Origin of the sequence: Nocardia sp. NPDC057353, assembly GCF_042667085.1 — a bacterium.
In the GTDB taxonomy this organism is placed as follows: Bacteria; Actinomycetota; Actinomycetes; order Mycobacteriales; family Mycobacteriaceae; genus Nocardia.
The window spans coordinates 1-54,588 of sequence record NZ_JBHVAK010000016.1 but is presented as its reverse complement, the minus strand read 5'-3'; the positions used below and the strand labels follow the sequence as shown (position 1 = coordinate 54,588).

The window sequence follows — 54,588 nt, the reverse complement described above, 5'->3', positions numbered from 1 at the left end:
CGAAGACGGCGGCCAGCCCCTGCCCGCCGCCGATGCACATGGTCTCCAGCCCGTACCGCAGGTCGCGGCGGTGCAGTTCGCGGGCCAGGGTGGCCAGCATCCTGGTGCCAGTGGCGCCGACCGGGTGGCCGAGCGAGATGCCGGAGCCGTGCACATTGAGCCGGTCCAGGTCGTCCGCACCGAACTTCCACTCGCGCAGCACCGCGAGCGCCTGGGCGGCGAAGGCCTCGTTCAGCTCGATCAGGTCGATGTCGGCCAGGGTGAGCCCGAGCTGCCGCAGGGCGGCGTCGGTCGCGGGCACCGGCCCGATGCCCATCACGTTCGGCTGCACCCCGGCGACCGCCCAGGCGGCGAGCCGGACCAGCGGGGTGAGCCCGAGCCGGTCGGCGGTGGCGCGGGTGGTGACCAGGCAGACCGCGGCGGCGTCGTTCTGGCCGCTCGAGTTGCCCGCCGTCACCGTGGAATCCGGGTCGATCCGCAGCCGGACCGGCTTCAGCCTGGCCAGCGCCTCCAGGGTGGTGTCGGCGCGGGGATGTTCGTCGGTGTCGACCGTGCCGACCGGGATGATCTGCTCGGCGGCGGCGCCGGATTCGATGGCGGCCACCGCATTGCGGTGTGAGCGCAGCGCGAGTTCGTCCTGCTCCGCGCGCGGGATGGCGTACTCGCGGCGCAGGTTCTCGGCGGTCTCCAGCATGCCGCCCGGTACCGGGTAGTCCTTGCCGCCCGCGGTCTCCCGCGCCCGGACCAGGCCGTCGTGCATGGTGACGCCGGTGCGCGCGGCGCCCCAGCGGATGTCGGTGGAGTAGAACGGGACATTGCTCATGCTCTCCGCGCCGCCGGCCACCACGACCTCGTTGGCGCCGCTGCCCACCTGCAGCACCGCCTGGATCACCGACTGCAGCCCGGAGCCGCAGCGCCGGTCCAGCTGCATGCCGCCCACCGTGACCGGGAGCCCGGCGTCCAGCGCCACCACCCGGCCGAGCGCCGGTGCCTCGCTGTTCGGGTTGCAGTTGCCGAGGATCACGTCCTCGATCAGCTCGGGGGCGATGCCGGTGCGCTCGAGCAGGCCGCGCAGCGCGACCACGCCGAGCTCGGCGGCGGTGTGCGCGGCGAGCGCGCCGCCGTAGCGGCCGACGGGGGTGCGGACGGGTTCGCAGATGACGACTTCACGCATGGGGGTCGGGCTCCGGGGGTGCGAAGGCGGCGGTGAGCACCGCGTGGATGGTGGAATCGGCGCCGATGGCAGTTCTTTCGGCTTCCGGTGTTGCCGGGGCGCCGAGGCGGACCGGGGCATCGGATGCGCCGTCCTCCCCGGCGAGCGGGACGCTGCGGGGACCGAGCCCGATGGTGCTGCCGCAGAAGATCGGGGCGAGATTGCGGTGCCGCAGCAGGACCGGCGGGCGGGGGGCGTCGACGCGCAGCGTCTCGGCCAGCGCCAGGGTGGTGAGCGGGCCGTGCACGACCAGCCCGGGGTACCCCTCGACGCCGGTGGCGTACGGCCAGTCGTAGTGGATGCGGTGCGCGTTCGCGGTGGCGGCGCTGAACCGCATGAGCACGACCGGATCGGTGCGCAGCTCCCAGGCCCCGGCACCGAGCCGGGCCAGCGCCGCTCCGACCGGCTCGAAGGTGGGCGGCGGGGGAGCGGTACCAGGGATGGCCGCCTCCCGGTAGAGGAGATCCTGTCGCTCCACAACCGTGCCGTCCGCGCCGCTCAGCGTGATCTCCACGACCACCGCGACGAGCCGCCCGCTGCGCCCCTGCTTCGGCGTCACCGAGAGCACCCGCGCCTCGCGGCGAACAGTCTCACCGACCGTGAGCACCCCGCTGAACCGCACCTCACCACCGGCGAACATCCGCCGCGGCAACTCCACCGGCGGCAGGAAGCTCCCGCGCCGCGGATGCCCGTCCGACCCGGTCTCGGCGGCCGCAGGCCACCTCGGCAGCGCCACCCAGTGCCACAGCGGCGGCAGCGGATCGCCGACGCCCACCGGCGGCGCCCCGGAGCCGAGCAGCGCGGTGAGCGCCCCCACCGGCCCCGGGTCCAGATATTCCTCGCTGACGACGGTGTGCGGCTCCCAGCTCACATGAACCGCCCGCCGGTCACTTCCAGCGCGGTCCCGGTCATGTACGAGGACAGATCCGAGGCCAGGAACAGCGCCACCCCGGCCACCTCGGCGGGCTCACCGGCCCGGCCGAGCGGGATCTCCGCCATCTTCTGATCCCAGACCTTCTCCGGCATGGCGGTCGTCATCGGAGTGCGGATGAGCCCCGGCTGGATGGCATTGACCCGGACGTTGAACCGGGCCACCTCCTTGGCAGCTGCCTTGGTCAACCCGACGATCCCTGCCTTGGCGGCGGAGTAGTTGGTCTGCCCCGCCAGCCCGACCTTGCCCGAGAGCGACGAGAGATTCACGATGCTCCCCCTGCCCTGCTCGCGCATGATCGCCGCGGCCAGCCGGGTGCCGTGCCAGGTCCCCTTGAGGTGCACGGCGATGACCTGGTCGAACTGCTCCTCGGTCATGGTGCGCATGGTGGCGTCGCGGGTTATGCCGGCGTTGTTGACCATGACGTCGAGCGCGCCGAACTCGGTGACCGCGACGTCCAGCAGCGCTGCCACGTCGTCGGCGGAGGTGACATCGCACCGCACCGCCCGGGCGGCATCGGCGCCGAGCCGCTCGGCGGCGTCCCCCGGCTCCAGATCGCCGATGACGACCGCGGCACCGTTGCGCACGAACGTCTCGGCGATGGCGAAGCCGATGCCCTGGGCGGCGCCGGTGACGACGGCGACCCGGCCTGCGAGAAGCGACATGGAAGTCCTTTCAGTACTGGGTGACGCCCTGGTCGACGGCGACGCTCGCCGCCGTCATGGCGCGGGACCGATCCGAGGCCAGCCAGTGCACGGTCTCGGCGATGTCCTCGGGCTCGGCCACCCACAGTGGCAGGAACGGAGTGATCATGTGCGCGAGTTGCGGGTTGGTCTCGATGGCGCGGCCGAGCGAGGCGACCATGTCGCCGGTGCCCATCGGGGTGTTGACCGCGCCCGGGTGCACGCTGTTCACCCGGATCCGGTGCTTGCCGAGCTCGGCGGCGAGCGCGCGGGCCATGCCGGTCACCGCGTGCTTGCTCGCGGTGTAGTGCACCATGAACGGCTGCATCTTGAGCCCGGCGGCGGAGCTGATCAGGATGATCGAGCCGCCGCGGTCGCCCGCGATGATGTGCGGCGCCCCGGCGCGCACGGTGTTCCAGACGCCGGTGACATTGATGTCGAGCGTGTCGCGGAAGGACTCGTCGGTGATGGCGTCCCAGGTCTGCGGGATGCTGATGCCCGCGTTGGCGACGATCACATCCAGCCGGCCCAGCTCGGCGACACCGGCGCCGACCGCCTCGCGCAGCGCCGCCGCGTCGCGCACATCCACCGCCGAGGCCAGGATGCGCCGCCCGGTGGCCTCGACCAGGCGCACGGTCTCGGCCAGGTCGTCCGGGGTGGGGGAGTCGTAGGGGACGGCGGGCGGCAGCGGCCCGGCGATGTCGACCGCGATGATGTCGGCGCCGTCGCCCGCCAGCCGCACCGCGTGCGCCCTGCCCTGGCCCCTCGCCGCCCCGGTGATCAGAACGACCCTGCCCTCGAGCTCGCCCGTCATTGCACTCCTCGATCGGTCCCGCCGCGGGCAAGCCCCGTGCCGTTCTGTATATAGTAAGCACAACGGTAAATGCTCCGGAAGCACTCCGCCGAGTCTGCGGCGGTGCTACGGTCTGTCTTACCGAAGGGTTATCCGTCCGCAAGGTCGCGCGGGCGTCGCTGAAGGAGTGCGCGGATGTCGCAGATCGTCGGTTTCGTCGGGGCGGGCCGGATGGGCAGGCCCATGGTGCGCCGGTTGCTCGATGCCGGGCACCGGGTGCGCGTGTTCGCGCGCCGCGACGAGGTCCGCGAGCGGCTGCGCGGGTGGGGCGCGGAGCTCGCGGCGACGCCCGCGGAGGTCGCGGACGGCGCCGACGCGGTGATCACCTGCCTGTTCTCCGACGACCAGCTCATCGAGGTGCTCGGCGGGGCGGAGGGCGTGCTCGCCGCCGCGGGCCCCGGCGTCCCGGTGGTCTCGCACAGCACCGGCACCGTCGCGACGGTGACCGCGCTCGCCGCCGCGCATCCCGGCGCCGGCGTCCTGCTCGACGGCCCGGTCAGCGGCACCGCCGACGATATCGCCGCCGGTCGGCTGACGGTGCTGCTCGGCGGGCCGGAGGAGACAATCGCCCGCGCGCTCCCGGTCCTCACCGCCTACGCCGACCCGGTCATCACCACCGGCGCGCTCGGCACCGCGCTCAGCGTGAAGCTGGTGAACAACGCGCTCTTCGCCGCCAATGCCCAGCTCGTGGCCGCGGCGGTGGCGGTAGGCGAGCAGCTCGGCACCTCCGGCGAGCAGCTGCTGGCCGCGCTGGCCAGGTGCAGCGGCGAGAGCTACGCCGCCAAAGCGGTGCGCACGACCGGCGGGCTGCCCGCCTTCACCGCCAATGCCGCCCCGTTCCTGCGCAAGGACGTGGCCGCGTGCCTCTCGGCGGCCGGGGACCTGGGGGTCGATCTCGGCGAGCTGGCCTCCGTCATCCGCACCGGCCCGCTCGAACTCGCCTGACCGCGAAAGGCTCGACGATGAACCTCCCCCTGACCGAGCCGGCGCCGGGCCTGGCCGGACCCCGCGAGCTCCTGGAACTGCAGCGCGCGGCTTTCCTGCGCGACGGGCCGCCGCCTGCCCAGGTCCGGCGCGAGCGGATCGACCGGCTGACCGCCATGGTGCTCGACAACGCCGACGCCTATGTGGAGGCGCTGGTCGCCGATTACGGCACCCGCTCGCCTACCGGCATCCGCTTCACCGAGATCGTCGGCATGCTCTCGGTCCTCGAGCACACCCGCGCGAACGTGCGGCGCTGGATGCGCTCCCGGAACCCGAGCCCGGCCGCGCGGCTGGCGGGCATCCGCGCCGAGGTGCAGCCGACGCCGCTCGGCGTGGTCGGCATCGTCGGTCCGTGGAACTTCCCGCTCAACCTGGTCATCCTGCCCGCCGCGGCCGCCTTCGCGGCGGGCAACCGGGTGATGATCAAGATGTCCGAGGTCACCGCGCGGACCGCCGAGCTCACCGCGCGCCTGGCCGCCGAGTACTTCGACCCGGCCGAGCTGGCGGTGGTCACCGGCGGGCCCGACGTCGCCGCCGCCTTCACCGCGATGCCCTTCGACCACCTGTTCTTCACCGGCTCGCCGCGCGTCGGGCAGCTCGTGGCGCGGGCGGCGGCGGAGAACCTGGTCCCGGTCACCCTGGAATTGGGCGGCAAGAACCCGGTCGTGGTCGGCCGCGCCGCCGATATCGGCCGGGCGGCCCGGCGGATCGCGCGGGCCAGGATGGTCAACGGCGGCCAGGTCTGCGTCTGCCCCGACTACGTCTTCGTGCCGGAGGAGCACTTCGCCGCGTTCACCGGCGCGCTCCGCACCGAACTGCGCACGCTCTACCCGGCGATCCAGGACGACGCCGACTACACCGCCAGCGTCGACCGCGCCAACTACGACCGGGTGCTCGGGCTGATCGAGGATGCCCGCGCCCGCGGCGCCGAGGTCGAATCGCTGGCCCCGCCGCACGAGCCCGAGGCCGACCCGGTCACCCGCAAGATCGCGCCCACCCTGATCACCGGTGTCACCGACGACATGCGGGTGGCGCAGGAGGAGGTGTTCGGGCCGGTGCTCGCGCTGCGGCCCTACGGCGCGCTCAGCGAAGTGACGGAGTACGTCTCCGCCCGCCATTCGCCGCTGGTCGCCTACTGGTTCGGCCCGGACGACGCCGAGTTCCGCACCTTCCTCCGGCACACCCGCACGGGCGGCGTCGCGCGCAACGACTTCGCCATCCACATGTTCCCCAGCGACGCCCCCTTCGGCGGCGTCGGCCACAGCGGCATGGGCGCCTACCACGGCAAAGCCGGATTCGACACCTTCAGCCACCACCGCACCGTCGTCGGCTCCGCGCTGCCGTTCCCGGTGACCGCGCTGGCCGCGCCACCCTTCACCCCGTTCCTGCGCAACGGCGTCGGCCTGGCGCTGCGCGCCGCCGCCTTCCGCACCCGCCGCCGGCTCGGCCGATGAGCACCCCCGACCTCGAGGAGACAGCAGTGTCCCGCTCCGTGACCACCGAGTTCACCCTCGTGCACACCGCCGACGTGGTGGCCGCGCAGATCCCCGACCGCGAACTGGTGGTGCACGGCGACCGCCGCTACACCTACGCGCAGATCGCCGAGCGCTCCCGCCGGCTCGCCGCCTTCCTACACGCGCAGGGCCTCGGCTGCCACCGCGAGCGCGGCGAGCTCGCCGGGCACGAGGTCGGGCAGGACCTGGTCGGCATCTACGCCTACAACGGCCCCGAGTTCGTCGAGGGCATCGTCGGTGCCCTGCGTGCTCGGGTGGCGCCGTTCAACGTCAACTTCCGCTACGTGCGTGACGAGCTGCGGCACCTGCTCGCCGACTCCGGCGCCACCGCCCTGATCTACCACGCCGCCTTCGCGCCCCGGCTGGCCGAGGTGCTGCCCGAGCTGCCGCACCTGCGGGTGCTCGTCCAGATCGCCGACGGGTCCGGCAATGCCCTGCTCGACGGCGCGATCGACTACGAGACCGCGCTGGCCTCGGCCGACCCTGCCGCGCTCCCGGTCGAGCCGACCCCGGACGACCTCTACGTGCTCTACACCGGCGGCACCACCGGCATGCCGAAGGGCGTGCTCTGGCGCCAGCACGACCTGTTCGTCGCCGCCTGCGGCGGGCGGGACATGAACACCGGCGCGGTGGTGGAGTCCTACGAGGTCATCGCCGAGCGGGTCGCGGCGAATCCCGGGCTCAAGCTGATGATCCTGCCGCCGCTCATCCACGGTGCCGCGCAGTGGGCGGCGCTGACCGCGCTGAGCTCCGGGCAGACCGTGGTGTTCCCGCCGACCGTGGAGCGCATCGACGCCGACGAGGTGGTGCGCACCATCGAGCGCGAGCGGGTCGCGGTGGTCACCCTGGTCGGCGACGCCATGGCCCGGCCGCTGCTCGCGGCGATCGAGTCCGGCATCGCCGACGTCTCCTCGCTGGTGGCGATCGGCAATGGTGGTGCCGTGCTGAGCCCCGCGCTCAAGGAGCGGCTGCTGGCCGCCAAGCCCGGGCTGGTGATCATCGACGGCGTCGGCTCGTCCGAGGGTGGTGCGCAGATGTCCCAGGTCTCCGCCGCCGGTGCGCCGTCCACCGGGACCTTCAGCGCGGGCCCCCACACGCGGGTGGTGGCCGAGGATCTCGGCTCGGTGCTGGAACCGGGGCACGAGGGGATCGGCTGGCTGGCCCAGCGCGGCTACGCACCGCTCGGCTACAAGGGCGACGCCGACAAGACCGCCGCGACCTTCCCGGTCATCGACGGCACCCGCTTCTCGCTGCCCGGCGACCGGGCCAGGCACCTCGCCGGTGGCGGGATCGAGCTACTCGGGCGGGACTCCATGACCATCAATACCGGCGGGGAGAAGGTCTTCGCCGAGGAGGTCGAGATCGCCCTGGGCTCGCACCCCGCGGTCGCCGACGTGATCGTTGTCGGCAGGCCGAGTCAGCGCTGGGGGCAGGAAGTGGTCGCGGTCGTCGCGCTCGCCGACGGTTCCGCCGCCACCCCCGAGGAGCTGACCGCGCACGCCGGGCAGAGCCTGGCCAGGTACAAGCTGCCCAAGGCGGTGGTTTTCCGGCCCGCGCTCACCCGCAGCCCGGCCGGCAAGCCCGACTACCGCTGGGCGCGGGAGCAGGTCACCGGGTAACCGCTTCTAGGGTTGGGCCCATGGCGGGAACCAAGGGCGGCAGGCCGCGCAGCGACCGGGCACATCTGGCGATCCTGGAGGCCACGCGCGACCTGGTGGCGGAGCGGGGGTACGAGGGCGTCACCATCGAGGCCATCGCCGCCGCCGCGGGCGTGGGCAGGCAGACCGTCTACCGCTGGTGGTCGTCCAAAGCCGCCGTGGTGACCGAGGCGGTGACCACGGGTGTCCTCGCGCCCGAGGCCGCCGCGCCCGCCGACACCGGTGACGTCCTGCACGATGTGCGGACCTGGTGGTCGGAGTACCAGCAGGCCGCCCACGACCCCGAGCTGGCGGCCATGCTGCGCGGGCTCGCGGCCGCCGCTGCGGAGAGCGCCACCGATGCTGAACGGCTCTACGAGCACATCACCGGGCCGCTGGAGCGTGCACTGGTCGCGCGGTTGCACGCTGCCGTGCGCGCCGGGCAGCTCCGGCCCGATGCCGAGATCGCCGCCGCCGCCGAGGCGCTCATCGCGACGCTGCTCTACCGGCTGCTCACCACCGCCGAGCGCGAGGCCGGCGCCGGGCTGGTCGACCTGCTGCTGAGCGGAATGCTCGTCCCGCCTTCCGCCGACGCGGCCGAGCGGGTAGCGTCCAGTAACGAGACATAATGTCTCGAAACCGAGGAAGGGTGGCGTCATGGTCGACGCAGAGGCGAACCGGGTCGCGATCGTCACCGGTGGTGCTGGTGGCATGGGGGTCGCCACGGCGGCGATCCTGGGCCGGGAGCAGACGGTGGTTCTCGCTGACGTCCGGGCGGAGCGGCTCGAGTCCGCGGTCGCCGGGCTGGCGGAGCGCGGCGTCACCGCGGTGCCGGTTACCTGCGATGTCACCGATCCGGCGGCGGTCGAGCGGCTCTTCGAGACCGCGGCGGGGCTCGGGGTGCTCGAGGCTGTGGTGCACACCGCCGGGGTGAGCCCGAGCATGGGCGATGCCGCGTTCGTGCTGCGGGTCAACGCACTCGGCACGCTGCTCGTCGGCGAGACGTTCTTCCGGGTCGCGGGCGACGGGGCCGCGATCGTCAATGTGGCCTCGATGGCCGCGCACATGTTGCCCGCCGAAGCCGTTCCGTCGCAGCATTTCCCGGTGGCGCTCCGGGACAGCGTGGCTTTCCTCACCGAGCTGGAGGCGGCCTGCGGCGTCGTCCCCGAGGAGGCGCGCTCCGGCTACGCCTATGCCGTCGGCAAGAGCTTCGTGCGGTGGTACAGCGCGTCCCAGGCCGAGCAGTTCAACGGCCGTGGGCTGCGCATCGTCTCGGTGTCGCCCGGTTCGATCGATACCGAGATGGGGCGGCTCGAGGCCGAGGCGGGTGCCGGAGCGATGGTCGCGGACTTCGCGGTGCCGCGCTGGGGTAGAGCCGAGGAGATGGCGGAGCTTCTCGCCTTCTGCGTCAGTGCGAAGGCCGGTTACCTTACCGGCACCGATATCCTCTCCGACGGCGGCGTGATCGCCTCTATGCACGAACGTGCCCGGGTGGCGGCCGCGCAGTAGTCGGGTGTCACAGCGCGCTCCATCGCCACGGCTTCGGTACGTGACCGCGCAGGCAGGCGATGCGATGCCGGGCCTCGGCCGCCGCCTCCTGGTCGCGGTGGGTCAGGCCGATCGCGAAGGTGACCCAGCGCAGTTCCTGGATATCGGCGAAGATCCGGAACTCCGGCGTCGAGGTCACGTCGTAGCCGCCGTACGCGGTGACGAAAGAGCGGTAGTCGGTAGTGCTGAGGCGCGTGAAGTCGGCGTGGTCGACGGCGAGTTGCACGAGGTCCCATTCGGGTCGCCCGCGGGAGACCTTGTCGAGGTCGAGGAAGATCGGGGTGCCTTCGGCAGGCACGACGAGATTGCCCTGCCAGGCGTCGCCGTGGATGACCGTGATCCGCACCGGGGGCGGGAGTTGTTCGTACCGCTGTCGCAGTGACGTGGAGTGCCGAAGCAGCCACTCCCGGTCGTCGGCCTCGAGCGCGTCGGCTGCGGCGATCCGGTCGGTCGCTCAGCTCGAACAAGCCATTTCGATCCTACGACCGCTCCGGCGTCATCGCCGACCTCGAAGACGCCCTCGCTGCCTACTTCGGGACCCGATATGCCGTGCTCACCAGCTCCGGCACTGCCGGCCTCTACTCGATGTACGCCGCCTGCGGCCTGAGCCTCGGCGACGAAGTCATTGTTCCTGCCTACACCTTCTTCGCCACCGCCACCCCGCTCTTGCATCTCGGCGTGGTCCCGATCCTGGTCGACTGTGATCACACCGGCAACCTCGACCCGCACGAGCTTCCAGCCCGTATCACGGAAAAGACGAAGGCGATCGTCGTCACCCACATGTGGGGCATGCCCGCGCAGCTACGAAGCCTTGCTGGCCTCGCCGAGGTCTATGGGCTGCAACTCCTCGAAGACGGCTCCCACGTGCACGGCGCCACCGTCGCGGGTCGCAAGATCGGTACGTTCGGTCGTGCCGCTGCGTTCAGCATGAACGGGCCCAAGCCGCTCTCGGCGGGCGAAGGTGGGTTCGTGCTCACCGACGACGAGCACCAGCCCCGCTCACCCATCTCGACGACTACCTCATCGGTCGCTGCCGGACGGCTGCCCATAGAGCTGCCCGGCTGGCCGATCTCCGCGGCATCTCCGCGCCGCAGCCCGAAGCCGGGGTACGTCCGGCCTGGTACGGGATGGCTCTGCGATATCATCCCGACGAACTCGACGAGATTCCGGTCGAACGATTCCACCGGGCACTGCTCGCTGAAGGCTGCCACGACATCGACCGCCCCGGCTCCACCTGCCCCCTCGATCTGCTGGAACTGTTTCAGAATCCCGGGCCGCTGTTCCCCGGCTACACCACCGAATTCGCGTATAAGCCGGGTGAGTTCCCGTGCGCCGAGGACCTGCACCACCACACCCTGAAGCTCCCGGTATGGCACCGGGAGCAAGACCTGCCACTGGTCGACCGCTACCTCGACGCGATCGAGAAAGTGGTCTGCCATGTCGGCCAACTGAAAGGATGACGCTGTGTCAACTCCCATCGAGGTACTCGTTGCCGATGCTCGGCGCGACGGCGTCCAGCAGCTCGTTGTCGGCGCGGTCATTGACGACGGCGGCCGTGTCCTGCTGCTCCGCCGCCCTGGTGACGATTTCATGGGCGGCATCTGGGAACTGCCCAGCGGCAAGGTCGAGGCGGGCGAGACGCTCGAACAGGCCGTAGTCCGCGAGGTAGAGGAGGAGACCGGACTCCAGGTCACGGGAGTCGGTCGGCACATCGATAGCTTCGACTATCGATCCGGCGGTGGAAACTCAGCCGCCAGTTCAATTTCGCCGTTGCGTGTGACGCCCTCGAACCGGTCCGGCTCACCGAACACACGGCGTACTCCTGGGCCGCCCTCAGCGGCGACGCCCCCGTCACCGACGCTGTCGCACAGACTCTCGCGGCCTATCGGGCGCGCTGAGCCGCACGCACCAGACCGCCGCCGATAATGAGGCGCTGAATCTCGCTGGTCCCCTCGTAGAGCCGCAGCAGGCGGACGTCGCGGTAGATGCGCTCCACGGCGACATCGCGCATGTAGCCGGTCCCCCCGTGCACCTGAACGGCGAGATCGGCGACCTGATTAACCATTTCGGTGCAGTACAGCTTGGCAACGGAGGGCGCGATCCGGCGATCCTCCTCGCTCACCCACAACCGGGCCGCATCGCGGACGAGAGCACGCCCGGCCATCACCCCGGTCTGCATATCCGCGAGCATGGCCTGCACCAGCTGGAACTCTCCGATGGCAGTGCCGCCCTGGGTGGCGCCCGCGGCGTAGGCGACCGATTCGTCCAGGGCCCGCTGGGCGGCGCCGACGGCGAGCGCGGCGATGTGCACCCGCCCGCGCGCCAGCGAGCTCATGGCCGCCCGGTAGCCGACATCCTCGCTCCCGCCGACCAGCGCGTCCCCGCCGACACGGACGCCGGTGAACCGGACCTCGGCGGTCCACGCCCCCTCCTGGCCCATCTTGCGATCCTTGGGCCCGACCTCGACGCCCGGCGTGCGCGCGGGCACCAGGAAGACCGCGATCCGCTCCGGCGCGGTGCGGGCGAACACCACGAACAGGTCGGCGACCGGCGCGTTGGTGATGAACCGCTTCTGCCCGTCGATGACCCACTCGTCACCGTCGCGGGCGGCCGCGGTACGCAGCGCGGCGGGGTTGGAGCCCGCCCCCTCCTCGGTCAACGCGAACGAGGCGACCACCTGCCCGGATGCGATATCGGCCAGCCAGCGCTGCTTCTGCTGCTCGGTGCCGTAGCCGACGAGCACCTGCCCGGCGATGCCGTTGTTGGTGCCGAACAGTGAACGCAGGGCGAGCGTGGTGTATCCGAACTCGAGCGCGAGCTCGACGTCCTGAGCCAGGTTCAGCCCGAGCCCGCCCCACTCGGGCGGCAGCGCGTAGCCGAACAGCCCCATCGCCTTCGCCTGCTCGACGATCTCGTCGGGGACCCGGTCGTCCGCGGCGATCTCGCGCTCCCTGGGCAGCACGACCTCCCGGACGAACTTGCGCGTCTGGGCGAGGATCTCGCGGAACTCACCCTCGGTGACCGCATCGTCTCCGGTCGCACTCGTCATCGCTGCTTCCTCCTGGTTGTGTATGTGCTTACTGTAAGACTAGCGGTAAGTTGGTGACCATGACGGCGTTCGATACGGGTGTGCTGATCCTGCGGCTGTGCCTCGGGCTGACCATGGCGGCACACGGCTATGCGAAATTCTTCTCCGGCGGACGGATCGCGGGCACCGCCGCCTGGTTCGACGGTATGGGAATGCGGCCCGGCGTGCTGCACGCCCGGCTCGCGGCGGGCACCGAGGTCGGGGCCGGGCTCGCGTTGGCGGCCGGCTTCCTCACCCCGCTCGCCGCGGCCGCCTTCGTCGCGCTGATGCTGGTGGCGGGCTGGACGGTGCATCGTGCGCACGGGTTCTTCATCGTGCGCAACGGGTGGGAGTACAACCTGGTGCTCGCCGTCGCGGCGATCGCGGTCGCGACCATCGGCGCGGGCCGGATCTCGCTGGACCATCTGCTCTTCGGCTCGGACGCCGTCGCGGGTTGGACCGGGCTCGCCGTTGCCGCCGGGCTCGGGCTCGCCGCGGGCGTGGCCCAGCTCGCGGTCTTCTACCGCCCGGGCGCGGAGCCGGCGTGAGCACCGACGCGGCCGCCCGGTTCGCCGCGGAGCTGGCCGAGCGGCTCGCCGCCTACGGTCCGCGGCCGTTCGTGGAGTTCGAGCGGCGCTGGTACAGCGGCACCGAGATCACCGGCTGCGCCGAGTCGGTGAAGGCAGCGCTCGACGCCGCCGGGGTGCGCCCGGCCGACCCGATCGGGCTCGTGGTCCGGAACCGGGTGCCGCACGCGGCGGCGGTGCTCGGGTTCGTCGCGGGGCAGCGGCCGCTGGTGATGATCAACTCGTACCAGTCGGCCGCGGGCATCGCACGGGAAGCGGAGACGGCCGGAGTTGCCGCGGTCGTGGCCGCCGAGCGAGACTGGACGCCCGAACTCCAGGCGGCGTGCTCGGCCGCCGGCAGTGCTGCTGTTCTGCTACCCGCCGAGGCGGACCTCGACGGCGGTGCGCGGATACTGCTGCGTCGTGCTGCGGCAGCGCCTCCGACGGCCCAGATCGCCGGACTGCACCTGCTCACCAGCGGCACCACCGGACCGCCCAAGCGGGTGGCGCTCGGCACCGCGGCGCTAGCGCACACCGTGCTCACCATGACCGGCGGCCGCACCGCCGAGCCGGACGACCCGCCGGAGCTGGTCTGCTGGCCCTTCGGCAGCATCGGCATCTGCCAGCTGCTCGCGGCGCCGTTCCTCGGCATCCGGATGGTTCTGCTGGAGAAGTTCACCGTGCCGGAGTGGGTGCGCGCGGTCCGCGCCTACCGGGTGCGCCGGGCCGGCGTGCAACCCGCCATCCTGCGCATGTTGCTCGACGCCGACGTGCCGCCCGCCGACCTGGCCACCCTGGAGTACCTGCCCGGCGGCTCCGGGCCCCTGGAACCGGAACTGCGCGCCGAATTCGAGCAGCGCTACGGCATTCCGCTGCTGTGGGCGTACGGCGCCACCGAGTTCGCCGGCTCGGTCTGCGCCTGGACGCCCGAGCTGCACCGCCGCTACGGCGCGACGAAGCGCGGCACGGTGGGCAGGCCGCTGCCCGGGGTCCGGGTCCGGGTGGTCGACGCGGAGACCGGCGCCGAGCTCGACGCCGGCGCGACCGGGCTGCTGGAAGCGGTGGTGCCCGCGCTCGGCCCGGACTGGATCCGCACCACCGACCTGGCCTCCGTGGACGCCGACGGCTTCGTCACCATCCACGGGCGATCCGACGGCGCCATCATCCGCGGCGGTTTCAAGATCCTGCCGGAGCGGGTGCGCGCGGTCCTGCTGCGCGATCCGGGCGTGCGCGACGCCTGCGTCGTCGGCGTCCCCGACCAGCGGCTCGGCCAGGTGCCGTTCGCCGTGGTCGAGCGGCGCGCCGGGAGTCCGGCGCCGGACCCGGCGACGCTGCGCGCGCTGGTCCGCGCCCAGCTACCGAGCCACCACGTCCCGGTCGCGGTGCTGGTGGTGGACCGGCTGCCCCGCAACGCGGCCATGAAGGTCCGGGTTGACGCGGTCGCCGCGCTGTACCGCCGCGACGGCTAGATTTTGGGCAACTTAATTGTGGTCAACTGAAATGTGCACTACCTTGGGGGAGTGGATGTCCTCGCCCTCGATCAGCAGCTCTGCTTCGCGCTGTACAAGGCGTCGCGAGCGGTGACGTCGGTGTACCGGCCCGCGCTCGCCGAGCTCGGCCTCACCTATCCGCAGTACCTGGTGATGCTGGCGCTGTGGGAGCGGGACGGCCGCGAGGTGCGCGACCTCGCTCGCGAGCTGGAGCTCGACACCGGCACGCTCTCTCCGCTGCTGCGCCGCCTGGAGCGCGGGCAGCTGGTGCGCCGGGAGCGTCGGGCTGCCGACGAGCGGCGGGTCGCGGTGCACCTCACCGCGGCGGGGGCGGCGCTGCGGGAGCGCGCGATCGCGGTGCCGCACCTGCTGGCACCGCGCACCGGGCTCACGAGGGAGGAAATCACTGAGCTCCGCTCGACCCTCGACCGGCTGGCCGGCACCGTGCACCGCGCGGCGTGACACCACACTTCGACACCCATCCGACGACGGGAGAACAGATGAAAGCCCTCTACACCGCCGAGGCCATTGTGAGCGGCGACGGCCGCAATGGCGCCGGGCGCACCTCGGACGGCAACCTCGAGGTGACCCTGGCCACGCCGTCCGAGATGGGTGGTTCGGGTCAGGGGACCAACCCCGAGCAGCTGTTCGCCATCGGCTACGCGGCGTGCTACCACTCCGCGCTGCGCATGGTGGCCAAGCAGGCGGGCGCGAACGTCGAGGACTCCTCGGTCGGCGCGCAGGTCGGCATCGGGGCACTCGACGGCGGCGCCTTCGGGCTCGAGGTCACCCTGGAGGTGACGCTGCCGCATCTCGACCACGCCACGGCGCAGAGCCTGGCCGACAAGGCGCACCAGGTGTGCCCGTACTCGAACGCCACCCGGGGCAATATCGACGTCACGATCACCGTCGCCGACGACTGATCGCTTCTGCCGCGAGGTCTCCGGCATCTCGGCCGACTCCGGTCGCCGAACCGCCGGAGGCCTCGTCGCGTTCGGGACGTCCCCTGTGCTGGAGTGGCTCCGCGTGATCCGCCGATGAAGGTGCGGGTGGACGCGATCGCCATGCTGTACGGCGACCGCGCGTTCACGGCTCAGGACGGTGGCTCGCCCACCCCGGGGAACGCCACATTCGCGAAGTTCGCGGTCGCGATCACGGCGAGGGCGTCGCCGGGCACCACCCGCACCTCCACCTCCACCACGGTGGAGCGCCGCCCGCTGTGCACGATCCGGGTATAGGCCCGGGCCGCGCCCTCGGTGACGGCGCGCAGGTAGCGGATGTTCAGGTCGGAGGTGACCACGCCGGTGCCGGCCGGCCGGGTGGCCAGTGCGGCGGAGCCCGCGGCGACGTCGACCAGGGTGGCGAGCAGGCCGCCCTGGATTCCGCCGGACAGGTTGACGTTGTGCGGCGCCGCGGGGAGTTCCCAGTACTCGGTGCCGTCCTCGGTGACCCGGCGGAAGCCGATGTGGTTCATCAGGTCGCCGATCGCTTCGAGCGCTGTCATCGTGAGCTCCTCGCTGTGGTGCCCTCGGCATCGAGCAGCGCGCGCAGGGCGGGAAGGTCGACCTTGCCGGTGCCGCCGCGCGGGACGAGGTCGTCGGAGTCGAGCGGCAGCCAGATCGCCGGGATCTTGAAGGCGCTGAGCACGCCGCGGGCGGCGGCCCGCAGCTCGTCCGGGGTCGTCTGCTCCGCGCACACCACGGCGGCGGCGATGCGCGGGCCGGGCAGGTCGGTGACGTAGGCCTGGGTGATCGCGGGGAGCGAGCGCAGCGCGCGCTCCACCTCGCCGGGGTAGACGGTGGCGCCGCTGACCTTGACCATGTCGTCGGAGCGGCCGTGGTAGAAGAGGAATCCGGCGTCGTCGAGGCGGCCGAGGTCGCCGGTGCGGTAGTAGCCGTCGGGGGTGAACAGCTCCTCCCTGGTGCGTCCGCAGATGCCGCGCATGATGTGCGGGCCGCGGATCAGGATCTCCCCGATCTCCCCGGGTTTCGCGGCTTCGATGCGGATCTCGGTGCCGGCGAACGGCCGCCCGCAGCTGCCCTTGGCCTGCTCGGGCATATCGGTATCGGCGGGGTATCCGCAGTAGGGGCCGAAGGATTCGGTCATCCCGAACAGGTTCGCGCGTGCGCCGGGGGCAGCGCGCAGCTCCGGTGGCAGTAGGGCCTCGAGGCTGCCCGGGCGTAAGGCGGATAGGTCCGCGCCCGCCGCCTCGACTTCGCGGGCGAGGGCTGCGGCCTGATCCGGCCAGCCGCGGAACAGGGTGACGCGCTCGCGTTCCAGCAGGCGCAGGGTGGTCGCCGGGTGCGGGATGTCCTCGGTGACGAGGGTGGCGCCCGCCAGCAGCGCGGACAGGATGCCGCCGCCGAGGCCGCCGACCCAGAAGAACGGCATCGGCAGGTACAGGCGGGTGTCGGCGGTGATACAGCGGTCGGCGAGCCCGGCGCGCACCGCGCCGAGCGCGCTGCCGTGCGCGTGGATCACCCCCTTCGGGGTGCCGCGGCTGCCGGAGGTGAACAGGATGGTCAGCGGGTCGGCGGGGGTGACGGTCGCGGCCAGGCCCTTGGCAACGGCGGTAGCTGCGGCGTCCCCGCGCAGTGCGGCGGCCTCGGCGGTCGTCCACACCGTGCGCAAGGCCGGGACGTCGGGGTGCAGGATCGGCGCCGTGAGCGGGGAGTCCAGTGCCGCGCGCAGATCGTCGAGGTAGCGGTGGCCGCGGAACTCCTCGGCGGTGATCAGCACTTGGACCGAGGCGGTGCGCAGCTGTGCGAGCAGCTCCGGTGGGGTGAGCAGGGTGGAGAGCGGGACCAGGACCGCACCGATCCGGGTCAGGGCGAGCGCGGTGCGCACCCAGCCGGTGTTGTTCGGGGCGAGCAGCCCGACCCGGGTGCCGGTGCTGATGCCCGCCGCCACCAGTCCGGCGGCGAGTTCGGCGGTGGCGGTGTCGAGTTCGCCGTAGGTGAGGCGGCGCTCGGGGTCGATGACCGCCTCCCTGTCCGGATGGGCGGCCGCGGCGGCGGTGAGTACCGCGTCGATGGTGACCGGCGGCGCATCACCGGGCATGGTCGGCTCCGGTGGTGGCGGCCTCGGTGGCAGCCACGGCTCCGGGCACGGCGCGGAGCTCGGCGTTGCCCGCGCGGTCGGCGAAGTGCTGCCGCACCGCACCGAGGTCGGCCTTGCCGGAGGGGGTGCGCGGGATCTCCGGCACCACCGCGATCTCCGTCGGCACCTCGTACCCGGCGAGCCGGTCGTGCAGGAAGGCGGTGAGCCCCTCGGCGTCGGCGTGCGCGTCGGCGCGCAGCTCCACCATCGCCACCGGCGTCTCCCCGAGCCGCGGGTCGGGGCGGGCGACCACGGCGGCGCCGCGCACCGCGGGGTGCGACTCGAGCGCGCCGCGCACGTCGTCGGGCAGCACCTTGAAGCCGCCGCGGATGATGGCCTGGTCGGCGCGGCCGAGGATCCAGAGGAAGCCGTCGTCGTCGAGCCGGGCCAGGTCGGTGGTGCGGATCCAGCCGGCATCGGGGCCGAGCTGACCGGGGACGACCTCGAGCAGCCCCGGCTCGCCCGGCGGCAGCGTGCTGCCGTCGTCGGCGACGACCCGCAGCGCGGCGCCGCCCTGTGCCCGGCCGACGCTGCCGCGCTTGCGCTCCCAGAACTCGCGGTGGTCGGCGAGCGTCCACCCCGCCACCCCGCCGCCGAACTCGGTGGCTGCGTAGGAGGTGAGCACCGGAATGCCGAACTTCTCGTAGAAGGCGTCGGCATCCGCCGCGGCCAGGGGCGCGGTGCCCGAGGTGACGACCGCGACGCTCGCCAGATCCTCGCGGGTCAGCTCGGAGTGCAGCACCATGCGCAGCGCGGCGGGCACCAGCGACACCGCGCGCGGCCGGTGGGTGCGGACAGCGCGCGCCCAGGAATCCAGCTCGAAGCGCGGCAGCAGCACGAACGGCCGCGCTTCGGCGACGCACTGCAGCACTCGGTAGACGCCGCCGATGTGCACCAGCGGCGCGTTCACGATCGCGACGCCCGCGCGCGGTTCGACCGGGTCGGGCATGGTGCGGAAACCGGGCCCGATCACGCTGTGCGCCAGCATGTCGTAGCCCAGGTCGATGCGCTTGGGCGGGCCGGTGGTGCCGCTGGTGAGCATGCGCACCGCCACCCGGCAGGAGAGCGGGTCGACCCCGTACTCCGGGATCGGGCCGGTGAACAGCCCGGCCAGCGAGCCGGTCGGGGTGCCATCGGGCACCACCGCCGCCAGGTCGCCTGGCAGCCCGAGTACCAGCGGCAGGTCCAGCTCGATCAGGTCGGCGCGGGTGCGCTCCTCGCCGCGGGACGGATTGATCGCGACCACGGTGCCGCCCGCGCCGAGCACGCCGAGGAAGGCGGTGACGTGCGCGGGGGTGTTGCGCAGCAGGATGCCGATCGGCGCCTGCCCGTCGACGGCGTGCGCGCGGGTGAGCGCGGCGATCCGGGCGGCCGGCCCGGCGAGCTCGCCCCAGGTGTGCCAGTGGCCGTCGAACTCGATCGCGGGGGCGTCCGGGCGCAGCGCGAGCACGGCGGCGAGGCGGCGGATGAGGGGATGGACGGAGGTGCTCATCAGCGGATCCTCGGTTCGGTGGGGGCGGGTGCGCCGCGCGCGGCGAGTTCGGCGGTGCCGAGCGGGTTGCCGAGCCGGGTGTAGATCAGCCCCTGGTCGAGGGCGGCGCGGTACGGCTTGTCCAGCGATTCCCAGATCGCCTTGACGGTGCCCTGGGTGGCCGACGGCGGTTTCGCGGCGATAGTCGCGGCGATTTCGTGCGCTCGCGCCCAGAGCTCGGCCCTTGGTACGACCTCGGTCACCAGGCCGATGCGCAGTGCGGTCGCGGCGGAGACGCGTTCGTCGTTGCCGAGCAGGGCGATGCGCAGTGTCTCGCCGAGCCCGACCCGGCGCATGAGCCCGATGGGCTCCAGCGCGGAGACCAGTCCGGCCGAGACGTGCGAGTCGAAGAAGGTGGCATCTTCGGCGCAGAGTACGATGTCGGATTCGTTGACGAAGTAGAACGCGCCCGCGGTGCAGATGCCCTGCACGGCGCAGACCACCGGTTTCCACATCTTCTGCCACTTGGGGCTGAGCAGCTCGCCGGGATCCTCGTGGTGCCAGATGCTGTCCGGCTGGCCGTAGCTGGACTTGATGTCGAGACCGGCGCTGAAGGCCCGGTCGCCGGCGGCGCGCAACACCACGGCGTGCACCCGGTCGTCGGTGCGCAGCGCCTGCCAGATCCGGGCCAGCTCCTCGCACATGCGCCGGTCGAAGGCATTGAGCCGCTCCGGCCGGTTCAGGGTGATGGTGGCGACCTTCGCCGCGGTATCGATGTCGAGCAGGACGGTGTCGTACCCGGCGCCCGCCGCCTGTGTCGTCGGGGAGCCATTCGTAGCCGCGCTCATCGGGCCTGCCATTCGGGGGATCGTTTCTCCACGAACGCTTTCGGGCCTTCGAGTGCGTCCTCGGTGCGGGTGACCCGCTCGCGGAAGGATTCGGCCAGCATCTCCGCCTCGTGCAGCGGCAGGTCGAGCCCCTTCTGGATGGCGAGGCGGGTGCCGCGCACGGCGAGCGGCGCGTTCCGGTTGACCAAGGCGGCGATCTCGTGCGCGCGCTCGAGCAGCCGGTCGTGCTCGACCACCTCGCTGATCATGCCGAGCTCGTAGGCGCGGGCGGCGCTCATCCGCTCGTGCTTGCCCATGATCGCCATGCGCAGCGCCACCGAGCGGGGCAGTACCCGGGCCAGCCGCACCACCTCGCGCCCGGCCACCAGGCCGATGCTGACGTGCGGGTCGAAGAAGGTGGCCTGGTCGGAGGCGATCACGATGTCGGAGGTGGTCACCCAGTCCAGTCCGGCCCCGCAGCAGATGCCGTTCACGGCGGTGAGGATCGGCTTCGCCATGGTGCGGAACGGGGGCGTGCCCTCCTGCGGCGCCTCCCACTGCTCGTAGGTCGACAAGTACGGCCGCTCGTTGAGCACCTTGCCGTCGCCGGGGATCGCCTTGACGTCGGCGCCGGTGCAGAAGGCCCGGCCGGTGGCGGTGACGATCAACAGCCACACCCGGTCGTCGTTCTCCGCCTCGGCGTAGGCGGCGCGCAGCTCGGTGATCATGTGCGGGCTCAGCGCGTTCAGCGCCTCCGGCCGGTTCAGGGTGACGGTGGCCGTATGCCCCTCGACCTCGTACTTGATGGAGTCGTACGGCATGGGTGTCCCTTCGTCGGTGCTCATCGGCCCTCGAATTCCGGCGCGCGGCGATCGCGGAAGGCGGCGAGGCCCTCCTTGAAATCGCGGGTGCGGCAGGCGAGTTCGAGGGCGAACAGTTCATTGGTCATGGCCTGTGGCAGGGTGGCGTGCAGGTTCTGCACCAGCGCCTGCTTGGCCAGCCCGAACGCCACGGTCGGCGCGGCGGCCAGCCGGGCGAGCAGGGTTTCCGCGGCGGCGTCCGGGTCGTCAGCGGCCTCGTGAATGAGCCCCCACTCCGCGGCCGTGGCACCGTCCACCTTCTCGCCGAGCAGCAGCATGCGGCGGGCGCGGGCGAGCCCGGTGAGCCGGGGCAGCAGCCAGGTGGAGCCGGAGTCGGGGCTGAAGCCGCGGTCGAGGAACGGCTCCCAGAAGGTGGCATCGGTGGCGGCGACGGTGAAGTCGGCGGCGAGTGCCAGGTTGCAGCCCAATCCCGCGGCCCAGCCGCGCACGGTGGCGACCACCGGGAGCTGCACGGTGTGCAGCAGTTCGATCACCCGGTGCGCGGTGTGCGGGACCCGGCGCAGCACCGAGCCGGTGCGCGGTTTGGCGTCCCCGGTATTGCCGGAGACCCAGTCCACGCCCGCGCAGAAGTGCTCGCCGGCGCCGCGCAGGTGAATCGCGCGCAGGGTGTCGTCGGATGCGGCGGCGGTCAGCGCGGTGACCAGGGTCTCGACCATATCCGGGGTCAGCGAGTTGCGCCGCCCCGGCCGGTCCAGGGTCAGCCGCAGCACCGCACCGTCCCGCGCCACCGTCGTCACCGCATCGCCCACAGCCACCCTCCGATCCTTACTGAGATAGATACAGTAGACAATACCGTTGCTTGTCTGCCAAGGTGGGCGTGAGCCCGAGGAGGAACGAGGCCCGCATGGAGATCCATTTCGGCGAGCGCCCGCTGGCCCAGACCGAGGCCGCGGCGTCCGCGCTGCGCCGCCTCACGGCGCTGCTGCTCTCTCAGGAGCGGCCGCAGGCGGTGGTCGAGGAGATGCTGCCGCGCTTCGCGGAGTGGGAGCGCGCGCTCGCCGCGACCGCCCCGGCCGACGCCAGGCCGCGGGTGGGCGATGCCGAGGACGATCCGGAACGCCGGATCTACCTCGACCACGCCTTCGACATCGGCACCTACAACCCGTCCTTCCCGGAGTACGTCTTCGACGCCGTCGACCCGGCATCGGCGACCGGGCGGGTGAGCTTCCCGGTCACCTTCGAGGGCCCGCCCGGCCTGGTGCACGGCGGCTTCCTCGGCGTCTTCTTCGACTGCGTGGTCCAGCAGCACAGCTGCGCGGCCGGCGTCACCGGCAAGACCAGGTCGCTGACGATCACCTACCGCCGCCCGACCCCGCTGCTCACCGAGCTGAACTTCGCGATCGCGCGCACGGCCACCGAGGCGGGCATCGAATCGCAGGCGCTGCTGCGCCACGACGACGAGGTGCTGTGCCGCGCGACGGTCGCGACCGTCGCGGCGACGCCGGAGCGGCTCACCGGAACCAGATACGGCCGCCGCCGGCCGACGACCGAGAGGATCCCGCGATGACCAGCGCCGCTGACGGCCGCGTCCGCTACGAGGTGGACGACGACCGCCGGATCGCCACCATCACGCTCAACAACCCGGAGCGCCGCAACTCCTACGACGCCACCATGCGCGACGGGCTGGCCCGCTTCCTCGACGAGGTGGCGGCGGACGACGACATCACCGTCGTCCTGCTGCGCGGCGAGGGCGGGGTGTTCAGCACCGGCGCCGACATGAACAATGCCTACGGCTGGTACGGCGAGGGCAATGGCGCCGCGCCGAAGAAGAGCAGGCCGAGCCAGCGGCGCAGGCTCACCGTCGACCGGAAGTCGTTCGACTTCTACCACGAGTTCCTCGGCTTCCCGAAGGTCACCGTCGCCGAGGTCGGCGGCTTCGCGCTCGGCGGCGGGTTCGAGATGGCGCTGATGGCCGATATCGCCGTCGTGGGGCGGGACGCGCGGCTCGGGATGCCGGCCACCCGCTTCCTCGGCCCGGCGCTGGGCAGCCTGCACATGTTCTTCCACCGCCTCGGGCCGGTGCTGGCGCGGCGGCTGCTGCTCACCGGTGACATCGTCGAGGCGGGCACGCTCGAGCACCTGGGGGTGTTCACCGAGACCTGCGAGCCGGGGCAGGTGACGGCGCGGGCGCGGTACTGGGCGGAGAAGGCGGCGAAGATGCCCGCCGACGGCGTGGTGATCGCCAAGGAGGCGTTCCGCCTGGTCGAGCAGAGTCAGGCGTATCAGGGGGAAGAGGTGGCCAGCTACCTCTTCCACGCGTTCGGCACGAACCTGCAGTTCGCCGAGGGCGAGTTCAACTTCGTCAAGACGCGGGCGCAGCACGGGACGCGCGAGGCATTCCGGTTGCGGGACGAGCACTTCCACGTGCCCGAGCCGTGAACGCGACCGTGCCCCGGCCGAATTCGACCGGGGCACGGGAAGCTACGGATCAGGAGGCGGCGGCGGTGCGCCGGGTGCGCGCGGCGGGCGCCTTGGTCGCGGTCCGCTTCGCGGCGGCCTTCTTCGCCGGGGCCTTGGCCGGCGCCGCGGTTTCGGCCGCGGCCTTCGCGGGCGCCTTCTTTGCCGGGGCGGCGGGCGCGTCGCCCGCGATCACCCGGCTCGCGTGGTCGAGAATGCACTCCAGCCCGTACTCGAAGTTCCGATCGTCCGGCGCACCGCTGCGCCGCCCGCGCGCCATGGCCTCGGCGAGCAGCGGCGTCGTCTCCGGCTCGATGGCGATGTCCTCGTAGTACGCGGACGCCTCCGCCTCGAGTTCCTTGTTCTTGTCGTAGAGCCGCTGCAGTACGACCGAGCCGCGCACGTGCAGATTGATGGCGGAATAGAGGTCGAAGGCGTCGTCGACGGAGAATCCCGCTTTGACCAGAGTGTTGATGGCGCGCTCGATTCCCTGCGCGCCGAGGCGGGCGGCATCGCGGCTGAGCGCGGAGCGGATGAGAATCAGATCGCAGAGAATCGGATTGCCGAGAAAGGTTTCGCGCATTGTCCGCGCGTGATTGCGCAGGGTCTCGCGCCAGTCGTCGGCCTCGACGAAGGGGGCGGCGAAGGCGTACTGGCTCAGCGCCCGGTCGGTCATGGCGTTGAGCAGGTCGTCCTTCTTGCGGAAGTACCAGTAGATGCTGGTGACACCGACGTCGAGGTGTTTGCCGAGCAGTGGCATGCTCAGCCCGTCGATGGAGACCTCTTCAGCGAGTTCGAAGGCGCCCTGGATGATGTCCTCGGGATTGAGCGATCCTCGCTCGCGGCGCTGCCGCTTCACGGGCGTTGCGCGCTTCGCCATCGCCGAACTCACTTCCTCTGCGGTGCTCGGTGTTTCCGGCCTCCGGCGCCGCCGGGGAAATGCCGGAAGCGGATCATCGAAATCCGCACGGTAGATGCTACCACGGGGTTTACCGTTCGGTATTTCCGACGGTGCCGCGGCATTCCGATTTTTCGATAATGTATCTCAGGTCACATTTACGCCCGCATTTCCGTTCGCCCCCGGAAATACCGGCTCGCGTTTCTCCAGGAAGGCGGCGAACGCCTCGAGCACGTCCGGCCCGGTGAGATTGACGGCCTGGGCCCTGGTCTCGGCGTCGAGCGCCTCGTCGAGCGTCCGGTCGGCGCCCGCGGCGAGCAGCGCCTTGGTCTGGGCGAGCGCGGTGGGGGCGCCGGCCGCGAGCCGCCCGGCGAGTTCGGTGGTGAAGGCGTCGATCTCGGCTTCCGGCCGCACCCAGGTGACGAGTCCGAGCGCCAGCGCCTCCTCGGCGCCGATCGCTTCGGCGAGCAGGGTGAGCCGCTTGGCCTGCTGCAACCCGACCAGCCGGGGCAGCACCCACGACCCGCCGCAGTCGGGGGAGAGCGCACGGCGGGTGAAGATCTGGCAGAAGCGGGCGTCGGGCGCGGCGACCACGAGATCGCAGGCGAGCGCGAGGTTCCAGCCCGCGCCGTAGGCCGGGCCGCGCACCTTGGCCACCGTCGGCACCGGGAGCTCGTGCAGCCGGCGCACCACCTCGTTGATGCCGCGCATCTCCTCGGCCGGGTCCGGGAACTCCTCGACATCGACGGTGGCGGTGAGGTCGGCGCCGCCGGAGAAGGCGCCGCCGGCACCGGTGAGGACGACCGCCCGCGCCCCGCCCGCGGCGATCTCGGCAAGCTGTTCGCGCAGTGCCGCCCACAGCGCACGATCGAGGGCATTGCGCCGGTCCGGGCGGTTCAGCGTGAGGGTGCGCACGCCGCCGTGCTGCTCGGCCAGGAGTACGGTCATGGCGTTCCTTCCGGAGCGATCCCCGCCGCGCGGAGCGCTGCGATCTCGTGCGGTGTGAAACCCGCTGTGCGCAGGATGGAATCGGTGTGTTCGCCGAGCGCGGGGACGGCTTTCATCGGCGCGGTCCAGCCCTCGATCACCGGGGGCGGGAGCAGCGCGGTCACGGTTCCGCCCGGACTCTCGACCGGCCGCCACCGGTCCCGCTCCGCCAGCTGCGGGTGCGCGTTGACCTCGGCGGGGGTGTTGAACCGGGCATTGCCGATCCCGGCCGCGTCGGCCCGGCGCAGGATCTCGGCCAGCGGCAGCCCCGCGCACCACGCGGCGAGCGCGGTGTCGAGCTCGGCCCGGTGCGCCACCCGGCCGGCATTGCTCGCGAAGCGGGGGTCGGCGGCCAGCTCGGGCCGGGCGAGCAGCTCGGTCGCGAGCCGCTGCCACTCCCGGTCGTTGGTGGTGCCGAGTACCGCGGTGGCCCCGTCGGCGGTCGGGTAGGCGCCGTAGGGGGCGACCGCGGGCGAGCCCATGCCGACCGGCGGCTGCTCGGTGCCGCTGTAGCGGGCGTGCGTGAGCGGGTAGCCCATGAGCTCGGCCATGGTGTCGAACAGGCTCACCGACGCGGCCGCGCCGCCGCGGCGGTAGAGCAGCGCGAGGATGGTGATCGCGGCGTAGAGCCCGGCGGTGACGTCGGCGACCGGCGGCCCCGGCTTGGCGGGCGCGCCGGGGAAGCCGGTCACCGCGCAGGCGCCCGACTCGGCCTGGATCAGCAGGTCGTAGGCGCGCTTGTGCGACAGCGGCCCGCCGGCGCCGTAGCCGTCGATCTCCAGCGCGATCAGCTCCGGGTAGCGCCGGCGCAGGTCGGCGGGGGCCAGGCCGCGCCGGGCCAGCGCGCCCGGCGCGAGATTGGCGACGAAGACGTCCGCCGTGGCCAGCAGCCGGTGCAGCACCGCGAGGCCATCCGGCGCGGTGAAGTCGAGCGCGATGGACTCCTTGCCCCGGTTCGCCCAGACGAAGTGCGCCGCCTGCCCGTGCACCACGTCGTCGTAGTGCCTGGCGAAGTCGCCGCCGCGCGGGTTCTCCACCTTGATCACCCGCGCGCCGAGGTCAGCCAGCGTGCGGGTGCACATGGGCGCCGAGACCGCCTGCTCCAGCGCGACCACGGTGACCCCGGTCAGCGGGCCCGCCATCAGATCACCAGCCCGCCGTCGACCGGCAGCACCTGGCCGGTGACGTAGGAGGCCGCGTCCGAGGCGAGGAAGACGAAGGCGTTCGCGACCTCGGCCGGTTCGGCCCAGCGGCGCAGCGGGATTCGGGCCAGGGTCTGCTCGGCGAAGCGTTCGTCGGTGCGGATGGTCTCGGTCATCGGCGTTGCGGCGGCCGGGGCCAGCGCGTTCACCGTGATCTGCTTGCGCGCCAGCTCCTTGGCCAGCGACTTGGTGAGCCCGACGATGCCTGCCTTGGCGGCGGAGTAGTTCACCTGGCCGAGCGCGCCGGTGAGCCCGGCCGAGGAGGTGACGTTGATGATCCTGCCGGTGCCGTCCTGCGGCAGGTACTCGAGCGCGGCTTTGGCGCAGCGGAAGGCCCCGAGGACGTGGATGTCGAGCATGGCGAGCACCGATTCCTCGGTGGTCTTGGCGAACATCGCCGGTGCCGTCGCCCCGGCATTGTTGACTACGATGTGCAGGGTGCCGCCGGTCAGCGCCGCCGCGCGGGCCGCCGCGGCACTCGCCGCTGCGCCGTCGCGCACATCGAGCGCCGCCGCCTCCGCGATGCCGCCCGCGTTCGTGATGCGCTCGGCCGTCCCCGCGGCGGCGGATTCGTCGAGGTCGGTCACCAGGACCGCGGCGCCCCGGGCGGCGAGGGCGACGGCGACCGCAGCGCCGATCCCGCCCGCCGCCCCGGTCACCAGCGCCGAACGTCCGGACAGATCGAAGGGGTCGCGCTCGCTCACCCGGCCACCTCGAACGACACCGGCAGCGCGGTGGGGGAGCGGAACGGCTGGCCGAAGATGTGCGGGTCGCCGTCCGCCAGCAGGGTGATCCCGGTGAGCCGATCCAGCAGCACCTCCAGCGCCACCCTGGTCTCCATGCGGGCCAGGTGCAGCCCGAGGCAGGTGTGCGCGCCCGCCGTGAAGCTGATGTGCGGCAGCCGCTTGCGGTGGATGTCGAACTCCTCGGCGCGTTCCCAGCGGCCCTCGTCGCGGTTCGCCGAGCCGAGCGCGATATCCAGGGTCGCGCCCTTCGGGATCGCCACCCCCTCGAGCTCGGTGTCCCTGGTGACCGTGCGCTGCACCAGCGTCAGCGGGGTCTCGTAGCGCAGCCCCTCCTCGATGGCGGCGCCGAGCAGCCTGCGGTCGGCCTGCACCGCCGCGAACTGCTCGGGGTGGGCGAGCAGCAGGTAGAGCAGGTTCCCCGAGGAGCGGTAGGTGGTCTCCAGGCCGGCGGGCAGCAGCAGCCGCAGGAACGAGTAGATCGCCTCGTCGGTGAGCTGCTCGCCCTCGATCTCGGCGGCGACGAGGTCGCCGATGATGTCGTCGGTGGGCTGGGATCGGCGCTGGTCGATGTGGCCCTGGAAGTACTCCTGCAGCGCGCCCGACGCCTCGAAGGCGGCCTGGTAGTCACCGGTGTAGCTGATGATGTCGACGGCGGCCTTGCGGAAGAACGGCAGGTCCTCCTCCGGGAGTCCGAGCAGCCGGGCGATCACCCGGGTCGGGAACTCGAAGGTGAACTCGCGCACCAGGTCCGCGGTGCCGCGCTCGGCGAACTCGTCGATGAGCGCGGTGCAGATCGGGCGCACGATCTCCGGTTCCCAGGTCTGCAGCGACTGGGGCTTGAAAGCCGCCGCCACCAGGTTGCGGTGCGCCTTGTGCCTGGAGCCGCTCATGGCGAGGATGGTCGGGCCCATGAACACGCCGATGGTGCTGTCGTAGAGCTTGGAGCTGAAGGTCTCGGTGTCGCGCAGGGCGGCGTTGGCGGCGGTCCAGGAGAGCGCGGACCAGGAGTCGCGCGGCCGGAACTGCTCCGGCGTGCGGGTGTAGTCCATGACGCCGCCGTGGTAGACGCCGTGTTCGCGGCGGTGGGCGGCGAAGAAGGGATAGGGATCGCGGAGATCGATCTCCCGTACGGGGCTGTTCACAGTTCACCTTTCGAGTAGTGCGCGGCTACAGCGCGAGCGGGCCGCCGACCGACATCGGGGCGACGAAGCCGCCGTCGACGTGCAGGTCCTGGCCGTTCACCCAGCGCGCCGCCGGGGAGCCGAGAAAATCGATCACCGGGACGATGTCGGCGGCGGTGGCGTGCCTGCCGACCGTGGCCTTGACCACGTCGAGCACGTCCTTGCCCATCGAGGTCTCGAAGTCGCCGAGAATCGGGGTTTCGGTGGGGCCGGGGCTCACCGAGTTCACCCGGATGCCGTACTTCTGCCACGCCGCGAGCGCGAGGCGTTTCACGTACAGAACCGCAGCCTGCTTGGACGTGCTGTACACCGGGTAGTTCGGGTCCTGGTCCGCCTGCCACGCCCGCACCGCGGCTTCGTCGGTCGCCGCGAGCAGCCCCTCCAGCTGGGCGATCCGCTGCTGCCATCCGAGCGCGGCCACCGAGGCGACGGTCACCACCGCACCGCCGGTGCGCAGCAGCGGCAGCATGCCCTCCACGGTGCGCCGCATGCCCAGGTAGTTCACCGCAAGCACGTCGGCGACGGGCGCGGTGCCTGGCACGCCCGCGACGTGTGCGAGCAGATCCCAGCCGTCGCCGATGCCTGCCAGCAGCTCGGCGATCGAGGCGGGGTCGCGCAGGTCACAGCGGCGGTGCTCAGCGGCCGGGGTGTCGTTGTCCCTGAGGTCGACGGCGAGCACGTGCTCACCGGCCTCGTGGAAGTGCGCGGCCGTCGCGGCGCCGATGCCGGACCCCGCCCCCACCACCACGATTCTGCGCTGTGCCTGCGCCATGCGAACACCACCGTCCGGATCGTTCTGAAACACTTACGGAATGCTTGACAGTAAGCTCGACTATAAATCACGCTGACATCCGAGACAACGAGCCCCGAAGGACGGAACAGCCCAGATGAGCACGCCGATCGTCGACGAAGCCGCGAAGGTACTCGCGGAGCCAGCTGCCTACACCGACGAGCCGCGTCTGCATGCCGCGCTCTCGGAACTGCGCGCCAACACCCCGGTGTCGTACGTCGACGTCCCCGGGTACAAGCCCTTCTGGGCCATCACCAAGCACGCCGACGTACTCGCGGTGGAGCGCAACAGCAAGCTCTTCTCCAACTGGCCGCGCCCGGTGCTGATGTCGGCGGAGTCCGACGAGCAGCAGGCCGCCGTCGGCATCCGCACCCTGATCCACATGGACGACCCGCAGCACCGGGTGGTGCGCGCCATCGCCGCGGACTGGTTCGGCCCGAAGGCCATGCGCGCCATGGACCTGCGCATCACCGAACTGGCCAAGCGCTACGTCGACCGGATGCGCGATGCAGGCGGCGAGTGCGACTTCGTGCAGGAGGTGGCGGTCAACTACCCGCTGTTCGTGATCATGTCGCTGCTCGGCGTCCCGGAGTCGGACTTCCCGCGCATGCTGAAGCTGACCCAGGAGCTGCTCGGCAGCGACGACGAGGAGTACCAGCGCTCGGCGGTCTCGCAGGAGGAGAAGGTCGGCGCGCTGCTCGACATGTTCGCCTACTTCAACGAGCTCACCGCGGCCAGGCGCGCCACCCCCACCGAGGACCTGGCCTCGACCATCGCCAATGCGCGGATCGACGGCGAGCCGCTCTCCGACATCGACACGATGTCGTACTACGCGATCATCGCGACGGCGGGCCACGACACCACCAGCGGCACCATCTCCGGCGGCATGCGCGCCCTGGCGGAGAACCCGGACCAGCTGGCCCGGCTGCAGGCCGACCTGTCGCTGCTGCCGCAGGCCACCGAGGAGATGATCCGCTGGGTCACCCCGGTCAAGGCGTTCATGCGGACCGCGACCGAGGACACCACCGTCCGCGGGGTGCCGATCGCGAAGGGCGATTCGCTGCTGCTCTCCTACATCTCGGCCAACCGCGACGAGGAGGCCTTCGACGACCCCTTCCGCTTCGATGTCGGGCGCGAGCCGAACAAGCACGTCGCCTTCGGCTTCGGCATCCACTTCTGCCTGGGCGCGGCGCTGGCCCGGCTCGAGGTGAACCGCTTCTTCGCCGAGCTCATCCCGCGGCTCACCTCGGTGGAGCTGGCCGGTGAGCCGGAGCTCATCGCGACCACCTTCGTCGGCGGCCTCAAGCACCTGCCGATCCGCTATTCCCTCCGCTGAGAGAGGCCCCGATGAGCTGGAAGGAAACGCTCGAGGACCTCGACGGGCGCCGGGAGCGCTCGGCGGCCATGGGCGGTGCGGAGCGGGTCGCGAAGCATCGGGCCAAGGGCAAGCTGGACGCGCGGGCCAGGGTCGCTCACCTGCTCGACCCCGGCACGTTCCAGGAGTTCGGCGCGCTGGTCGGCGGCGAGATCGCGGCCGACGCCATCGTGACCGGGTCCGGCCTGATCAACGGCACCCCGGTGATGGTGGGGGCGGAGGATTTCACGACGGTGGCGGGCACCATCGCGCCGGGCAGCAATGCCAAGCGGTACCGCCTGGCCGAGCTGGCGGTGCGCAACAAGGTGCCGCTGGTGATGCTGCTGGAGGGGGCGGGTTTCCGCCCCACCGGCGCGCACTACGGCCGCACCCCGACCGATCTGCTCGCCCAGGCGCAGTGCTCCGGCAAGGTGCCGATGGTGACCGGTGTGCTCGGCCCGTCGGCCGGGCACGGCGCGCTCATCGCGCCGGTCTCGGATTTCGCGATCATGAGCCGCCAGGGCTCGATCTTCACCGCGGGTCCACCGGTGGTGCGGGAGTCGACCGGGGAAGTGATCAGCAAGGAGGATCTCGGCGGGCCGGATGTGGCGGTGCCGAGCGGGTTGATCCACAATCTCGCCGAGACCGACGAGGACGCGCTGGACGAGATCCGCCGCTACCTCTCGTACTTCCCGTCGAGTGCGTGGTCCTACCCGCCCGCGCTGCTCTCCGACGACTCGACGGAGCCGCGCGCGACCCCGGAGCTGCTGGAGATCATCTCCAGGGACAACCGCAGCACCTACGACATCCGCACGGTGCTCGACGTCGTGTTCGACACCCCGGACTGGTTCGAGGTGCAGCCCGGCTACGGCCCGGCCATCGTGTGCGCGCTGGCCCACCTCGGCGGGCACCCGGTCGCGGTGGTCGCCAACCAGCCCGAGATCCTGGCCGGCTCCATCGACACCGCCGCGGCCGAGAAGGCGGCGCACTTCATCGCGGTCGCGGACTCGTTCCACCTGCCGCTGGTGTTCCTCGCCGACAACCCGGGCATGCTGCCGGGCAGCGAGTCCGAGCGCGCAGGCGTGCTGCGGGCGGGGGCGAAGATGTTCGTCGCGCAGACCACGGCGAGCACCATCAAGCTGCACCTCACGCTGCGCAAGGCGTACGGGTTCGGGTCGATGGTCATGTCGCTCATCGGTTTCGACAACCAGACCGCCGCCTACGCCTACCCCGGCGCCACCATGGGCGCCATGAGCGCCGCCGCGCTCGGGATCGCCTCCGGCGCGGAGGAGGAGGTGGCCGCGCAGCTGCGCGATATGGAGTTGCTGGCGTCGTACTACTCCGCCGAGCACATGGGCTTCGACGAGATGATCCGCCCGGAGGAGACGCGCACCGCTCTGCTCACCGCGCTGCGCCGCGGCATCTTCGGCCGTCAGCAGGTGGCGGAGCCGGTGCTGCGCACGGCTATCATGCCCTGAGTCGTACGCCGCGTGGCCGGTGGCACCACCCGTGCGGGGGTGCCACCGGCCACTGCTCGTTCAGCGGTCGGCGTCGGTGTAGCGGATGATGCCGCGCAGGTCGTGCCCGCCGAGCAGCTCGGCGTAGGCGTCGTTGATCTGCTCCAGCCGGTACTCCCGGACCGGCGTCTCCGCGAGGTCGATATCCCCGAGCTTGTGCAGCGCGAGCACCTCGGGGATGTCGTGGTGCGGGTCGCCGCCGCCGTAGAGGCTGCCCTGCAGGTTCTTCTGCAGCAGCGGCACCAGCGACAGGTCGAGCTTCAGGTCGGCGGTCATCACGTCGGCGCGGGCGGTGAGCACGCAGGTGCCGGCCCGGGCGGTGATGCGGAGCCAGTCGTCCAGCTCGTGGCCGTCGTAGCGTCCGGTGGTGACGACGACCTTTTGGCACATGCGGCCCCCGGTGCGCTCGGCGATCCCCTCCGTCGCCGACCCGATATCGGGGTAGACCTCGGTGGCGCCGAACTTCACCGCCCGGTCCCGCTTCCACCGCGCCGGCTCGACGACGAAGATCTGCCGCGCCCCGGAGAGCACGGCGCCCTGCAGTGCCGAGGCCCCGACTCCGCCGAGGCCGATGATCGTCACGTCCTCGCCGGGCGCGATCCTGGCGGTGTGCACGGCCGAGCCGTAGCCGGTGGTGATCTGGCAGCCGGCCAGGCAGGCGATGTCGAAGGGAATGGACGGGTCGATCTTCACGACCGAGGCACGGTGCACGACCGCGTACGGGGCGAAGGTGCCGACCAGCGACATGGGGTGCACCGGGCGGCCGCGGGCGTGCACCCGGAAGCTCCGATCGGTGACCGAGGTGCCCGCGAGCAGCCCGGCGCCCAGGTCGCAGAGGTTGTGCACCCCCGCCTGGCAGGACGGGCAGCGCCCGCAGGACGGCAGGAACGAGGTGACGACGTGGTCACCGACGGCCAGGTCGGAGACCCCGGCCCCCACCTCGGTGACGACGCCCGCGCCCTCGTGCCCGCCGAGCACGGGGAAGGCGCTCATCGGGATCGCGCCGGTGACCAGGTTGTGGTCGGCCCGGCAGAGCCCGGCCGTCTCCATCCGCACCGCGACCTCACCGGCCCGCGGCTCCCCGATCTCGATCTCCTCCACCGACCACGACGTGTCGAGCCCCCAGAGCACAGCGCCTTTGGTTTTCATCCGAGTTACCGTCCCGAACCTTGTGTGAACCCTTACCGATAGGTATACAGTAACAGCGTCAGCCGGGATCTTCGTGGAGGAATGCAGTGACCGAATGGACCATCGGCACGGTGCTCGACGCCGTGGCGTCGGCGGTGCCGGAGCGGACGATGACGGTGTGCGGCGAGCGCCGCAGCACCTTCGCCGAATCCGCCGAGCGCACCCGCAGGCTCGCGAACTTCCTCGCCGACCGCGGGCTCGGCCTGCACACCGAGCGCGCCGACCTGGAGCGCTGGGAGTGCGGCCAGGACCGGGTCGCGCTGCTCATGCGCAACGACCTCTACCTGGACGCGATGATCGGCTGCCTCAAGGCGCGCACCGTCCCGGTCAACGTCAACCCCAGCTACACCCCGCACGAGGTCGGTGAGCTGCTCGCCTACCTGCGGCCGAGCGCGATCGTCTACCACCGGGCCTTCGGGCCGGTGCTGGCCGAGGCGGTGCCGGACCTCGCCGAGCTGCTGCTCGTCGAGGTCGAGGACGGCAGCGGCGCACCGCAGCTGCCCGGCGCCGTCGCCTTCGAGGAGGCGGTGCGCAGCGGCGACCCGGACCGGGTCATCGAGACATCCCCCGACGACGTGGCGATGTTGTGTACGGGCGGCACCACCGGCAGGCCCAAGGGTGTGCTCTGGCGGCAGGCCGACCTGTACGTCTCCTCCATGAACGGCGCCGACCACGAGTCCATCGACGTGCTCCACGGTTTCGCCCGCGCCACCGGCCAGTCCTGGTTCGCCATGTCCCCGCTCTCACACGCGGCGGGCATCTTCACCGCCTGCGCCGGGCTGCTGGCCGGCCAGACCATCGTGCTCTACGACGACCGCAACCGCTTCGACGCCGCACTCGCGCTGGAGACCGCGGAGCGGGAGCGGGCCGCGCTGCTCACCATGGTCGGCGACGCCTACGCCGCACCCCTGGTCGCCGCGCTGCGCGAGCGCTCCTACGACCTCTCCGGGCTCTTCGGCATCGGCACCGGCGGCGCCGCCACCAACCCGGTGTACAAGCGCGCGCTGCTGGAGCTGCTCCCGCACATCATGATCATGGAGGGCTACGGCTCCTCGGAGACCGGCGGCATGGGCTTCGGGCGCAGCAGCAAGGACAACCCGGTCGAGACCTTCTCGCCGATGCCGGGCGGCACCGCCATCTCCGCCGACCGCTCCCGCTTCCTGGAGCCGGGGGAGAGCGAGGTCGGCTGGGCGGTGCGGGTCGGGCGGGTGCCGCTCGGGTACTTCGACGACCCCGAGGCCACGCTGCGCACCTTCCCCGAGATCGACGGCAAGCGGATGGCGGTGCCGGGCGACCGGGTGACCGTGGACGCCGACGGCACGCTCCGGCTGCTCGGCCGGGACTCGCTGGTGATCAATACCGGCGGCGAGAAGGTCTTCGTCGAGGAGGTCGAGGAGGTGCTGCGCGCCTGCCCCGGCATCGCCGACGCGCTGGTGGTGGGCCGGCCGAGCCCGCGCTGGGGGAGCGAGGTCGTCGCGCTGGTCTGCACCGAATCCGGTGCGATCCCGGTGGCCGAGCTGCGCGCCGCGTGCCGGGAGAAGCTGGCGAACTACAAGATTCCCAAGGATTTCCTCGCCGTGCCCGCGGTGCGGCGCCTCGGCAACGGCAAACCCGACTACCGGTGGGCGGCCGAGCAGGCCCTGGTGTCCGCCGCACGAGAAATCGGAGCCTGATCCGTGACCAGAGTCATCGATGGCCTCGCCAATGTGCACTTCGGCGAGGTCGAGCAGCAGCCGGACTGGATGCTGAAGGTCCGTGACGACTACTTCAAGGGCCCGAAGTCCATGTTCGCCCAGCCGGAGCTGGACGAGCTGATCGAGGAGATGGACGAGCAGGGCGTCGAGAAGGCGATCCTCATGTACAACATGCGCAAGCCGTCGGCGACCGCGCTGAAGTTCGTGGAGGCGCGGCCCGAGCGGTTCGCGCTGGCCATCAACGGTGTCGACCTGCTGCGCCCGGTGGCCTCGCTGCGCGAGCTCACCGCGCTCACCCGCGACCTGCCGGTCGCCTACACCGCCGTCGGCGCGAGCTTCTGGGGCGAGGGCAGGTACCCGCCCAGCGACGCGGTCTACTACCCGCTCTACTACAAGTGCTCGGAGCTGGGGCTGCCGCTCTGCATGAACACCGGCATCCCGGGCCCGCCGATTCCGGGCGAGGTGCAGAACCCGATCTACCTCGACATGGTCTGCGTGCGCTTCCCCGAGCTGAAGCTGTGCATGATCCACGGCGCCGACCCGTGGTGGGACGTGGCGATCCGGCTGCTCATCAAGTACCAGAACCTGCGGCTCATGACCTCCGCGTGGTCGCCGAAGCGGCTGCCGGAGAGCCTGATCCACTTCATGCGGACCCGGGGCAAGCAGAAGGTCATGTTCGGTTCGGACTGGCCGGTGCTCCCGCTGCGCCGCGTTGTCCCGGAGGCGCTCGCGCTCGACCTGCCCGCCGACGTCCTCGACAACTACCTCTACGCCAACGCGCAGGACTTCTTCTTCGGCGAGAGCACCACCAAGGAGCACGGATGAACCGCTACGAACTGCGCAGGCAGGACTACAGCCTCTCCGAGGACCAGGCCGAACTGCAGGCCGTTTACGCCAAGTTCTTCCGCACCCGCTGCCCGATCGAGACGGTCCGCGCGGCCGAGGGCACCGGGTTCGACAAGAGCCTGTGGGAGCAGCTCTGCGGCACCGGGGCGACCCGCATGGCGCTGCCGGAGTCGGCGGGCGGCGACGGGGCGGGGCTGGTCGAGCTCACCCTGGTCGCCGAGGAGCTGGGCCGGGTGCTCGCGCCGGTGCCGTGGATCGAGCACGTCGTCGCGGCCCGGCTGCTGGCCCGGTTCGGGCAGCTGCCGGACGACACCGTGCAGGGCAGGCGGATCGTCGCGCTGAACCCGGACCCGGCCGCGCGGCCCGGCCCTCGGCTGATCCCCGCCGGGGCGGTCGCCGACGAGGTCGTCCTGCTCGACGGCGAGGACGTGGTCCGGCTGACCTTCGACAGCCCGCCCGCCCGGGTGGAGAACATCGGCAAGCTGCCGATGGCCTGGGTGGCCGCGGGCACCGCCGACTCCGCCACGGTGCTGGCGAGCGGCCCGGACGCGGTGGCCGGGTACCGGCGCGCGCTCGACGAGTGGCGGGTCCTCTCCGCCGCCGCGCTGGTCGGGCTGCTCGACGAAACCCTGCGCATCGCCGCCGAATTCGCGACCACCCGCTACACGCTCGGCGTCCCCATCGGCACCCTCCAGGCCATCTCGCACCCGCTGGCGAATATCGCCGTCGCGGTGAACGCGGGCCGCAACCTGAATCGCCGCGCCGCCTGGTTCCTCGACCACGAGCCGGAGCACCAGCCGGAGCTGCCCGCCGCGGCCTTCGTCTTCATCACTGGCGAGGCGCCTGCCGCGGCGACCATGGCCGTGCAGGTGCAGGGCGGTCTCGGCGTGTCGGCCGAGGCGGCGTCGGCGGCCTACCTGGTGCGGGCGCGCGGCTGGGCACTGGCGGGCGGGGATCCCGCCCAGCACGCCCGCGAGCTCGCCGAGACCGTCGCCCGGCGCGAAGCCGCCGCCCTTTCCGCATAGGAGAACGCAGACATGGATTTCTCACGCGTGGAGCTGTCCGACGAGGACACCGCCTTCCAGGCCGAGGTCCGCGCCTTCCTGGACGAGCACGTCACCGACGAGGTGCGCCGCCGCGACCGGGAGACCGGCGACAACTTCGACGAGGGCGTGCACCTGGCCATGGCCGCCGCAGGCTGGCTCGCCGCCGAGCTGCACCAGGAGGGCGGGCCGGAGCTGAACCGGCTGCGCGAGCGGCTCTGGGACCTGGAGAAGCGCCGCGCCGAGGTGCCGTGGGTGACCTGGGGGACGACCAAGATCGTGGTGCCCTCGGTGCTGCGGCACGGCTCGAAGGAGCTCCAGGACGAGGTGCTGCCCGGCGTGCTCGACGGCACCGTCCGGCTCTGCCTCGGCTACACCGAGCCCGAGGGCGGCTCCGACGTCGCCACCTGCAAGACCCGCGCGGTGCGCGACGGTGACCACTGGATCATCAACGGCTCCAAGATGTTCACCACCGGCGCGCACAACTCCCGCTACGTCTTCCTGATCACCAACACCGACCCCGCGGCGCGCAAACACAAGAGCCTCACCATGTTCCTGGTGCCGCTGGACACCCCCGGCATCGAGATCCAGGGGCTGCGCACCGTCGACGGCGACCGCACCAACATCGTCTACTACAGCGACGTGCGCGTGCACGACCGCTACCGCCTCGGCGAGGTCAACGACGGCTGGGCGGTGCTGCTCGGCCCGCTCAACGAGGAGCACGGCGTGGTCGACGCGGCCAACGACGGGCTGCAGGACGTCTCGATCATGACCCACCAGGGCTCCACCATGGCGACCACCGTCGACCGGGTCGCCGGGCTCGCCGCCGACCGGGTCGCCGACGACCCGTCGGCGGCGGTGCGGCTGGGCCGCAGCTTCGCGAAACTCGAAGCCGCGCTGAGCGCGCCGCACATGTTCGGCCGGGTCGCGCTGGCCCAGACCATGCGCGACATCTCACCCGACCTCATGGATGTGCTCGGCCCGGCGGCGGCGCTGCCCGCAGGAGCCGATGGCGCCGCCGACGAGGGCGCCGCGGGCTACCTGTACCGGTGGGCGCCGCTGTGCGGCATCTACGGCGGCACGCTCGAGGTGTTCCGCAATATGATCGCCCAGCACGTGCTCGGCCTCGGCAGGCCCGCCTACGCGCCGCCGAAGAAGCCGGTGGCCGCGAGCTGATGCCGGAGAACGAAGCGCCGCGCCGCCCGCTCCCGCTGCTGACCCCGCAGAACGAGTTCTTCTGGACCTCGGGAGCGGACGGGCGGCTGCGAGTGCAGGAGTGCCGGTCATGCACCTCGCTCATCCACCCGCCGCAGCCGGTGTGCCGGTACTGCCGGGGCGCGGACATGGGCGTACGCGCGGTGTCCGGCGCGGCCACCCTGATCGGGTTCACCGTCAACCACCGCTTCGCGCTGCCCGGCCTGCCCGCCCCCTACGTGGTGGCGCAGGTGGCGCTGACCGAGGACGCGCGGGTGCGGCTGACCACCAACGCCGTGCAGTGCGACCCGGACAAGCTGCACCTCGGCATGGCGATGGAGGTGGTGTTCGAGCAGCACGACGATGTCTGGCTGCCGCTCTTCCGTCCGGCGCCGCCGCCCGCGCTGCCCGCGCCGCTGCCCGAGGACGAGGTCACCGCTGACACCGTCGCCCGGTACGTCCGCCGTCCCGCGAGCACCGCGAAGTTCGAGGACAAGGTCGCGATCACGGGGATCGGCGCGACACCCCCGGGCCGGCGCACCATGGCCGACCCGCTGGCGCTCACGCTGCGGGCCTGCCGGGAGGCGGTGGCCGACGCCGGGTTGCTGCTCGACGACATCGACGGCCTCTCGACCTATCCCGGCCCCAACCTCGGCCCGTTCGGCGAGGGCGGGGTCACCGCGGTGGAATCCGCGCTGGGGCTGCGGCCGACCTGGCACAGCGGCGGGCCGGAGACCTTCGGGCCCGGCGGCTCGGTCATCGCCGCCATGCTCGCGGTGGCGAGCGGGCTGGCCAGGCATGTGCTGTGCTTCCGCACCATCTGGGAGTCCACCTACGGCGAGCTGGTGCGCACCGGCAGGCTTGCCCCGCCCGGCGGCCGCACCGACAGCTGGCTGGTCCCGTTCGGCGCCACCTCGGCCGCGCACACCCTGGCGCAGAACGCGCAGCGGCACTTCCACCGCTACGGCACCGACCGGGAAACCCTCGGCCGGATCGCGCTCAACCAGCGCGCCAACGCCGCACTGAACCCGGACGCCGTCTACCGCGACCTGCTCACCATGGACGACTACCTGGACGCTCGCCCGATCACCACCCCGTTCGGGCTCTACGACTGCGACGTCCCGTGCGACGCGGCCGTTGCCGTCGTCGTCTCGGCCAGGGACGCCGCCGCCGACCTGGCCCGCCCGCCGGTCCTGGTGGAGGCCGTCGGCACCCAGATCATCGAGCGGCTGGAGTGGGACCAGAGCACACTCACCCACGAGCCCCAGGTCATCGGCCAGGCCGCGCATCTGTGGACCCGCACCGACCTGCGCCCGGCCGACGTCGATGTCGCCCAGCTCTACGACGGCTTCACCTTCAACTGCCTGTCCTGGATCGAGGCGCTCGGCTTCTGCGGAATCGGCGAGGCCAAGGATTTCCTGCGGGACGGGAAGAACATCGCCCTCGACGGCGTGCTGCCGCTGAACACGCACGGCGGCCAGCTCTCGCACGGCCGCACGCACGGCATGGGGTTGCTGCACGAGGCGATCGTGCAGCTGCGCGGCGACGGCGGGGCGCGGCAGGTCGCCGACGCCTCGGTCGCGGTGGTCTCCAGCGGCGGGCTCACCCCCAGCGGGGTGCTGTTGCTGCGGGCCGACCGGTGAGGGCCCGCACCGTCGAGGTCGACGGGATCCCCGTGTCGGCGCTGTGCGCGGAGGTCGACGAGCCGCGCGCGGTGCTGGTCGCCGTGCACGGCGGCGCCGCCAATGCGCGCTACTACGACCTACCCGGCCATCCGCGCTCCTCGCTGCTGCGCACCGGCGCCGCGCTCGGCTTCACCGTGCTGGCGCCGGACCGCCCCGGCTACGGCGCCTCCGCCGTTGCCGAGGCCGAGTTCCGGTCGCCGCGGCGGCGGGTGGACGCGATGTACCGCACCGTCGACGCCCTTCTGGGTGCCCGCAGCCGCGGTGCGGGCGTCTTCCTGATCGGGCACTCTGCCGGGTGCGATCTCGCGGTCCGCATGGCCGCCGACGAGCGCGGCGACGCGCTGCTCGGGCTCGAACTCGCCGGGACCGGGCTGGTCCGGCAGGAGCGCGCCATCCAGCGGATCGCCGCCCTGGTCCGGGAGCAGGACCGCGCGGGCATTCGCGACCTGCTGTGGCAGCCCGCCAGGGTGTATCCGCCGGAGTTGTTCGGCGGCAGGCCGATTGCCGACAAGGCGCCCGGCTACGAGGCCGATGTCGCGGTGGACTGGCCCGACGACTTCCGGGCGCTCGCCTCCGATATCCGGGTCCCGGTGCGCTTCACCTGCGCCGAGCACGAATCGGTGTGGCGCTGCGACGACGAGGCGCTCGACGAGGTGCGCGGAATCTTCTCCGGCGCACCGCGGTTCGCGGTCAACCACCAGGCCGACGCCGGGCACAACCTCAGCGCGGGGCATGGCGCCACCGCCTACCACCTCGGCGTGCTCGCTTTCGCCGAGGAATGCGCGGTGGCGGCGGAGTCCACGCCGGACGAGAAGGAGCGCGGCGCGTGAAGTACGTGCTGGAATACCCGAGCGAGCAGCCGATCGCCCCGATCGACTTCCTGCGCCCCGAGGTGATCCGCGAGGTCGCCGAGCGCGCCGAGGCGGTCGGCTTCGACGCGCTCGCGCTGAGCGAACACCCGGCCCCCTCGGCCAAGTGGCGCGGCGCGGGCGGGCACGAGACCCTCGACCCGATCGCGGCGCTCGGCTTCGTGGCCGGGGTGACCACCCGGCTGCGGCTGCTGACCAACCTGTACGTGCTGCCGTTCCGCAACCCGTACCTGTCGGCGAAGGCGCTCGGCAGCCTGGACATCGTCTCCGGCGGCCGGTTGATCGCCGGGGTCGGGGCCGGGTATCTGCGCGCCGAGTTCGCCGCGCTCGGGGTCGACCACGAGCGGCGCGCCGCCCTCTTCGACGAGGCGCTCGGCGCGCTGCGCTCGATCTGGACCGACCCCGCGACCCCGGTGGGCGGCGCACCCGGCGAGATGTGGTCACAGCGGCCGGTGCAGCGCCCGTATCCTCCGATCTGGATCGGCGGCAACGGCGCCGCGGCCCGACGCCGGGTGGTCGTGCACGGCGACGGCTGGATGCCGATCATCGCCGCGGCGCGCATGGCCGCCGCCATGCGCACCACCGCGCTCGAGACTCCCGAACAGTTCGGGACCGCGGTCGATCGCCTGCGGCGCGACCTGGAGCGGGCGGGGCGCGACCCGGACTCGGTGACGATCCAGGTGGTATGCCCGCACTTCCGCTTCGACGACCCCGCGAGTGTTGCCGAGGCCCGCGCAGTGCTCGCGGATCTCGCGAAACGCGGCGCCACCTCCGCGGTGGTGCACGCCGACGGCAGCGCCCCGGCGGCGACCGCGGCATTCCTCGACCGCTTCGGCGAAACATTCCTCGACGACTGGAGAACATCGTGAAGGTTCCGTTCACCTGGAAGGTCACCGGCTGGTTCATGATCGGCTGGTCGGCCGAGTTCCAGCAGGGGGAGACCCGCCCCCTGCGCTACTTCGGCGAGGACCTCGTCGGGTACCGCGACGAGGACGGGCAGGTGCACGTGCTCACCGGGCACTGCCGCCACCTGGGCGCGCACCTCGGGCACGGCGGCAAGGTCGTCGGCGACTGCATCGAGTGCCCGTTCCACGGCTGGCGCTGGGGCCCGGACGGCCGCAACAAGCACATCCCGGGGGAGAACCGGGTCAACCGCGGACTCAAGCTGCGCGTCTACCCGGTGAACGAGCAGAACGGGTGCGTGTTCATGTGGCACCACCCCGACGGCGCGCCGCCGAGCTGGGAGATGCCGGACATCCTCGGGCTCTTCCCGGATCTCGCCAGGGACCCGGACTCCTTCTACCGGCCCTACCCGGAGTTCTCCCGCAAGGCCGAGCGCGAGCCGGTACACCCGCAGGTCGTGCTGGAGAACGGCCCCGACAGCGCGCACTTCCGCTACGTGCACCGTGCGACGGTGACCCCGAAGATGCTCGAATGGACCGAGGAGGGCCACACCTGGAACTTCCTCACCGGCTGGCCCGACGTGCGCAGCGAGGACCCGGACGCCATGGCGCTGCGCATCCACGCGCAGATGTTCGGCCTCGGCGGCTCGATCAGCGCCTTCGAGGGCTCGTCCAACCACCGGCTCATCTTCGCCTCCACGCCCGTGGACGACGAGAGCTCCGACCTCTTCTACTCCATCTGGTGGCCCAAGCTGCCCGGTGACGACGGCGACGTACCGCCACCGGAGGTGCAGGCCAAGGTGGAGCGGCAGTTCCTCGTCACGGTCTGGGACGACCTGAGCATCTGGCGCTACCAGAAGTACGTCGAGCACCCCGCGCTCTCCCCGGCCGACGCGAAACCGTACATGTCGCTGCGTAAGTGGGCGACGCAGTTCTACGACGTCCCCGCCGAGGCTCAGGTGTGAGCAGGCTGCTGCCCGCCGAGCTCGTCGCCCCCGGCCGGACCGCGCTGATCACCCAGGAACTCCAGGGTGCCGTCGTCGGCCCGGCCGCCGGGCTGCCCGCGCTCGCCGCGGCCGCCCGCGCCGAGGCGCTGCCGAACATCGCCGCGCTGCTCCCGGTGGCCCGCGCGGCCGGGGTCACCGTGGTGCACTGCCTGGTCGAGCGCCGCGCCGACGGCCGCGGCTCCAACCGCAACGCCGCGCTCTTCGCCCTCGGGCGGCGCGGCGTCGCGGTGACCCCGGGCAGCCCCGGCGCCGCGCTGCTCCCCGAGTTCGGCCCGGAGCCCGAAGATCTGGTCTCGACCCGCCGCCACGGGCTCGGCCCGATGGGCGGCACCGACCTGGATGCCACCCTGCGCAACCTCGGCATCCGCACCCTCGTCGTCACCGGCGTCTCCCTGAACGTGGCGATCCCGAACCTGGTCATGGACGCGGTGAACCGCGCCTACGACGTCGTGCTGCCCCGCGACGCCGTGGCCGGGGTGCCCGCCGAGTACGGCGCCGCCGTCATCGCCAACTCCCTCACCCTGCTCACCACCGTCACCACCACCGCCGAACTGCTCGAGGTCTGGTCGCGGTAGTCACCGGATCAGCTCACGGCGCCGGGCCCCCGCCACCAGCAGCCCGACGGCGACCCAGACGACGGGCCAGGGCGCGGGTTCGAAGACGATCGCCGCGAACGCCGACCAGATGCCCAACCCGGCGGCGAGGAACAGGGGCGGGACGATGTCGCGGCGATCCAGCCACAGCACGAGCCCGCCGATCAGTACGAGCGGTACCCCGAAACTGCCTGCGGTGAGCCAGAAGGCGCTGTTCGCCGGGCTCATGTCGATGATGTCACCGCCCGCACCCCACAGCGCGCCGGAGAACCAGTCGCCGCTGTGTCGGGGGGTGGTGAGCGCGAACCCGGCCACCAGATGCGCGGCGCCGAGGAGCAGGAGGAGGCGGCCTGCCCAGGTGATCATGTCGGTCTCCCATCCAGATACGGAACTATAAGTTCCGAAACTCGTAGTTCCGTATACTAGGGGAGTGAGCGAAGGCAAGCAAGGCGGGCGGCCGCGCGACGAGCAGGTCGACCGGGCCATCGCCCGGGCGGCGCGCGAGCTGCTGGCCGAGCGCGGGTACACCGGTTTCACGGTCGACGCCGTCGCGGCGCGGGCCGGGGTGGGGAAGGCGGCGATCTACCGCCGCTTCCCCACCAAGCAGGAGCTGATCTACACCGTCGCCATCCACGGCGCGAACGGCGAACCACCGGCGGACCGCGGCTCGCTCGCCGCCGACCTCACCGCGGTCTGCCGCACCCTCGCCGAGCAGCTGGCCGCCGCGCCGCCCGGCGTCTACACGGGGTTGCTCGCCGACCTCTACGGCTCCTCCGGGCTCGCGACCCGCTTCTCCGAGGTGTTCCTCGCCCGACAGCGCGCCGTGCTCGAGGAGGTGCTCGGCCGGGCGGTCGCGCGCGGCGAGCTCGCCGCCGCGCCCGACCCACTCGTGCTGCACGCCCTGGTGGTCGGACCGCTCTTCGTCTGGCTCTTCGTGCTCGGCGGTGCGCCCGAGGAGGTGCGGAAGCTGGTCGACACGGTGGTCGCGGGGGTGCTCGCCGTCCTGCGCTAGTCGCTCGAGGGCAGCTGGGCGGCCTGCTTGAGCCCCAGCGGGATCCCGGCGACGGCGAGGCTGCCCGCGCCCGCCCGGGTGACGAGCAGCTCGGCGCCGCTCTCGTGGGCGTAGCGCTTGCCGAGCACCGTGCCCTCGGCGAAGTCGGGGTCGAGCACGGCACCCGCCTGCTCGGCGCCGAGCGGGACCAGCGGCGCCCCACCGCAGGTCAGGCTCTCGAGCGCGGCGGTGGACTTGACCACGATCACCTGGGTTTCGCACACCTGGCTGGCCAGGCGGGTGCCGTTCCTGATCACACTGTCTCCTTGTCGATGGCGGTGAACTCCGCGACCAGGTCGCGGCGCAGGATCTTGCCGGTCGGGGTGACCGGCAGCTCGTCGCGGAAGACGACGCGGTCGGGGGTTCTGGAGCCGCGCAGGGCGGCGCGGACGTGGGCGCGCAGGGCCTCCGGGTCGGCGACCGCGCCGTCCGCCGGGACGACGACGGCGAGGATGATCTGACCCCACTCGGGGTCGGGCACGCCGACGACGGCGACCTCGCGCACCGCGGGGTGCTCGACCAGCACGTCCTCGAGCTCGGCGGGGGCGATGTTCTCGCCGCCGCGGATGATGGTGTCGTCGGAGCGGCCGCCGAGGAACAGGTAGCCGTCCGCGTCGAGCTCGGCGAGATCGCGGGTGGGGAACCAGCCCTCGGCGTCGAGCGCCGAGCCGATGCCGGTGTAGTTGCCGGACACTTGAGGGCCGCGGACGAACAACTCGCCGGTGGCGCCGGGGCCGAGCACGGCCCCCGACTCGTCGCGGACCTGGAGTTCCACACCGGGCACCGCGCGCCCGACCGAGCCGAGCCGCCGGGCGACAGCGGGGTCGGCCGCCGCCGCGGCGATCCGGTGGTCGTCCGGGGTGAGGACGGCGATGGTGGAGCTGGTCTCGGTCAGCCCATAGGCATTGACCAGGCCGACCGACGGCAGCAGCGCCATGGTCCGGCGCACCAGGGGGAGCGGTGCCTTCGCGCCGCCGTAGGCGAGGGTGTGCAGGGACGGCAGCTCGACCGGGTGCTCGGTGAGCTCGGTGACGATCCGGTCCAGCATGGTCGGGACCACGGTGGCGTTGGTGACCTTCTCCGTGTGGACCAGCCGGACCCAGTCGCGGGCGTCGAACCGGCGCAGATAGACGATCTTCCGGCCCGCGTACAGGTTCGACAGCGCGGCCCCGACGCCCGCGATGTGGTACGGCGGAACGCAGACGAGCACCGCGTCCTCCGCTGCTGCGGAGCCGAAATCAACGGTGCCGGTGACGTATTCGTTGAGGTTGGCGTGGGTCAGCTCGACCGCTTTCGGCTGCGCGGTCGTGCCCGAGGTGAAGAGCACCACCGCGACGTCGTCCGGGTCGGGGAAGACCGGCTCGGGAGGTGCGGCGTGCGCCCTGGCGGTGGCCAGGAACAGCGCGGTGTCCACCACCTGGTGACCGGCGCCCCGCATCACCTCGGCGTACTCGCGGTCGGCCACCACCAGCGGCGCGGGCAGCCGGTCGACGAGTTCGTGCAGCGCCGCGGCGCCGAGCCGGTAGTTCAGCGGCGTGAACGAGAGCCCGGCGCGGGCGCTCGCGAAGAGCAGCAGGGGGAGCGCGAGTCCGCCGGTGCCCACGTAGGCGACGTGGCGCACCCGGGACTCCAGCAGGAACCCGGCCGCCCGATCCGCCATGGCGTCCAATTCGGCAACGGTGACCGACGCACCGTCGGCACTGACGGCTACGCGGTCCGGATCGCCGGAGACTGCCATGTCGAGCAGTAGCGACACGCTCATCGCGACGCCGCTCGGCGGGGAAGGGCGAGATGCATGGTGACTGTCCTCCGAATGTCAGGGATGGGATACGCGGTCGCGCCGCCGCCTGCGCTCGACGGCGAAGCGGGCGGCGCGCTCGATGGCCTGCGCGGCGGAACCGGGCCGCCAGCCGAGCTCGCGCACGGCCTTCCCGTGGTCGAGCGGGCCGGTGTGCCTGAGCAGGTTCACCGCGGTCGCGTTCAGGACGATGTCGCGGCGCAACAGCCGCCCGATGATCGAGGCCATCCGGCCCACCGCCACCAGGACGAGCAGCGCGATGCCGAAGCGCGGTGCGGGCACGTTCCCGGCTCCGGCCGCGATGCGGTAGATCTCCCGCTGGGACACGAAGCGTTCGGAGACGATGTAGCGCTCGCCCGGCCGCCCGTGCTCCCCGGCCAGCAGCAGGGCGCGAGCGGCGTCCTCGACATCGACGACCTCGGACGCGACACCGCGGAAGTACACAGGCATCCGCCCCAGCGCCGCGAGCGCGACGAGGGAGCCGTGCGGGGTCGGTTGCCAGTCGCCGGTGCCGTAGGTATTTGCGACGCACATCGCGACCGCGGGCAGCCCGTGCTCACGGCTGTGCCGCAACACGAGCTCCTCGGCTTCGCGCCGCGACCTGATGTAGGCGCCCCCGGCCTCCGCCCAGTCGAACGGCGTGTCCTCGGTTGCGGGAGCGGGCCCGTCACCGAGCCCGACCGTGCCGATGGTGCTGGTGAACACGAAGCGCCGCAGCCGCGTCTCGGCAGCGATCCGCAGCACACCGCGCAGCCCGTCGACATTGGTGCGGAACAGCGGCGCCGGGTCGCGCAGCCATGCGCGGGTGTCCACGACACAGTAGTAGACGACTTCGCACCCGGACATGGCGGCACGAACGGCTGCTTCGTCGAAAATGTCCCCATAGTGCCGCTCGACATCCAGATCATCGATCCCGCGGGTGGGGCTGGTCTCGCGCAGCAGCACCCGCACCCGGTCGCCGCGGGCGACGAGCTGCCTGGCGACGTGCGACCCGAGAAACCCGCTGGCACCCATGACCAGCACCGGCGCGGTGGTGAGGGGATCCATCGATCTGCTCCTAGAGAACGGCGCCGGATTCCTTGGCGGCGATGATCTGATCCCAGTCCATGCCGAGCTCGAGCAGGATCTCCTCGGTGTGCTGGCCGTACTCGGGGGCGCGGGTGGGCGCGGGCGGTGTCTCGTCGAACTGGACCGGTGCGGCCACCGTGCGGAACTGCTCGCCCGCGTCGTCGGTCAGGGTCAGGAAGTAGCCGTTGGCCTGGGCCTGGGGGTCGTCGAGCACCTCGCGGGGGGTGGCGATGGTGGCCCACACGCCCGGCTCGTCGGCGAGCGCCTGCTGCCAGTCGGCGAGGTCGCGCTCGGCGAAGGTGCGGCGCAGCTCGGCGGTGGCGACGTCCTGGTTGGCGACCAGGTTCGCCAGCGGGACGAAGCGCTCGTCGGTGCCGAGGTCGGGGCGGCCGATGCGGGCGCAGAAGCCGGGCCAGAAGCGGTCCGCCTGCAGCAGGACCAGCTGGATCCAGCGGCCGTCGCGGGTGCGGTAGCGGTTCACCGCGGGGTTGGGGGCGGTGCCCGCCTTACCGACCGGGATGCGGTCGATGCCGAAGTAGTCAGCGGCGGCGATGTCGGGGGCCACCGCCCACATGCCCTGCGCCAGCAGCGAACTGTCCACGATCGGGGCGTGCCCGGTGCGCTCCCGGTGGAACAGCGCGGCGGTGATGCCGCCCGCCAGCGTGATACCGCCCTGCAGGTCACCGAAGGCCGGGGTCTGGGTGACCGGGAACTCCTGGTCGGCCACGGTGAGCGCGTGCGCGACGCCGCCCCTGGCCAGGTAGCTCGCGGCGTCGAAGCCCCCGCGGTCCTTCTCCGGCCCGCGGCTGCCCTGCCCGCTGCCCCGCGCGATGATCACCGTCGGGTTGAACTCGCGGATCTGCTCCACCGTCAGCCCGGCGCGCTCCAGCGGCGCGGGCAGCCAGTTGGTGAGGAAGACATCGGCGCGGGCGATGAGCTCGCCGAAGATCCGCCTGCCCTCGGCGGACTTGATGTCGACGCCGATGCTGCGCTTGCCGTGGTTGCCGATCTCCATCATCACGCTCGCGCGCACCCTGGCGGTGGCCGGGTCGAGGCCGCCGATGGTGAGGTAGCGGCAGGGATCACCGCCCCTGGTGTCCTCGATCTTGATCACCTGCGCGCCCCAGTCGGCCAGTGCCGCCCCCGCGCTCGGGACATACGTCCACGAGGCCAGCTCCACCACCTGCACACCGTCGAGCAGTCCTGACATCGCCGCTCCTTCCCACGTCCGGTCGATCATCTTGAAGTACTATACGGTAAGAGTTACAGTTACTCACCCGATACCGTTGTCGGGACCAACTGGAGGGCTTGTGAGCGACGTTCTCGGAGCACGGACCGCCCCGGTCATCGAGGTCGCGGCGCGCGCCGCGGCGCGGGCCGAACGCAGGATGCTGATCGACGGCGAGCTGCGGGCGGCCGCGGACGGCGCGGAGTTCGACAACATCGCCCCCGCGACCGGGCAGCTGCTCGGCGGCACCGCCGCCGCGACCGCCGCCGACATGGACCGGGCGATCGGCGCGGCGCGGCGCGCGTTCGACGAGACGGACTGGCCGGTGAACCGCGCGCTGCGCAAGCGCTGCCTCGAGCAGCTGCAGGCCGCGCTGGAGAGCGAGAAGGCCGAAGTCGGCGAGGAGCTGATCGCCGAGGCGGGCTGCCCGGCCATGACGCTCAGCAATGCGCAGGTGGACTGGCCACTGGCCGAGGCGCTGCGCTACCCGCTGCGGCTCATCGACGAATTCGGCTGGGAGCGGGTGCTTCCCGGTGGCGGGCTGTTCGGCGAGCGCAATGTGCGCACGGTGGTGCAGGAGCCGGTCGGCGTGGTCGCCGCCATCTGCCCCTCGAACTTCCCGGTCGAGGTGGTGCTGAACAAGATCGGCCCCGCCCTGGCCGCGGGCAACACCGTCGTTCTCAAGCCGGACCCGCACACCCCGTGGAATGCGACCAGGCTCGGCAGGCTCGTCGCCGAGCGCACCGACTTCCCGCCGGGCGTGCTCAATGTGGTCACCACCCCGAGCAACGACGTGGCCGGGCTGCTGGCCACCGACCCGCGCGTGGACCTGATCTCGTTCACCGGCTCCACCGCGGTCGGCAAGCACCTCGTGCGCACCGCCGCCGACACCATGAAGCGCACCTTCCTCGAGCTCGGCGGCAAGTCCGCGCTCATCGTGCTGGACGACGCCGACCCGATGGCGGCCATCCGCAGCGCGATCGGGGTGTGCGTGCACGCGGGCCAGGCCTGCGCCGCCACCAGCCGCATGCTGGTGCCGCGGCATCTCGCCGACGAGATCACCGCCCAGGTCGCCGCCGCCTACGCCGCCGTGCCGCCCGCCGACCCCGCGTTGCCCGACACCCTGGTCGGCCCGCTGATCAGCGCCGTGCAGCAGCGCCGGGTGCTGGACGCCGTCGAGCGCGGAGTCCGCGACGGCGCCCGGCTGGTCACCGGCGGCGGCGTCCCCGACGACCTCGCCCCGCACCTGCGCGACGGCTTCTTCGTGCGCCCCGCGGTCTTCGCCTGCGCCGACAACACCCTGCCGATCGCCCGCGACGAGATCTTCGGCCCGGTGCTGGTGGTCATCCCGCACGACGGCGACGACGACGCGGTCCGGCTGGCCAACGACAGCGACTACGGCCTCGCCGGTGCGGTGCTGTCCAGCTCGCCCGAGCGCGGGATGGCGGTGGCACGGCGGGTCCGCACCGGCGCGATCGGGGTCAACGGCGGCATGTTCTACGGCGCCGACGCCCCCTTCGGCGGAGTGAAGCAGAGCGGGCTCGGCAGGCAGTGCGGGCTGGAGGGCTTCCAGCAGTACCTGGAGACCAAGACGATCGGCACCCGCAGCCCCCGGCCGCGGTGAACAGGAAGGCGAAATCGGTGGCACGACTCGAAGGCAAGGTCGCGGTGATCTCCGGCGCGGCCCGCGGCCAGGGCCGCTCGCACGCGGTGAACCTGGCGGCGGCGGGCGCGAGCATCATCGCGCTCGACATCTGCGCGGACCTGGCGGGCAACACCTATCCGCTGGCGCGGCCCGAGGACCTGGAGGAGACGGTCCGGCTGGTCGAGAAGGAGGGCGTCCCCGCCTGGTCGGCGGTGGTCGACGTGCGCGAGCGCGGCGCCGTCTGGAGCGCGATCGAGGAGGGCGTCGCGGCGCTGGGCGGGCTCGACATCGTGGTCGCCAACGCGGGCATCGCCCCGCTCGGCAGGGGCCAGACCATCCAGTCCTGGTCCGACACCATCGACACCGACCTGGTCGGGGTCTTCAACGTGGTGCAGGCGAGCCTGCCGCACCTGAACGACGGCGGCTCGGTGGTCGCCACCGGCTCGCTCGCCGCCCAGCTGGGCAGCTCGACCAAGCAGGGCCCCGGCGGCTCGGCGTACAGCTTCGCCAAGCAGGTCGTCGCGCACTACGTCAACGACCTCTCGATCCAGCTGGCGAAGCGCTCGATCCGGGTGAACGCGGTGCACCCCACCAATGTCGACACCGACATGCTGCACAACGAGGGCATGTACCGGATCTTCCGCCCCGACCTGGAGAGCCCCACCCGCGAGGACGCCGAGCGCTCCTTCGGCGCCATGCAGGCGATGCCGGTGCCCTACATCTCCCCGCAGGACGTCTCGAACCTGGTGGTCTTCCTCGCCTCGGACGAGTCCCGCTACATCACCGGCAGCCAGCTGCGGGTGGACGCGGGCGGCTACGTGAAGGCCAAGCCGTGGAAAGCGTGACGACGGCGTACAAGCTGTTTCGCTGCCTGGTCTGCAACTTCGAGTACGACGAGGCGCTGGGCTGGCCGGAGGACGGCATCGAGCCCGGCACCCGCTGGGACGACATCCCCGCGGACTGGAGCTGCCCGGACTGCGGCGCCGCCAAGGCCGACTTCGAGATGGTGGAGGTCGCCCGGTGACCGTCCCGGCCACCGGGCGGGTCGTCATCGCGGGCACCGGCATCGCAGGCGCCACCGCCGCCGAGACCCTGCGCAAGCGCGGCTTCGCGGGCGAGATCGTGCTGCTCGGCGCCGATCCGGCGCCGCCCTACCGGCGGCCGATGGTCTCCAAGGAGCTGCTCGCGGCCTCGTTCCCGGCGGAGAAGGCGCTGCTGCGCCCGGCCACGGCGTGGCCGGAGCTACGCATCGATCTGCGCACCGGCGTCCGGGTCGAGGCGATCGACCCGGACGCGGCGCGGGTGGCGCTCGACGACGGCACCGAACTCGGTTACGACGCACTGCTCCTCGCTACCGGTGGCAGGCCTCGGACGCTCGGCGTGCCCATCCCGGGCGCCTTCACACTGCGGGATCGGCACGACGCCGTGGCGCTGCGCGACGTACTGGCCCGGCCCGGGGTCGAGGTGGCGGTGGTCGGCGGCGGCCTGATCGGCACCGAGGTGGCCGCCTCGGCGCAGGCGGGCGGTGCGCGGGTGACGATTCTGGAGGCGGGGCCGCGGCTGCTCGACCGGGTGTTCCCGCCGCCGGTCTCGGCCGCGCTGGAGCAGGTGCACCGCGCACGCGGGGTCGCGGTGCACACCGGCGTCGCGGTGACGGGGGCGGACACCGTCTCCGGCTGCACCCGGCTGTGCTCGGCCGACGGCCGCGAGTGGATCGCCGACGCCGTCGTGGTGGCGGTCGGCATGACCCCGAACGACGAGCAGGCCCGCGCGGCGGGGCTGCGCGTCGAGGACGGAATCGTGGTGGACGAGTTCTGCCGCACCTCAGTACCGGGCGTCTACGCCGCGGGCGATGTCGCCCGCTTCCCGGATCCGGTGCACGTCGGGCACGTCCGGGTCGAGCACTGGAACCACGCCCAGTCGCACGGCGCCGCCGCGGCGGCGGCCATCCTGGGCGAGGCCGCCCCGTACCGCGAGGTGCCGTGGTGCTGGACCACCCAGTACGGGCGCACCGTGCAGGCGGCGGGCAGGCCGGGTGCGGGCGCCGAGCTGATCGTCGACGGCGACCCCGGCGCGGATGCCTTCCTCGCGCTGACGCTCGCCGGGGACCGGCTCGTCGGCGCGGTCGCGGCGGGCCGACCGCGCGAACTGCGCGCCGCGCGAACCCTGATCGGGACCGGCGCCGGGTTGTCCCGTGCCCTGCTCACAGGCCCGATCGACCTCGTTTCGGTGGCGGCCGCGGCCGCCTGATTCCATTACCGCATGACATACTATTGGCATTACGACAACGAACCGCGCCCCCGTGGCGCGGCCCGACAAACCAGGGGTTGAGAGATATGGCCGAGCCCGTCATCGTCGGAGCGGCGCGGACCGCGATCGGACGGTCGTTCAAGGGAACGCTGGTGAACGTGCCCAGCGAGACGCTGGCGACCACCATCCTGCCCGAGGTGATCCGCCGCGCCGGGCTCGACCCGGAGGCCGTTGACGACGTGATCTTCGCCGAATCGCACTACGGCGGCGGCGATCTGGCCCGCTACGCCGCGGTCGCCTCCGGGCTGACCTCGGTGCCGGGGCAGGCGGTGAACCGGCACTGCGCGGGTAGCCTGACCGCCATCGCCAACGGCGCGGCGCACATCGGCACCGGCATGGAGCGGGTGATCGTCGCGGGCGGCGTGCAGTCGCTCTCCACCAACCCGGTCTCCCGGTGGCGCATCCCCGGCACCGCCGACTTCCAGGACGGCTGGATGCCGCCCTCGCACCCCGCGACCCCGGATGCCCCGACCCTGGACATGGCTATCACCGTGGGCTGGAACACCGCGCGGCTGGCCGGGATCTCGCGGGAGGAGCAGGACGCGTGGGCGGCCCGCTCGCACCAGCGCGCCATCGCCGCGATCGACGCGGGGAAGTTCGTCGACGAGATCGTGCCGCTGAAGGTCGAGCAGCCGGACGGCAGCGTCCTCGACTTCACCGTGGACGAGCATCCCCGCCGGGACACCACCGTGGAGAGGCTCGCCCAGCTGAAGGTGCTGCACCCGGAGATCGAGGGCTTCTCGGTCACCGCGGGCAACAGCAGCGGCATCAACGACGCCGCCGCGGCGGTGGCGCTCACCGCCCGCGACTACGCCGAGGCGGAGAACCTCGCGGTGCTGGCGCGGGTCCGTGCCTGGGCCAATGCCGCGGTGACCCCGGCCGAGACCGGCTTCGGAGCCGTGCGGGTCATCGGCAAGCTGCTCGACCGGGCCGGGCTGAAGCCGTCGGACGTCGCGCTGTGGGAGATCAACGAGGCCTTCGCCTCGGTCCCCATCGCCGCGGTGCGCGAGCACGGCATCGACGAGGAGCTGGTGAACTTCTCCGGCAGCGGGTGCAGCCTCGGCCACCCGATCGCGGCCTCCGGCGCCCGGATGATCACCACGCTGGTCCACGAGCTGCGCCGCCGCGGCGGCGGCATCGGCGTCGCGGCCATGTGCGCGGGCGGTGGCCAGGGTGGCGCCGTCCTCATCGAAGTCTGATCGAACGAGAGGAAACACAGTGTCTTTCGAAGGAACGGTTGCCCTGGTCACCGGCGGCGCCGGGGGGCTGGGTGCGGCCACCGTGCGGCGCCTGCACGCCGCGGGTGCCGCGGTCGTCATCGCCGATGTCGCCGATGACAAGGCCAAGCTGCTCGCCGACGAGCTCGGTGAACGGGCCGTCTACGTCCGCACCGACGTCCTGGACGAGGAGTCCGTCCAAGCGGCCATCGCCGCGGCGGGCGAGCTGGGCACGCTGCGCTACTCGGTGATCGCGCACGGCGGCTTCGGCGTGCTGGAGAAGGTCGTCAACCGCGACGGCTCCCCGCACACGCTCAAGGGGTTCACCGACACCATCGCGCTGTACCTGACCGGCACGTTCAATGTGCTGCGGCTGGTCGCGGCGAAGATCGCGACCCAGGAGCTGGACGAGCGCGATGAGCGTGGAGCGATCGTCATGACCAGCTCCATCGCCGGGTATGAGGGCCAGATCGGCCAGGCCGCCTACTCCGCGGCCAAGGGTGCGGTGATCGGGCTGACCCTGACCGGTGCCAGGGACCTGAGCGCGACCAAGATCCGGGTCAACAGCATCGCCCCCGGCACCATGCACACCCCGATCATGGAGCTGATCGGTGAGGAGGGGCTGGCCAAGTTCGCGGCCACCGTTCCCTTCCCGAAGCGGCTCGGCAAGCCGGACGAGTACGCTTTCCTGGCCCAGCACCTGTTGGAGAATCCGTACATCAACGGTGAGGTGATCCGGATCGACGGCGGGCAGCGGTTCCAGCCGAAGTAGCGGACTCGAGCGGCGCGGAGGTGGCGATGGCACCCGACGAGGTGGGCGATCCGCGCCGCTCGCGATCCCGGGCGCGGCTGCTGGCCGCCGCCACCGCGCTGGTGGAAACAGGTGGGGTGCACGCGGTCACGGTGGAGGCCGTGACCCGGTCCTCGCGGGTCGCCCGCACCACCGTCTACCGGCACTTCCACAGCATCAAGGAGCTGCAGGCCGCCGCGCTCGGCCAATTGCTGGCGCCGGTGGTGGCCCCCGCGCCCGCCACCGGCACCCTGCGCGACCGGCTGCTCGACCTGGTCCGGCGGCAGGCCGAGGTGATCGACACGGTTCCGCTGCACCTCGCGGCGCTCACCTGGGTCGCCATCTCCGGCGACGGGTCCGAGGAGGCCGGTTCGCTGCGCAACCGGATCATCGAGCAGTACCGGAAACCCTTCGACGAGCTGCTCGGCAGCGCCGACGGCAAGCGGGCGCTGGCAGGGTGCGACCCCGACGTCGCCCTGGCCCAGCTCTTCGGCCCCATCGTCTTCGCCAAGCTGGTCGGCTTCGGCGGAACCGGGCCCGAGCAGTGCGCCCACATCGTCGACGACTTCCTCACCGCGCGCGGCAGTCCCGGTGCCACATGAGAGCGGCCCCGGTCCGGTGGAC

At 72.1% G+C, this 54,588-nt stretch carries 56 protein-coding genes (1 of these 56 only partly in view); 32 read left to right on the top strand and 24 right to left on the bottom strand.

All coding sequences use genetic code 11. The features are described from left to right. The 4 genes in view from ACFUUZ_RS10930 to ACFUUZ_RS10915 are tightly spaced (at most 10 nt apart) and all read right to left on the bottom strand, a layout consistent with a single transcriptional unit that may run on beyond the window. Positions 1–1,174, bottom strand: the 5' portion of a protein-coding gene (locus ACFUUZ_RS10930) for an acetyl-CoA C-acetyltransferase (protein WP_378694815.1). Its footprint begins 14 nt before the window's first position; the window shows 1,174 of its 1,188 coding nt (coding positions 1–1,174); its start codon is at positions 1,172–1,174; its stop codon lies off the left edge, out of view. Next, on the bottom strand, positions 1,167–2,084 hold the full coding sequence (locus ACFUUZ_RS10925; RefSeq protein WP_378694813.1) for a MaoC family dehydratase N-terminal domain-containing protein: 918 nt from the start codon (positions 2,082–2,084) through the stop codon (positions 1,167–1,169). The genes ACFUUZ_RS10930 and ACFUUZ_RS10925 overlap by 8 nt, the downstream gene beginning before the upstream one ends. Continuing rightward, positions 2,081–2,809 carry a 3-oxoacyl-ACP reductase FabG gene (gene fabG / locus ACFUUZ_RS10920; protein ID WP_378694811.1) on the bottom strand — a complete coding sequence of 243 codons (729 nt, stop codon included), beginning with the start codon at positions 2,807–2,809 and terminating at the stop codon, positions 2,081–2,083. The genes ACFUUZ_RS10925 and fabG overlap by 4 nt, the downstream gene beginning before the upstream one ends. Before the next feature lie 10 nt (positions 2,810–2,819). Continuing rightward, positions 2,820–3,641 carry a mycofactocin-coupled SDR family oxidoreductase gene (locus ACFUUZ_RS10915; RefSeq protein ID WP_378694809.1) on the bottom strand — a complete coding sequence of 274 codons (822 nt, stop codon included), beginning with the start codon at positions 3,639–3,641 and terminating at the stop codon, positions 2,820–2,822. A gap of 174 nt (positions 3,642–3,815) precedes the next feature. On the opposite strand from ACFUUZ_RS10915, the gene ACFUUZ_RS10910 reads away from it, so the two are divergent. From ACFUUZ_RS10910 to ACFUUZ_RS10890, 5 genes are read left to right on the top strand one after another with little or no spacing between them, the layout of a single operon-like run. After that, positions 3,816–4,625 carry an NAD(P)-dependent oxidoreductase gene (locus ACFUUZ_RS10910; RefSeq protein WP_378694807.1) on the top strand — a complete coding sequence of 270 codons (810 nt, stop codon included), beginning with the start codon at positions 3,816–3,818 and terminating at the stop codon, positions 4,623–4,625. Positions 4,626–4,642: 17 nt separating this feature from the next. Continuing rightward, positions 4,643–6,118, top strand: coding sequence for an aldehyde dehydrogenase family protein (locus tag ACFUUZ_RS10905; protein WP_378694805.1), 1,476 nt, complete (start codon positions 4,643–4,645; stop codon positions 6,116–6,118). Between the two features lie 26 nt (positions 6,119–6,144). Beyond that, a complete protein-coding gene (locus ACFUUZ_RS10900) occupies positions 6,145–7,797 on the top strand; it encodes an acyl-CoA synthetase (protein ID WP_378694803.1) in 1,653 nt (550 codons plus the stop codon). A gap of 20 nt (positions 7,798–7,817) precedes the next feature. Beyond that, on the top strand, positions 7,818–8,444 hold the full coding sequence (locus ACFUUZ_RS10895; RefSeq protein WP_378694801.1) for a TetR/AcrR family transcriptional regulator: 627 nt from the start codon (positions 7,818–7,820) through the stop codon (positions 8,442–8,444). 28 nt (positions 8,445–8,472) lie between these two features. Next, positions 8,473–9,324, top strand: coding sequence for an SDR family oxidoreductase (locus ACFUUZ_RS10890; protein ID WP_378694799.1), 852 nt, complete (start codon positions 8,473–8,475; stop codon positions 9,322–9,324). A 7-nt stretch (positions 9,325–9,331) separates the two neighbouring features. Here the strand turns inward: ACFUUZ_RS10890 and ACFUUZ_RS10885 are convergent, their stop codons facing one another. Further along, positions 9,332–9,805, bottom strand: coding sequence for a phosphotransferase family protein (locus ACFUUZ_RS10885; protein WP_378694930.1), 474 nt, complete (start codon positions 9,803–9,805; stop codon positions 9,332–9,334). On the opposite strand from ACFUUZ_RS10885, the gene ACFUUZ_RS10880 reads away from it, so the two are divergent. Then, positions 9,742–10,722, top strand: coding sequence for a DegT/DnrJ/EryC1/StrS family aminotransferase (locus tag ACFUUZ_RS10880; RefSeq protein ID WP_378694797.1), 981 nt, complete (start codon positions 9,742–9,744; stop codon positions 10,720–10,722). The genes ACFUUZ_RS10885 and ACFUUZ_RS10880 overlap by 64 nt on opposite strands. A 105-nt stretch (positions 10,723–10,827) precedes the next feature. Continuing rightward, complete coding sequence (locus ACFUUZ_RS10875) at positions 10,828–11,289, top strand: NUDIX domain-containing protein (RefSeq protein ID WP_378694796.1); 462 nt, start codon at positions 10,828–10,830, stop codon at positions 11,287–11,289. Here ACFUUZ_RS10875 and ACFUUZ_RS10870 read toward each other — a convergent pair. After that, positions 11,246–12,412, bottom strand: coding sequence for an acyl-CoA dehydrogenase family protein (locus tag ACFUUZ_RS10870; protein WP_378694794.1), 1,167 nt, complete (start codon positions 12,410–12,412; stop codon positions 11,246–11,248). The genes ACFUUZ_RS10875 and ACFUUZ_RS10870 overlap by 44 nt on opposite strands. 59 nt (positions 12,413–12,471) lie before the next feature. Here ACFUUZ_RS10870 and ACFUUZ_RS10865 point away from each other — a divergent pair, with 59 nt between their 5' ends. The 4 genes from ACFUUZ_RS10865 to ACFUUZ_RS10850 are packed head-to-tail and all read left to right on the top strand — an operon-like array spanning position 12,472 to position 15,409. Then, entirely contained in the window at positions 12,472–12,978 is a 507-nt protein-coding gene (locus tag ACFUUZ_RS10865; RefSeq protein ID WP_378694792.1) for a DoxX family protein, read from the top strand. Beyond that, entirely contained in the window at positions 12,975–14,465 is a 1,491-nt protein-coding gene (locus ACFUUZ_RS10860) for a class I adenylate-forming enzyme family protein (protein ID WP_378694790.1), read from the top strand. Before ACFUUZ_RS10865 ends, ACFUUZ_RS10860 begins: the two co-directional genes overlap by 4 nt. 51 nt (positions 14,466–14,516) lie before the next feature. Then, positions 14,517–14,948, top strand: a complete 432-nt coding sequence (locus ACFUUZ_RS10855; protein ID WP_378694788.1) for a MarR family winged helix-turn-helix transcriptional regulator — start codon at positions 14,517–14,519, stop codon at positions 14,946–14,948. A gap of 38 nt (positions 14,949–14,986) precedes the next feature. Further along, positions 14,987–15,409 (top strand): organic hydroperoxide resistance protein, encoded by a 423-nt coding sequence (locus ACFUUZ_RS10850; protein WP_378694786.1) that lies wholly within the window; start codon positions 14,987–14,989, stop codon positions 15,407–15,409. A gap of 170 nt (positions 15,410–15,579) precedes the next feature. On the opposite strand, the gene ACFUUZ_RS10845 is transcribed toward ACFUUZ_RS10850, so the two are convergent. From ACFUUZ_RS10845 to ACFUUZ_RS10820, 6 genes are read right to left on the bottom strand one after another with little or no spacing between them, the layout of a single operon-like run. Then, the gene (locus ACFUUZ_RS10845) at positions 15,580–15,990 is read right to left on the bottom strand and encodes a PaaI family thioesterase (RefSeq protein ID WP_378694784.1); all 411 of its coding nucleotides are present in this window, start codon (positions 15,988–15,990) and stop codon (positions 15,580–15,582) included. After that, a complete protein-coding gene (locus ACFUUZ_RS10840) occupies positions 15,987–17,546 on the bottom strand; it encodes a class I adenylate-forming enzyme family protein (RefSeq protein WP_378694782.1) in 1,560 nt (519 codons plus the stop codon). The genes ACFUUZ_RS10845 and ACFUUZ_RS10840 overlap by 4 nt, the downstream gene beginning before the upstream one ends. Continuing rightward, positions 17,536–19,077 (bottom strand): class I adenylate-forming enzyme family protein, encoded by a 1,542-nt coding sequence (locus tag ACFUUZ_RS10835; protein WP_378694780.1) that lies wholly within the window; start codon positions 19,075–19,077, stop codon positions 17,536–17,538. The genes ACFUUZ_RS10840 and ACFUUZ_RS10835 overlap by 11 nt, the downstream gene beginning before the upstream one ends. Continuing rightward, the gene (locus ACFUUZ_RS10830; RefSeq protein ID WP_378694778.1) at positions 19,077–19,904 is read right to left on the bottom strand and encodes an enoyl-CoA hydratase/isomerase family protein; all 828 of its coding nucleotides are present in this window, start codon (positions 19,902–19,904) and stop codon (positions 19,077–19,079) included. Before ACFUUZ_RS10830 ends, ACFUUZ_RS10835 begins: the two co-directional genes overlap by 1 nt. Beyond that, complete coding sequence (locus ACFUUZ_RS10825) at positions 19,901–20,704, bottom strand: enoyl-CoA hydratase/isomerase family protein (RefSeq protein ID WP_378694928.1); 804 nt, start codon at positions 20,702–20,704, stop codon at positions 19,901–19,903. Before ACFUUZ_RS10825 ends, ACFUUZ_RS10830 begins: the two co-directional genes overlap by 4 nt. Before the next feature lie 20 nt (positions 20,705–20,724). Further along, entirely contained in the window at positions 20,725–21,519 is a 795-nt protein-coding gene (locus tag ACFUUZ_RS10820; RefSeq protein WP_378694776.1) for an enoyl-CoA hydratase/isomerase family protein, read from the bottom strand. 89 nt (positions 21,520–21,608) lie between these two features. On the opposite strand from ACFUUZ_RS10820, the gene ACFUUZ_RS10815 reads away from it, so the two are divergent. After that, entirely contained in the window at positions 21,609–22,271 is a 663-nt protein-coding gene (locus ACFUUZ_RS10815) for a PaaI family thioesterase (RefSeq protein ID WP_378694926.1), read from the top strand. Next, positions 22,268–23,143 carry an enoyl-CoA hydratase/isomerase family protein gene (locus tag ACFUUZ_RS10810; RefSeq protein ID WP_378694774.1) on the top strand — a complete coding sequence of 292 codons (876 nt, stop codon included), beginning with the start codon at positions 22,268–22,270 and terminating at the stop codon, positions 23,141–23,143. The genes ACFUUZ_RS10815 and ACFUUZ_RS10810 overlap by 4 nt, the downstream gene beginning before the upstream one ends. 49 nt (positions 23,144–23,192) lie before the next feature. Here the strand turns inward: ACFUUZ_RS10810 and ACFUUZ_RS10805 are convergent, their stop codons facing one another. The 6 genes from ACFUUZ_RS10805 to ACFUUZ_RS10780 form a co-directional block, all read right to left on the bottom strand. Then, positions 23,193–24,041, bottom strand: a complete 849-nt coding sequence (locus ACFUUZ_RS10805; RefSeq protein ID WP_378694773.1) for a TetR/AcrR family transcriptional regulator C-terminal domain-containing protein — start codon at positions 24,039–24,041, stop codon at positions 23,193–23,195. A 165-nt stretch (positions 24,042–24,206) separates the two neighbouring features. After that, positions 24,207–25,007 (bottom strand): enoyl-CoA hydratase/isomerase family protein, encoded by an 801-nt coding sequence (locus ACFUUZ_RS10800; RefSeq protein ID WP_378694771.1) that lies wholly within the window; start codon positions 25,005–25,007, stop codon positions 24,207–24,209. Next, on the bottom strand, positions 25,004–26,188 hold the full coding sequence (locus tag ACFUUZ_RS10795) for a CaiB/BaiF CoA transferase family protein (protein WP_378694769.1): 1,185 nt from the start codon (positions 26,186–26,188) through the stop codon (positions 25,004–25,006). Before ACFUUZ_RS10795 ends, ACFUUZ_RS10800 begins: the two co-directional genes overlap by 4 nt. Continuing rightward, positions 26,188–26,952 (bottom strand): SDR family NAD(P)-dependent oxidoreductase, encoded by a 765-nt coding sequence (locus ACFUUZ_RS10790; protein ID WP_378694767.1) that lies wholly within the window; start codon positions 26,950–26,952, stop codon positions 26,188–26,190. The genes ACFUUZ_RS10795 and ACFUUZ_RS10790 overlap by 1 nt, the downstream gene beginning before the upstream one ends. Next, on the bottom strand, positions 26,949–28,136 hold the full coding sequence (locus tag ACFUUZ_RS10785; protein WP_378694765.1) for a cytochrome P450: 1,188 nt from the start codon (positions 28,134–28,136) through the stop codon (positions 26,949–26,951). The genes ACFUUZ_RS10790 and ACFUUZ_RS10785 overlap by 4 nt, the downstream gene beginning before the upstream one ends. 25 nt (positions 28,137–28,161) lie before the next feature. Next, positions 28,162–28,947, bottom strand: a complete 786-nt coding sequence (locus ACFUUZ_RS10780; protein ID WP_378694763.1) for a coniferyl-alcohol dehydrogenase — start codon at positions 28,945–28,947, stop codon at positions 28,162–28,164. Positions 28,948–29,062: 115 nt separating this feature from the next. Between ACFUUZ_RS10780 and ACFUUZ_RS10775 the strand changes: the two genes are divergently transcribed. Together ACFUUZ_RS10775 and ACFUUZ_RS10770 are read left to right on the top strand one after the other, a co-directional pair. Next, the gene (locus tag ACFUUZ_RS10775; protein WP_378694761.1) at positions 29,063–30,301 is read left to right on the top strand and encodes a cytochrome P450; all 1,239 of its coding nucleotides are present in this window, start codon (positions 29,063–29,065) and stop codon (positions 30,299–30,301) included. An 11-nt stretch (positions 30,302–30,312) separates the two neighbouring features. Then, positions 30,313–31,797 (top strand): acyl-CoA carboxylase subunit beta, encoded by a 1,485-nt coding sequence (locus ACFUUZ_RS10770; RefSeq protein ID WP_378694759.1) that lies wholly within the window; start codon positions 30,313–30,315, stop codon positions 31,795–31,797. Positions 31,798–31,857: 60 nt separating this feature from the next. Here the strand turns inward: ACFUUZ_RS10770 and ACFUUZ_RS10765 are convergent, their stop codons facing one another. Continuing rightward, positions 31,858–32,985, bottom strand: a complete 1,128-nt coding sequence (locus ACFUUZ_RS10765; protein ID WP_378694757.1) for an NDMA-dependent alcohol dehydrogenase — start codon at positions 32,983–32,985, stop codon at positions 31,858–31,860. 86 nt (positions 32,986–33,071) lie between these two features. Here ACFUUZ_RS10765 and ACFUUZ_RS10760 point away from each other — a divergent pair, with 86 nt between their 5' ends. The 9 genes from ACFUUZ_RS10760 to ACFUUZ_RS10720 are packed head-to-tail and all read left to right on the top strand — an operon-like array spanning position 33,072 to position 42,839. Next, on the top strand, positions 33,072–34,697 hold the full coding sequence (locus tag ACFUUZ_RS10760) for an AMP-binding protein (RefSeq protein WP_378694755.1): 1,626 nt from the start codon (positions 33,072–33,074) through the stop codon (positions 34,695–34,697). 3 nt (positions 34,698–34,700) lie between these two features. Further along, on the top strand, positions 34,701–35,543 hold the full coding sequence (locus ACFUUZ_RS10755; RefSeq protein ID WP_378694753.1) for an amidohydrolase family protein: 843 nt from the start codon (positions 34,701–34,703) through the stop codon (positions 35,541–35,543). Then, the gene (locus tag ACFUUZ_RS10750) at positions 35,540–36,589 is read left to right on the top strand and encodes an acyl-CoA dehydrogenase family protein (RefSeq protein WP_378694751.1); all 1,050 of its coding nucleotides are present in this window, start codon (positions 35,540–35,542) and stop codon (positions 36,587–36,589) included. Before ACFUUZ_RS10755 ends, ACFUUZ_RS10750 begins: the two co-directional genes overlap by 4 nt. 12 nt (positions 36,590–36,601) lie before the next feature. Then, positions 36,602–37,783 carry an acyl-CoA dehydrogenase family protein gene (locus tag ACFUUZ_RS10745; RefSeq protein ID WP_378694749.1) on the top strand — a complete coding sequence of 394 codons (1,182 nt, stop codon included), beginning with the start codon at positions 36,602–36,604 and terminating at the stop codon, positions 37,781–37,783. Beyond that, positions 37,783–39,444: an OB-fold domain-containing protein gene (locus ACFUUZ_RS10740; protein ID WP_378694747.1), complete on the top strand. Its 1,662-nt coding sequence runs from the start codon at positions 37,783–37,785 to the stop codon at positions 39,442–39,444. Before ACFUUZ_RS10745 ends, ACFUUZ_RS10740 begins: the two co-directional genes overlap by 1 nt. Further along, the gene (locus ACFUUZ_RS10735; RefSeq protein ID WP_378694745.1) at positions 39,441–40,316 is read left to right on the top strand and encodes an alpha/beta hydrolase; all 876 of its coding nucleotides are present in this window, start codon (positions 39,441–39,443) and stop codon (positions 40,314–40,316) included. Before ACFUUZ_RS10740 ends, ACFUUZ_RS10735 begins: the two co-directional genes overlap by 4 nt. Continuing rightward, on the top strand, positions 40,313–41,224 hold the full coding sequence (locus ACFUUZ_RS10730; protein ID WP_378694743.1) for a TIGR03619 family F420-dependent LLM class oxidoreductase: 912 nt from the start codon (positions 40,313–40,315) through the stop codon (positions 41,222–41,224). The genes ACFUUZ_RS10735 and ACFUUZ_RS10730 overlap by 4 nt, the downstream gene beginning before the upstream one ends. Next, positions 41,221–42,222: an aromatic ring-hydroxylating dioxygenase subunit alpha gene (locus tag ACFUUZ_RS10725; RefSeq protein WP_378694741.1), complete on the top strand. Its 1,002-nt coding sequence runs from the start codon at positions 41,221–41,223 to the stop codon at positions 42,220–42,222. Before ACFUUZ_RS10730 ends, ACFUUZ_RS10725 begins: the two co-directional genes overlap by 4 nt. 5 nt (positions 42,223–42,227) lie before the next feature. Next, positions 42,228–42,839 (top strand): cysteine hydrolase, encoded by a 612-nt coding sequence (locus ACFUUZ_RS10720; protein ID WP_378694924.1) that lies wholly within the window; start codon positions 42,228–42,230, stop codon positions 42,837–42,839. Here ACFUUZ_RS10720 and ACFUUZ_RS10715 read toward each other — a convergent pair whose 3' ends face one another. After that, positions 42,840–43,223 carry a DUF6463 family protein gene (locus tag ACFUUZ_RS10715; protein ID WP_378694739.1) on the bottom strand — a complete coding sequence of 128 codons (384 nt, stop codon included), beginning with the start codon at positions 43,221–43,223 and terminating at the stop codon, positions 42,840–42,842. Between the two features lie 64 nt (positions 43,224–43,287). Between ACFUUZ_RS10715 and ACFUUZ_RS10710 the strand changes: the two genes are divergently transcribed. Then, on the top strand, positions 43,288–43,869 hold the full coding sequence (locus ACFUUZ_RS10710) for a TetR/AcrR family transcriptional regulator (RefSeq protein ID WP_378694736.1): 582 nt from the start codon (positions 43,288–43,290) through the stop codon (positions 43,867–43,869). On the opposite strand, the gene ACFUUZ_RS10705 is transcribed toward ACFUUZ_RS10710, so the two are convergent. From ACFUUZ_RS10705 to ACFUUZ_RS10690, 4 genes are read right to left on the bottom strand one after another with little or no spacing between them, the layout of a single operon-like run. After that, positions 43,866–44,165: a hypothetical protein gene (locus ACFUUZ_RS10705; protein ID WP_378694734.1), complete on the bottom strand. Its 300-nt coding sequence runs from the start codon at positions 44,163–44,165 to the stop codon at positions 43,866–43,868. The two genes, ACFUUZ_RS10710 and ACFUUZ_RS10705, sit on opposite strands and share 4 nt — an antisense overlap. Continuing rightward, on the bottom strand, positions 44,162–45,670 hold the full coding sequence (locus ACFUUZ_RS10700) for a class I adenylate-forming enzyme family protein (RefSeq protein ID WP_378694732.1): 1,509 nt from the start codon (positions 45,668–45,670) through the stop codon (positions 44,162–44,164). Before ACFUUZ_RS10700 ends, ACFUUZ_RS10705 begins: the two co-directional genes overlap by 4 nt. Before the next feature lie 54 nt (positions 45,671–45,724). Further along, entirely contained in the window at positions 45,725–46,753 is a 1,029-nt protein-coding gene (locus tag ACFUUZ_RS10695; protein WP_378694730.1) for an NAD-dependent epimerase/dehydratase family protein, read from the bottom strand. A gap of 10 nt (positions 46,754–46,763) precedes the next feature. Continuing rightward, the gene (locus ACFUUZ_RS10690) at positions 46,764–47,984 is read right to left on the bottom strand and encodes a CaiB/BaiF CoA transferase family protein (protein WP_378694728.1); all 1,221 of its coding nucleotides are present in this window, start codon (positions 47,982–47,984) and stop codon (positions 46,764–46,766) included. 100 nt (positions 47,985–48,084) lie between these two features. Between ACFUUZ_RS10690 and ACFUUZ_RS10685 the strand changes: the two genes are divergently transcribed. From ACFUUZ_RS10685 to ACFUUZ_RS10655, 7 genes are all read left to right on the top strand, one after another. Next, positions 48,085–49,626 (top strand): aldehyde dehydrogenase family protein, encoded by a 1,542-nt coding sequence (locus tag ACFUUZ_RS10685; RefSeq protein ID WP_378694726.1) that lies wholly within the window; start codon positions 48,085–48,087, stop codon positions 49,624–49,626. A 17-nt stretch (positions 49,627–49,643) separates the two neighbouring features. Further along, positions 49,644–50,492 (top strand): mycofactocin-coupled SDR family oxidoreductase, encoded by an 849-nt coding sequence (locus ACFUUZ_RS10680; protein ID WP_378694724.1) that lies wholly within the window; start codon positions 49,644–49,646, stop codon positions 50,490–50,492. Beyond that, positions 50,489–50,671, top strand: a complete 183-nt coding sequence (locus ACFUUZ_RS10675) for a rubredoxin (RefSeq protein ID WP_378694722.1) — start codon at positions 50,489–50,491, stop codon at positions 50,669–50,671. The genes ACFUUZ_RS10680 and ACFUUZ_RS10675 overlap by 4 nt, the downstream gene beginning before the upstream one ends. After that, complete coding sequence (locus ACFUUZ_RS10670; protein ID WP_378694720.1) at positions 50,668–51,897, top strand: NAD(P)/FAD-dependent oxidoreductase; 1,230 nt, start codon at positions 50,668–50,670, stop codon at positions 51,895–51,897. Before ACFUUZ_RS10675 ends, ACFUUZ_RS10670 begins: the two co-directional genes overlap by 4 nt. A gap of 86 nt (positions 51,898–51,983) precedes the next feature. Next, positions 51,984–53,156, top strand: a complete 1,173-nt coding sequence (locus tag ACFUUZ_RS10665) for a thiolase family protein (protein ID WP_378694718.1) — start codon at positions 51,984–51,986, stop codon at positions 53,154–53,156. Between the two features lie 19 nt (positions 53,157–53,175). Further along, positions 53,176–53,946, top strand: a complete 771-nt coding sequence (locus tag ACFUUZ_RS10660; RefSeq protein ID WP_378694716.1) for an SDR family NAD(P)-dependent oxidoreductase — start codon at positions 53,176–53,178, stop codon at positions 53,944–53,946. A gap of 26 nt (positions 53,947–53,972) precedes the next feature. Further along, positions 53,973–54,566, top strand: coding sequence for a TetR/AcrR family transcriptional regulator (locus ACFUUZ_RS10655; RefSeq protein WP_378694714.1), 594 nt, complete (start codon positions 53,973–53,975; stop codon positions 54,564–54,566). Positions 54,567–54,588: the final 22 nt, after the last annotated feature.

Coding starts and splice junctions, on each gene's coding strand:
- fabG (WP_378694811.1), bottom strand. CDS start 2,809: ATGTCGCTTCTCGCAGGCCGGGTCGCCGTCGTCACCGGCGCCGCCCAG.
- ACFUUZ_RS10915 (WP_378694809.1), bottom strand. CDS start 3,641: ATGACGGGCGAGCTCGAGGGCAGGGTCGTTCTGATCACCGGGGCGGCG.
- ACFUUZ_RS10910 (WP_378694807.1), top strand. CDS start 3,816: ATGTCGCAGATCGTCGGTTTCGTCGGGGCGGGCCGGATGGGCAGGCCC.
- ACFUUZ_RS10905 (WP_378694805.1), top strand. CDS start 4,643: ATGAACCTCCCCCTGACCGAGCCGGCGCCGGGCCTGGCCGGACCCCGC.
- ACFUUZ_RS10895 (WP_378694801.1), top strand. CDS start 7,818: ATGGCGGGAACCAAGGGCGGCAGGCCGCGCAGCGACCGGGCACATCTG.
- ACFUUZ_RS10890 (WP_378694799.1), top strand. CDS start 8,473: ATGGTCGACGCAGAGGCGAACCGGGTCGCGATCGTCACCGGTGGTGCT.
- ACFUUZ_RS10870 (WP_378694794.1), bottom strand. CDS start 12,412: ATGACGAGTGCGACCGGAGACGATGCGGTCACCGAGGGTGAGTTCCGC.
- ACFUUZ_RS10865 (WP_378694792.1), top strand. CDS start 12,472: ATGACGGCGTTCGATACGGGTGTGCTGATCCTGCGGCTGTGCCTCGGG.
- ACFUUZ_RS10850 (WP_378694786.1), top strand. CDS start 14,987: ATGAAAGCCCTCTACACCGCCGAGGCCATTGTGAGCGGCGACGGCCGC.
- ACFUUZ_RS10845 (WP_378694784.1), bottom strand. CDS start 15,990: ATGACAGCGCTCGAAGCGATCGGCGACCTGATGAACCACATCGGCTTC.
- ACFUUZ_RS10840 (WP_378694782.1), bottom strand. CDS start 17,546: ATGCCCGGTGATGCGCCGCCGGTCACCATCGACGCGGTACTCACCGCC.
- ACFUUZ_RS10835 (WP_378694780.1), bottom strand. CDS start 19,077: ATGAGCACCTCCGTCCATCCCCTCATCCGCCGCCTCGCCGCCGTGCTC.
- ACFUUZ_RS10830 (WP_378694778.1), bottom strand. CDS start 19,904: ATGAGCGCGGCTACGAATGGCTCCCCGACGACACAGGCGGCGGGCGCC.
- ACFUUZ_RS10825 (WP_378694928.1), bottom strand. CDS start 20,704: ATGCCGTACGACTCCATCAAGTACGAGGTCGAGGGGCATACGGCCACC.
- ACFUUZ_RS10815 (WP_378694926.1), top strand. CDS start 21,609: ATGGAGATCCATTTCGGCGAGCGCCCGCTGGCCCAGACCGAGGCCGCG.
- ACFUUZ_RS10810 (WP_378694774.1), top strand. CDS start 22,268: ATGACCAGCGCCGCTGACGGCCGCGTCCGCTACGAGGTGGACGACGAC.
- ACFUUZ_RS10805 (WP_378694773.1), bottom strand. CDS start 24,041: ATGGCGAAGCGCGCAACGCCCGTGAAGCGGCAGCGCCGCGAGCGAGGA.
- ACFUUZ_RS10800 (WP_378694771.1), bottom strand. CDS start 25,007: ATGACCGTACTCCTGGCCGAGCAGCACGGCGGCGTGCGCACCCTCACG.
- ACFUUZ_RS10795 (WP_378694769.1), bottom strand. CDS start 26,188: ATGGCGGGCCCGCTGACCGGGGTCACCGTGGTCGCGCTGGAGCAGGCG.
- ACFUUZ_RS10780 (WP_378694763.1), bottom strand. CDS start 28,947: ATGGCGCAGGCACAGCGCAGAATCGTGGTGGTGGGGGCGGGGTCCGGC.
- ACFUUZ_RS10775 (WP_378694761.1), top strand. CDS start 29,063: ATGAGCACGCCGATCGTCGACGAAGCCGCGAAGGTACTCGCGGAGCCA.
- ACFUUZ_RS10770 (WP_378694759.1), top strand. CDS start 30,313: ATGAGCTGGAAGGAAACGCTCGAGGACCTCGACGGGCGCCGGGAGCGC.
- ACFUUZ_RS10765 (WP_378694757.1), bottom strand. CDS start 32,985: ATGAAAACCAAAGGCGCTGTGCTCTGGGGGCTCGACACGTCGTGGTCG.
- ACFUUZ_RS10750 (WP_378694751.1), top strand. CDS start 35,540: ATGAACCGCTACGAACTGCGCAGGCAGGACTACAGCCTCTCCGAGGAC.
- ACFUUZ_RS10745 (WP_378694749.1), top strand. CDS start 36,602: ATGGATTTCTCACGCGTGGAGCTGTCCGACGAGGACACCGCCTTCCAG.
- ACFUUZ_RS10740 (WP_378694747.1), top strand. CDS start 37,783: ATGCCGGAGAACGAAGCGCCGCGCCGCCCGCTCCCGCTGCTGACCCCG.
- ACFUUZ_RS10715 (WP_378694739.1), bottom strand. CDS start 43,223: ATGATCACCTGGGCAGGCCGCCTCCTCCTGCTCCTCGGCGCCGCGCAT.
- ACFUUZ_RS10700 (WP_378694732.1), bottom strand. CDS start 45,670: ATGAGCGTGTCGCTACTGCTCGACATGGCAGTCTCCGGCGATCCGGAC.
- ACFUUZ_RS10695 (WP_378694730.1), bottom strand. CDS start 46,753: ATGGATCCCCTCACCACCGCGCCGGTGCTGGTCATGGGTGCCAGCGGG.
- ACFUUZ_RS10690 (WP_378694728.1), bottom strand. CDS start 47,984: ATGTCAGGACTGCTCGACGGTGTGCAGGTGGTGGAGCTGGCCTCGTGG.
- ACFUUZ_RS10665 (WP_378694718.1), top strand. CDS start 51,984: ATGGCCGAGCCCGTCATCGTCGGAGCGGCGCGGACCGCGATCGGACGG.
- ACFUUZ_RS10655 (WP_378694714.1), top strand. CDS start 53,973: ATGGCACCCGACGAGGTGGGCGATCCGCGCCGCTCGCGATCCCGGGCG.